Raw genomic sequence first — 57,671 nt, 5'->3', positions numbered from 1 at the left:
ATAAATTGGCATGAAATTTTTTCCAAACCCAATCCATCAAATTACCAACAAAAAGACCGACACACGGGGATCTTTTGGGCAAAATCAAATTGACTTCTTTTTGTTATCAGTGGAAAATGAAAACGTGTAGGAGCGATGCATTTTCCGATTAAGGAGAGGTTGATTTTGAAAACATTTTTTCGCAATTACAAATCCACTGCCATATTGTTGGCTGCCATCATCATTGGCGGCATTGCGGGCGTGGTTGCAGGCTCAAAAGCAGAAGTTGTAAAGCCATTCGGGGATTTATTTTTAAATTTAATGTTTACGGTTATTATTCCGCTTGTCTTTTTCAGCATTTCTTCTGCCATCGCAAATATGGCCGGTCTTGGCCGTTTGGGCAAAATTTTAGGAAGCATCATTCTTGTATTTCTTGGCACTTCCCTCTTGGCAGCCATCATTGGTTTTGGCGGCACTTTCATCATCAAGCCGCTTGCGCATACAGATACAACCGCCATAGAACAAATGATGGCAAAAGCTGACGGCAGCCGGCAAAATAGTACTCATCCGTCTTTTCTCGAACAACTTGTTCAAACGTTCACAGTGCCTGATTTTCCAAATTTATTTACCAAAACGAATATGCTTCAGCTGATTGTTTTTTCTGTTCTGTTCGGCCTGGCTACCACATTGGCCGGGGAGAAAGGAAAGCCTGTTGCTGTTTTTTTGGCATCAGGAACAGCCGTCATGATGAAATTTGTTAAAATCATCATGTATTATGCGCCAATCGGGCTTGGGTGTTACTTTGCTTCCATCATCGGCACACTTGGCCCGCAAATTTTGGAAGGATATGCGCGTTCGTTTGGTTTATACCTGATCTTAACGATCATTTATTTTTTCGGCTTTTTTACCTTATATGCCTTTATGGCCGGGGGGACGGAGGGCATCAAGGTGTTTTGGAAAAATGCGGTCCCCCCTTCTGTTACGGCCATTGCGACCTGTTCAAGTGCTGCCTGCATTCCGATTAATTTGGAAACCGTTCAAAAAATGCATGTGCCTTCCGACATCGCAGAAACAGTGATTCCTTTAGGTGCGAACACGCATAAGGACGGCTCTGTGTTTGGCGGCGTGCTGAAAATCGTTTTTTTGTTCACCTTGTTCGGAAAAGATTTGACAAGCCTGCCCCATATGCTGGCAGTCATTGCCGTTGCATTTCTTGTTGGCGCGGTAATGGGGGCGATCCCGAGCGGCGGTATGATCGGGGAGATGCTGATTTTAAGCGTTTTTGGATTCCCGCCGGAGTCGCTGCCGATTATTGCAGTAATCAGTACGATTATTGATGTCCCGGCCACACTTTTAAACTCAACCGGAAACACGGTAAGCGCCATGCTCGTTTCCCGGCTCGTAGAAGGAAAACATTGGCTCAGCCGCACGCAGTAAAAGAAAGAACAAGGCAGCCCGCTTCTCAGGCGGAATCCGTGGCGGCCGGAGAAGGAGCCGGCATTTCCGCCGGTTTCTTAAAAGAAACGCTGTTTCGGAAAAAACATGACGGAAATGGAAAATCCGCCGGGAAAAATGATTTTCCCGGCGGATTTCTTGTTTAAAAAAGGGGCAGCCTGTTGCCCGTAAAATTAGTTTGTTTTCACAGCTGTTTCCTGTTTTTTATACAGATTCAGCAAAGCTTCGTCCGCATAGGTTTCGTCGACTGCGGCTTGTTCAACTGCATCATATGCCATCGTGTTGGTTACGATCACCATCGTTGTCGTGTCATAGCCGGCTTCTTTTATTTTTTCCGGGTCAAAGGTGCCGAGTACATCACCCTTCCTGATGCGGTCCCCGGCTTTTACATTGGAATGGAAATGTTCCCCGTTTAAGTTGACGGTATCAATGCCGACGTGGATCAATACTTCTGCCCCGCGGTCGGATTGCAAGCCGTATGCATGGCCGGTCGGAAAAGCAACAGATACTTGTCCGTCAAATGGAGCGACCACTTTTCCTTCTTCCGGCACAACGCCAACCCCTTTTCCCATCGCTTCCGAGCTGAAGACCGGATCATTTACAGAGGTTAACGGAACAACGCGGCCTTTTACCGGATTGTAGACAATTTCGTTCAGCTCCATGCCGGCTGTATCCACTTTTGGCAGTTCTTTTTGTTCCGCTTCCATTTTGCTTTCCACAGCTGCCGTTTTCTTTTCCGTCAGGCTTTTCTTGCCCATTTGTACGTTTGCGAGCATTTTTTCATTGTTTTCTTCATTAAAACCGAAGATCAATACAAGTACGAACGCAATCGCCCATGCGGCAACACCCGCAACAGCTTCCATGGCAACGCTTGAACCTTTGCCGATAAACAGCGGAAGTTCAAAGAAATTCATAATCGGCGTGTACTGAAAAGCTTTTACACCGGCAAAACCAGCAATAGCGCCGCCGATCGCACTGCCGGCCAAACCGAAAATAAAACCTTTTTTATATTTCAAGTTGATGCCGTATATCGCAGGCTCTGTAATGCCGAAGAAGTTACTGATTGCAGCGGAAACGGCGATTTCCCTGTTTTTCGATTTTTTTGCTTTGAAAATCGCGCCTGTCACCGCCCCAAACTGTCCGAAAACGGCAACAAACATCATCGAAAGCAGCGTATCATAACCATAGTTTTGAATGTTAATCAGTGAGATCGGCAAAATCCCCCAGTGCAGCCCAAAGACGACAAACACCTGGAATAACCCGGCCAGAATAAATCCGGCAACAGCAGGACTTAAGCTGTACAAGTATTGATAGCCGTAAGCAAGTCCCATGCCGATCGCATTGCCTAATGGGCCGATGACGATAAAAGTGAGGGCGCCGGCAACAAGCAATGTGAAAAACGGCACAAATACAAGCTGGGCAACAGCCGGTAAATGTTTTTTAAACCATCTTTCAATATAACTCATCATCCAAATGGCCAAAATGGTCGGGATCACTGCACCGCCGTACTGTTTAAAGTTGATGGCGTACCCGGCAATGTGGCCGATTTTTGGAATCGTGCTGTCTGTCAGCGGGTAAATCATCGCTGCAGCAAGAGCAACAGAGATAAACCGGTTTGTGTTAAACTTATCCGCCGCCGTAATCGCAATAAAGATCGGCAGCAATGTAAACACACCGGTTGCAAGCGCGTCCAGGATGCTGTACCAGACGGATGATTCAGACACGATATGGGTGTTTGCCAAAAGGATGGCAACGCCTTTTAAAACGCCAGCACCAGCCAGGACGGAGATAAACGGCGTAAAAATACCGGAAAGCACTGCCACAAAGCGGTCGAAAATATTGCCTTTTTCTTCGCTTTCTTCTGCAGCCGCATCGTTTTCAGCCCCCGCATCGGAAGCCGTAAAATGATACTGGTCCATAATGGCGTTATAAACAGGAACGACTTCATCCCCGATCACGACTTGGTACTGTCCGCCTGCATTCACCGCCGTCAGTACATTTGGTAAGCCTTCCAGCACTTCTTTGTTTGCCTTGCCTGTATCTTTTAACCGGAAGCGCAAACGGGTGGCACAGTGCACAAGCGACTTTACATTATCAGGCCCTCCGACATTTGCCACAATATCGCGGGCAAGCTGCGTATAATCTTTCTTTGCCATGCAAAATCCTCCTCATATCATGATGGTTTCCGGAAACAGACGTGCAGCAACTCCCCAGGAAAATAAAAAGGCATGAGGAAAAAGCGGGAAGACTATGGCGGTTGCCACTCCCGACATCTTTTTCACTCATGCCTGATCGAATCAGTAACACGTTATGATAACCATTGATTAATTTTTGATATGGAACCCGTTTCAGACGCATGCCGGAAAACCAGCTTCTGCATCGTACACCGGTTTTTTACTGTTTGCTGCACCATTCACAATTTCCACGACAAATTATAGCACCATAGGTTTCCTGTTGCAAGAAAAAAATTAAAAAAGCATTCTACATCCCGGCATGAAAAATCACGGCGTTTTGCCATATATTCAGCCTTTCATCACGCATGCCATGTATGCCCGCGATCAGGATGGCGTTTCATGATTCCATTTTGGTTTGAATCCGCTGCAGATGCATCGTCAGGTAAACGGCTTCTGCATCGTACACCGGTTTTTGTAATGCTTGTTGCATGATTTTGATCAATTTCCACGACAGATTATAACACCGCGGGTATTCCTGTTGCAGAAAATGATTCAATTTCTCGGGCTCCTCCACTTTTTCCCCCGTCAGCACGCGGTCAATCGTATAGCGCAAATGGCGGACAAGGCGCATGTAATGAATACTGTCTTTGTCAAAAGTCATTTTAAATTCATGCTCAACCGTGGAAATGAGCTGCCCGATCAGATGGGAATGCCGGCTTAATTCGGAAAGTTGCTTATCCGTTACGGCACTGTGGATGTGCAAGGCAATAAACCCGGCTTCCCCTTCCGGCAAATAGACGTCCGTTGCTTCATTGATATAATCCACTACTTCGCAGGCAATTTCGTATTCGCGCGGATAGAGAATTTTCGTTTCGGCAACGAACGGATTTTTGACAGCCAGCCCTTTCCGGATCCGGTCGATCGCAAAAGCAATATGGTCTGTCAAGGCAACATGGATATGTTCATTTAAAGGAGAATCCGCCCGGCTGCGGATCATCTCAATGGCCGAAATGACCACTTCAAGGGTTTGATTATCAATAGAAGGAATCAGCTTCATATACTGTTCCTGTTCTGTTTCGTTTTTCAGCACAAACATTTTTTCAGCGGATGCCTGCGGGATGGGCTCCCCTTTTTTTCGGTTAAAACCAATCCCCTTTCCAATCAACACCGTTTCTTCATAGCGGGGGTGGGAGGCAACAAGTACATTATTGTTTAAAACTTTTTTAACGATAAAAGCTTCCATTTCAATCCCCCTCGGCTATAGTACAATATGATTAGTTTAAATGAAATGCGCCGGTTTTTCAATTTCAAGCGCCACAAAAAAACTTGCAGAGCGCGCTCTGCAAGTTTTTTGGGCACTATTTTAAGAAAATAAAATACAGTAAGAAGACGACAAAGAAGAAATACATGACCGGATGAATTTCTTTGATTCTTCCTTTTACAATCATCGTAATCGGATAAAAGATGAATCCAATGGCAATCCCGGTTGCGATGCTATAAGTGAGCGGCATGGCAATCAATGTAAGGAAAGCCGGTACGGCAATTTCGAATTTATCCCATTCAATATGACGCAAGTTCGATACCATCAGCACGCCGACAATGATGAGCGCCGGTGCTGTGACGTTGGTAGTAATGACTGATAAAAGCGGGAAGAAAAAGATCGATAAAATAAAGAAACAGGCCGTAACAAGAGAAGCAAAACCGGTTCTTGCCCCTGCGGCAACCCCTGACGAAGACTCGACAAAGGAAGTTGTCGTCGAAGTCCCGAGCACAGCCCCAATAATGGTCGCAATGGAATCTGACACAAGTGCCCGTCCTGCATTCGGCAGTTTGTTGTCTTTCATGAGCCCTGCCTGGTTTGCAACCGCCACAAGCGTTCCGGCATTATCAAAAAAGTCGACAAAGAAAAACGTTAAAATAGCACCAATCATTTGCGCCGACCAGAAAGAGGAGTCCCCGAATGAACTGAACAGCGCGCCGAACGTCGGACTTAAACTTGGAACCGAACTGACAACTTGATGCGGCACCTTCAACAATCCAAAAATCATCCCGACAATACTTGTAAGAATAATGCCGTAAAAAACGGAACCTTTTATCCCTCTTGTCATCAGAATAACGGTGACCACAAGCCCGAAAATGGAAAGCAGAACAGGCCCTTTTGACAAATCCCCCAAGGCGACAAACGTTGCATCATCCCCGACAATAATGCCGGCATCTTTCAGCCCGATAAACGTGATGAACAGGCCGATGCCTGCACCGATCGCGTGTTTTAACTGGATCGGAATGGCGTTGATCAATTTTTCGCGGATGCCCGTCAGTGTGAGCAGAAAGAAGAAAACGCCGGAAATAAAGACAGCGGCGAGTGCGTGCTGCCAAGGAATTTTGTAGCTCAGGACGACTGTATAAGCAAAAAAGGCATTCAATCCCATGCCAGGAGCAAGCGCGAGTGGATATTTCCCAAAAAGGCCCATCACAATTGAACCGATCGCGGAAGCAATGGCGGTGGCCACAAATACAGCCCCCTGGTCCATATGCATGGAAGCCGGAAGTCCCTTTACGCTGGCAAGCGACAATGTCAGCGGATTTACGGCCAAAATATAGGCCATAGCCAAAAAGGTTGTCAGTCCGCCAATAAATTCCTGGCGGTAACTTGTTCCGATTTTTTCAAACTCAAAATAGTTCTTCATGTTGCCTTATCCCTCCTGTGGAATTTCCAAATTCGCCATAACAGAAAAACGTTCCGAACGTAAACGCCCGAAACGCCAGACTTAAGGAATGAGGAGGGGCAAAGGTTGCTATTTTTATACGATTGCCCTCAGACTCTATCTCATTACCTCGTAGTCAAGCTATTTACGGCAGCTTGGTAGAAACGTTCAGGCCATATCCCTGAATATATACGATGGTATTGCATATTGAATTGACAAGATTGATTGTAACGGGAAAGTGAAAAGAAGTCAATAGAAAACACGAACATTTTCCTCTTGCTGCAGGTTAATATTCGTTCGTTTGTGGGCCGCCATTTTGTTAAAAATAAAATTTTTGGGCTGGCAGAGAACCGATTTTTCATTTATCCGCCCCCAATTCACGAAATAGAGAGCCCCATTTTTCGCTTTTCGCCAGTTGCAGGAAAGGACATCATCCCTTAGAATGAGCATATATTCGACAAAGGAGGTGGAAAAATGGCAGAAGTCACAAACGAAATGCTGCTTACGGCCATCAAAGAACTGTCCGGCGAAGTCCTTTCAATGAAGGCAGAGATGAAAGAAATGAAAGCAGACATCGCCGGACTGAAAGAGGATGTTGCCGAGCTGAAGCAAGATGTTACAGTGCTAAAACAGGATGTTGCTTCCCTGAAAAGCGAAATGGCAGAAGTAAAGCAGGATGTTGCAGGTTTGAAACAGGATGTCGCAGTGCTAAAACAAGATGTTGCCGAGCTGAAGCAAGATGTTGCAGTGCTGAAACAGGATGTTGCTTCCCTGAAAAGCGAAAGAGCAGAAGTAAAGCAGGATATCGCGGGCATGAAAAAAGATTTGGACAACCTCGACAACTATTATGCCAGGCTGGATGATAAAATGGATGTCTTGTTCGAAGACTTAATAAATGTCAAGACGGATATCCGCCACTTAAAAAAAGCCCGATAAGAAGCTTCCATTTTGCGCAGCGGACAGCCTGCGTTTTTTTCTTTTAAAAACCCCGCCATATACACGGAATAAACCATGCCAGCAGGCGGGGACCAACATTTTTTAAAACCACTCCGTACCAAAAGGCAGGCCCGGATCTACTATTGGTACTGGGCCTCGTGCAGTTTTGCAAAAATCCCCCCGCGGGTAAGGAGCTCATCATGGCGCCCTTGTTCGGCAATTCCATCCTTGGTGACGACAACAATCCGGTCAGCATTGCGAATGGTCGCCAGCCTGTGCGCAATGACAAGCGTTGTCCGGTCTTTTGCCAGTTCATCCAATGCCGCTTGGATTTGCCTTTCGGTTTCCGTATCAAGGGCAGACGTTGCCTCATCCAGGATTAAGATGGGCGGATTTTTCAAAAACATGCGCGCAATCGCCAGCCGCTGCTTTTGCCCACCGGAAAGCTTAAGGCCGCGTTCGCCGATTTGCGTATCAAACCCATCAGGCAGCGCACGGATGACCTCTTCCAAATGGGCGCGCCGGGCTGCTTCTTCAATTTCTTCATCTGTTGCATCCAATTTTCCGTACGCAATGTTTTCGCGGATGGTGCCGGCAAAAAGGAAGACATCCTGCTGAACAATGCCAATCTGCGAGCGGAGCGATTTTTTCGTCATATTGCGGATATCCATTCCGTCAATGGTAATGCTGCCGCTATTCACATCGTAAAAGCGTGGGATCAGGGAGCAAATGGTCGTTTTCCCTGCACCAGAAGGCCCAACAAATGCAACCGTCTCCCCGGCACGGATTTTGAGATTCAGCCTCTTTAACACAGGCTGGCCGCCCGGATAAGCGAAGCTGACATTGTTGAACGCGATGTTGCCGTTTAACGCCGGAACCTCGACCGCATTTTCCCTGTCCCGGACATCCGGCGTGCGGTCCAGTAATTCTGTAAACCGTTTAAAACCGGCCATCCCTTTCGGATACAGCTCCATGATCGCACTGATTTTATCAATCGGCTTGAACAGCACGTTCACATACAGCACAAAACCGACCAGCTCGCCGTATTTCAATTCCCCGCTGTATACCAGCCATGCCCCGTATACAAGGACGACAAGGACGATCAGCCGGCTCATCATATACGTGCTGGAATTGGTCAGCGCCATCGTTTTATACGCAAGCAATTTCGCCTTCCGGAACCGTTTGTTATTTTTCTGAAACTGCGTGATTTCATAATTTTCATTCGCGAATGACTGGACGACGCGGACCCCTGCAACACTATCCTCGACACGCGCATTCACTTCGGCAATCTCGCCATACATCTTGCCCCATGCCTCGTTCATTTTCATATTGCAATACGTGATGATCCAGACCAAAAACGGCACAATAATGAGGGTGATGAAAGCCAGTTTGGCATTGACCGTAAACATAATGCAAAACGCGCCGAAAAACGTCATCACGGCAATAAAAGCATCTTCCGGGCCGTGGTGGGCAAGTTCGCCGATGTCAAAAAGATCGTTTGTGATCCGGCTCATGACGTGGCCGGTTTTCACATTATCAAAAAATGAAAAAGACTGCCGCTGCACGTGTACAAACAATTCTTTGCGCATATCCGTTTCAATATTGATGCCGAGCTGATGCCCCCAGTAGGTGACGATGTACTGCAAATACGTACTGATCAAATAAAGGACCAACAGCGCAATGCTGACGCTCGTAATCGTTGCCCATTTTCCGCTTGGCAGCAGGCTGTCAATAAACCACTGGACACAAAGCGGAAAGGCCAGTTCAAAAACAGCTACAATCACCGCGCTTGTAAAATCAAGGATAAACAGCTTTTTATGCGGCAAATAATAGGAAAAAAAGCGGCGTAACATATGTCCCCTCCTGTCACAAAGTTAGTTGGAAGCATGCCGTGTGGAAACAAGCCATTTTCTCTTCGCAATCACGGCCAGCCGGATCGAAAACACAATGGCCAGCACCGTGAGCACAGCGATCATCAGCACAACCCCGTTCCATCCGAGACGTCTGTAAAACACGCCCCCGACTGTCCCGCCGATGCTTGAGCCGATATAATAAAAGAATAAATACAATCCGGACGCCTGCGCTTTATCATGGGAGGAAAGACGGCCAACCCAGCCGCTTGCGATCGAATGGCCGGCAAAAAAGCCGAATGTGAACACGGCAATGCCGAAAATTTTCAGCCATAAAGACGGAATAAGCGTAATCGAAGCCCCCAGGAGCACAATAAGGAGCGAAAGCTGTAAAATTTTCCGCCTGCCGTGCCGGTCCGCAAGCATCCCCATCCATGCCGAGCTGAATGTGCCAACGAGGTAGACGATAAAAATGAAGCCGACGACCGTCTGGCTCAGCGAATACGGCGGCGCAATCAGCTGGAATCCAATGTAATTATACAGCGAAACAAAACTCCCCATTAATAAAAATCCAATCAAAAATAAATAAATCAGACCCGGTTCCACAAGCTGGCGGACGAGGCTCCCTGTCAGTTTCCCAATCTCCAATTTCCGGGCAGTAAAGTGGGAAGACGGCGGCAGCACGACCCAAAACAGGATGCTTGCGAGCAGGCTGATCACCCCGATCGACGCCAGCGCCACATGCCAATTGAAAAAATCGGTCAAAGTCCCGCAGATGATCCGTCCTGCCATGCCCCCGATCGAATTTCCGCTGATATATAACCCCATCGCAAGTCCGAGGCTTGACGGCAAAATCTCTTCTCCCAAATAGGCCATGGCAACAGCCGGCAACCCGGCAAGCACAAGGCCCTGCAGCACCCGACAGAGAATTAGCAAATGATAAGTCGGGGCAAAAGCGGTCAAGATGCAAAGAGCAGACGAAGCAATCAACGAAAAAGACATCACGGATTTTCGCCCGAACACTTCCGACAACGATCCGGCAATCAGCATGCTCACCGAGAGTGTTACGGTTGTAGAAGACAGGCTCAGGCTCGACATTGTCGGCGACAGGTGAAACTGCTCCGCAATATCTGGCAAAAGCGGCTGCATCCCCCAAAGGATCGCAAACGTATTGAACCCCCCGGCAAATAGCGCAAGATTTGCCAGGCGGAATTCCCTTGTCCCTTGCTCGATGTATTTCATTTCTGCACAAACCCCTTTGCTGCAAATTCCAAAAATTCCGTACCATACTATCTATCATACCCTTTTTTTCTTTCTGTTCCAATCAATCCAATCCACACGCCCGCATCGCAAAGAATGCTCCCACAAAGCAGAAAGAACAAAATGGAAAGATAAAAAACAGAATGTATGCCAGGTACAATTCAGCTATAATGAAAAGAAGAAAAGGCGGAGCCGGAGGGGAAAGAGGATGGAGAAAATTAAAATTGTGATTGCCGATGACAACTCTTTTATACGCGAGGGGTTAAAAATCATTTTATCGTCATATGAAGAGTTTGAAGTCATGGCAACGGTCGGAAACGGCAAGGAAGCGGCAGCATATTGCCGGAATCAGCCGGTTGACATTGCCCTTTTGGATGTGCGGATGCCGGAGATGAACGGCGTTGAAGCTGCGAAAATCATTGCAGCCCAAACATCTGCCAAACCTATGATCCTGACCACCTTTGACGATGACGAATATATTGTCGATGCATTAAGAAACGGGGCAAGAGGCTACTTGTTGAAAAATAATGATCCCGAAAAAATCCGTGACGCAATCAAAAGTGTCTATAACGGCAACAGCATTTTCCAGGATGCGGTTCTCGATAAAATTAAATCCAATTTAAGTGGCAGAGAACCGGAACCGAAAATAGACCTGAAAAAGTTCACGGAAAGAGAGCGTGAAATCATGTCCCTGATTGCAAAAGGCTTTTCCAATAAGGAAATTGCCAAAACCTTATACATTTCAGAAGGGACAGTCGCAAATTACATCACCTCAATTTTTGGCAAAACAGGGCTTGAGCACCGCACCCAAATTGCCGTTTATTATCTTACAGGGAAAGGGAATGAAACATGGAATCCCGGCTGATTGCGGCAAAACTGGCACTCATTGGCTGGGCCGCTTTTATGGCTATTCAGGAAGATTTGGCTCTTGCTCCCGCTGTATTCCTGCTTCTTCTCTATTTTATTGCAAATATCGCGATGTACATTTGGAATAGAAAGGCATTGCCTGCTTTTTTTGCGGCCTGCTCCATTGGCATTGCCGGTTTCGGCGCTTTATATGTAGCTCCCCTGTTTGTCATCTTCGCGCCGCTATCCGTTTTGGAGCTCGCCGCAAAGTGGCCCGTGCCAAGATCGATACAGGCACTCATCCTGCTTGTACCCCTTTTTTATTTAAAAACCGGGACAGCCGGCCAGTACGTTTTCTCGTCAGCCTTTAGCTGGATCATTTGGGATACGGCCGTTACGTATGCAGACCGGCTGGAAAAGAAAGAACAGCAGCTTGACCGGCTGCGCGCTTCAGTCCAGAGACTCACGCGCCGCCTGAATGAAAACGAGGAATTCATCCGCCAATCCGAATACACCTACCGGCTGGAAGAACGGAACCGGATTTCGCAGGAAATTCATGACAATATCGGCCACGTGATGACTGGCGCACTCATCCAGATGGAAGCGGCAAAAAGCCTTCTGGAAAAAGACCCCACCCGCGCACGGGCGTTACTGCAAAACGCAATCACCATTACAAAAGAAGGAATTGAAAGCATCCGGCTGACGCTGAAACAAATGAAACCACCCGTTGAACAAGTCGGCATTCACCGGCTGCAGCTTGCTTTAGATACGTTTTCCGCAAGATATGAACTTGAAACGATGCTCACTTACAGTGGCAATCTCGACTGCATTACCCATGTACAATGGAAAATCATTCATGAAAATGTGAAAGAAGCGTTGACCAATGCGCGCAAATATGCCGATGCATCACAGATTACCGTCAACATTCAAGTCCTCAATAAAATCATCAAAGCAGAAGTAAAAGACAATGGCAAAGGTGCCGCTAAAGTTAAAAAAGGGCTTGGCATTACCGGCATGGAAGAACGAGCAGCCACACTTAGAGGCCATGTCATCACCGACGGTTCGCACGGTTTTTCCGTGACCACCCTACTTCCCATTGAGCCGTGAACAGCCTCACCTGCAAAATATGAATTTTTTCATATGAAAGTCATGAACGATCCCACTTACCAGGAATCGTTCCTTTTTTTATACTAAAGACACAACGGAAGTCAGGGGGAAAGAAACCATGAACGTACTGGAAATCCGAAATTTGACAAAAAAATTCGACGACTTTATTGCGGTTGACCGTATCTCACTGCAAGTAAAGAAAGGGGAAATTTTCGGTTTTCTCGGGGCAAACGGCGCCGGCAAAAGCACGACGATCAACATGATTGCCGGCTTGTTAAGAAGCAATGACGGGACCATTGAAATCCTCGGAAAAAACATCATGAAAAACAAACGGTTTGCGAAAATGAATCTCGGCATTGTCCCGCAAGATCTTGCCATTTACGAAGATTTAACCGCTTTTGAAAATGTCCGGTTTTTCGCCGGGCTCTACGGTCTGCGCGGCAGTGAACTGGATGCAAAAACAAGGGAAGCACTCGCTTTTGTCGACCTTGGGGACCACCATAAAAGCACACCGGACAAGTTTTCCGGCGGGATGAAGAGGCGCCTCAATATTGCATGCGCGATCGCCCATCAGCCGAAACTGATCATCATGGATGAACCGACAGTCGGGATTGATCCGCAGTCGCGCAATTATATTTTGAATTCCGTGCGCAAACTGAATGAAATGGGCTGCACCATCATTTATACGAGTCATTACATGGAAGAAGTGGAAGAAATCTGCACAAAAATCGCGATCATTGACCACGGCAAAATCATCGCAGAAGGCTCAAAGGAACAATTGAAATCGATCATTACAGACAAAAAAGAGGTCCGGATTGAAGTGAAAACAACAGAACCGGTTGATCCCGCGGAAATCAGGAAGATAAAAGGCGTTGAAACGGTATCCGTCCAAGAAAATATCATTCGGATCCAGTCTGATGCAAGCATCAACAATTTAAATCTGATCCTTGAATTTTTAATCAGCCGGCATATTGAAATTAAGGCCCTGCAGGAAAAAGAACCGAACCTTGAAACGGTATTTTTAACTTTAACCGGCCGGAATTTAAGGGATTAGGGAGGAAAAACGCGATGTCAAGCATCCTGCACATCTTAAAAAAAGAAGTGATTACCGTATTCCGCAACAAACGCACCCTTATATTTATGCTTGCCTTTCCGCTCGTTTTAATGCTTGTGCTCGGTTCCGCCCTTTCGAATGCGTTTGACAAGACGGTTTCGGTCGGCGAGATTCACGTGTTGTACAAAAATGACCTTAATAAAGATGCCGCACCCTATTTCCATACATTCCAACAGTACGCGGAAAAATCGGATATCCATTTTGAAAAGGCCGGCAAAAACACGGACGGCTTGAAAGAAGTAAAGCTCGGCAATGCGGATGGATATGCCGTTTTAAATGGCCATGGCATCCGGCTATATACGAATGGAAGAAACAGCATAAAAGGCAGTATTTTAGAAGGCGTATTTTCGGCTTTTGCCGACCAGTACAATCTTGCCGCAGAAGTGATGAAAACTGCGCCGGAAAAAAGTGGGGCTGCCTTCGAAAAGATTAAACACAATTACATTCAAACGGAATCTCTTCTTCCGAATAAAGAGCCCGGCGCGATGGATTATTATGCGATCGTGATCACGACAATGATTTGCCTGTACGCATCTTTAGGATCGAGCGCTTTTATGCAAGTGGAGCGGACACGGAAAACAGCTGACAGGCTCATTGCCGCCCCGGTCAGAAAAAGCAGTATTTTTATCGGAAAGCTTTTCGCAGATGTTCTCATTTATACCGCTTGCATAGCACTTATCATCATTGTGAGCAAGGTCGTTTACAAAGCGAATTGGGGAAACCATCTTCCGCTCGTATTCCTTGTGCTTTTAACAGAGATTATTCTTTCGGTCAGCATCGGCATCGGCGTCAGTATATTCAGCAAGTCTGCCGCCACAGGAGCGATTTTAAACCTTTTTATCCAGCTGTCGGCATTTTTTGGCGGTGCCTACTTCAAAATTGAAAACCCCGGCAAATTACAGGCTGTAATGGACCTTTCGCCGTTGACATGGATCAATCAGGCGATTACGAAAATCATTTACAACAATGATTTATCTGCCGCTACCCCGGTCGCTGCAGCAAATCTTGGCATTGCCCTATTGATTCTTTTCATCTCTGTAACGGCACTGCAAAAAAGGGAGGGTTTGTAATGAAAGACGTTTTATGGCTGGTCCGTAACACATTAAGCAAAACCTTTCGAAAGAAAAGAAATGTTCTCCTTTATATCGGGTTGCCTTTTATCAGTATTTTTATCGCTTTCCTTGTATACGGCGGGAGCGGTGTAAAAACCCTTCACGTCGGCATCGTGGATAAGGATCACAGCCAAATCGCCACTGATACGGCCCATTTCCTGAGTGGGCTGGGCAATGTCAAAACGGCCGCTATTCCGCAATCCGAATTGAAAAGCCAATTGGCAGACGGAAAGCTTGACTGTGCCATCATTTTTGAAAAGGGGTTTGCCGCAAGTGTCAGGAGCGGAAATCCTGCTCATATCCGGATGGCTTCAATTAAAGGAGCAGAAGTAACAAAGTTTGTGCAATCCTATTTATATCAATACATCGATCATATCGTATCCATCAGCAAAGTATCGTCAGGAAACGAACAGACTTTTCAAACGATGTATGATGAATTCCAAAAAGCTTCCTATAAAGTGAAAACCATTCATTTGCAGGATCTTTCCCAATCTAGTGATTTAACCTATCAGACGATGGGCGTGCTTATCCTGTTTATGCTTATGTCTGCCTTCAGTTTGTCTGAACTGATTCTTGCCGAAAGAGAAAACCGCACGTATTTCAGGCTATTGTCTTCGCCGGTCAGCGCGGGCAAGTATGTATTGTCCAATGTACTTTGCAACCTGATCGTGATGGCGGTTCAAATTGCATTGATCACAGCGGCCATGAAATATGTTTTCCATATGACGATGAATCTTTCCATCTGGCAGCTGTCAGCCGTCATGTTCCTGTTTGCCTGGATTTCAACCGGCATTTCCTTAATGATGGTGTCGCTGTCAAACAGCCGGAGTGCTTTTAACTCGCTGCAATCCTTAATCGCCGTACCGACGTGCATGCTTTCCGGCTGCTTCTGGCCGGTGGAAATCATGCCGAAAGCCCTGCAGAAAGTTTCCGATTTTCTGCCGCAGCGCTGGACATTGGAAACCTTGGACAAATTGCAAACCGGCCATCCGCTCAGCAGCCTGTATTTAAACATTTTGATCCTGATTGCCTTTGCGCTTTGTTTCTTCCTGTTTGCCATTTACAAGTTCAGCAGAAACCGCAATACCCATAACTTTGTATAGTTCTTGCAAAAAGAGAGGCAGATCCGCCTCTCTTTTTGACATGTTGCCGGCTATGTTGTATTTGCGTTTGGCAGGTTAGGTTGCTTTGCTCCATCAACAGACCCGCAACGGAGCAGGAACACCCCATTCACCTGCTTTTCAATTCCGGAAGTTTCGGTTCGGATCCCTGTCCCGCTTGCCCCAAACCTGCGGGATAGGCATCCATTTTTTCAGCTTCGCTTCCATGGATTTTTTTCTTCATCTCATGGAAGCGGTGCCAAATTTTCCAATGCACTTTTATGCCAGGACCGGTTTGAATTCCCCTTTCACCGTTTGGTGGCCGTTATTTTCTTCCAGCGCTTGTGATTTTTCAAGGTTGAATTTTTCCATGATTGGTAGGTCACTACAAGAGAACAGGAACGAATCTTCCAATGCCACATGCTCATGCCATGCCCAATTCGGAATGACGAAATAATCACCTTTTGACCAGTCAAAGCGGACGCCGTTAATGATGCTGTAGCCGGAACCGCGGAAGACGTTATAAATCGACGCATGGGTATGGCGGTGCGCTTTCGTATGGAATCCTTTCGGCAGTTTCTGCATCCACGAAGCAATCGTTGCATTTGCCGTTTCACCAGTTGACGGATTGATGTATTCAACCGCATAGCCGTCATACGGATCAGGCTCAAACGCGCTGAGCCCGTCGATTGCTTTGACCGTCTGGCTCCATTTATAATCGGCAAGCGGCGCCACACTTGCATAGCGGTCGGAAATCGGGCGCACCATACCGCCTTGATAGCGCCTTGACGTAAAGTTATCCGGTTTTTTCGGTTGTTGAAGCTGATCCGGGTACGGCTCGAAAAACGTTCCGCCCATCGAATAAATGACCGGTATGTCAAGCGCATCCATCCAAATCATCGGCTTATCCCCGACATGGGCGTGGCCGTGCCAGAGACCGGCCGGCGTAATCAGAAAATCCCCTTCTTCCATAAAAATGCGTTCGCCCTCGACAATAGTGTAAGCGCCTTCCCCGTTTGTAATAAACCGAAGCGCCCCTTGCGAATGGCGGTGGGAAGGCGCTTTTTCACCCGGCAAAATCAATTGTGCCGCCGCATACAATGTTTGCGTCGTGGAAGCCCAACTCCAAGGCTGACGATAAGTAAGCCCCGGATTTTGGAAATAAATGGCGCGGCGTTCGCCTCCGCGTTCCGGCGTGAAAATTTCAGCAGATTCCATCAATTTTTTATAAATCAGGTCCCATTTCCACAAATACGCTTCTGCCTGCGGTTTCGGTTCATGGTTCATAATAGCGGGAATCGCTTCCCAAAGCGGCCCGAGGTGATATTGTTCCAAATCCCGGTTAAAATCCTTTACTATCTGGCTTTGCATAAATTCCGTTGTTTCTCCCATCCTCATCTTCTCCCCTTTATTGATTAATATGAAATTTTGATAAATTCCGGTTGATCTGCCCGTAATGTTTGGCAATATGTTCGACAATTAAGTGATCGACAATAAACGAAACCGGCTTGGTCCCAAAGTTCGGATTTTTGCTTTCCGCTTCGATCTGCAGGGTGTCTTCATCCAGTTTTTCCAGCCGGCCGGAAAGCTCGGTTTTTAAGCTGCGGAGTCCCGCCAAAACTTCTGAAACGGACTGGCTGTCTGTTGTGTTCACGGCTTCAAGCCGCGCTTCGTCGTTCAGCCCGCGACCCCATTTGATCTGCGGATTTTCTTTGATTTTTTCAATTTCCCCCATCCAGTAAGGCCCGACTTCCAGGACATGGCATAGGATTTGCATGATCGACCATTCTTCTTCACTCGGTTTTTTGCGGATGATGTCTTCGGAAAGCCCCTCCGCCGTTTTAATGATCTGATCAAGCGATTTGTGCACAGACCGGATTGCGTTTTCCATATACGGAATTGCCATTACACCATCACCTCAGTCGTTTTTTTCACTTTGTTCTCAAGGGCACCGATTTTGTCAATTTCAATCCGGACCACATCCCCGTCTTTCAGGAACACTTGCGGATCGCGGGCAAATCCGACTCCCCCGGGCGTTCCGGTTAAAATGACATCGCCCGGTTCAAGTGTCATTAAGTTTGACAAAAATTCAACCAAGTATGGGACTGTGAAAACAAGATTGGCTGTATTCGTATGCTGCCTTTCTTCCCCGTTGACAGTAACAACCATTTCAAGGCCGGACGGATCAGTGAGTTCATCACCCGTAACAAGCCATGGCCCCATTGGCGCTGTGCCGTCCACCGATTTACCTTGAAGCCATTGCAATGTTCTGCGCTGAATATCCCGGTACGTGACATCATTGACAATCGTGTAGCCGGCAACATAGTCGAGTGCCTCTTCCTGTGAAACATTTCTTGCCTTTTTTCCGATGACAAAAGCAAATTCCCCTTCGTAATCCAGCTGCTCCGAGATCGGGAAGAACGGAATATCATCCTGCGGCCCGATGACCGTATTTGCAAATTTGGCAAACACAACCGGATACGGAGGCAGTTCCCGCTTCATTTCAAGAATATGCTCTTTGTAGTTGTGCCCGACGCAAATCATTTTCCCCGGTTTCGGTACAGGCGCTTCCAGTTTCACTTCTTCAGCCGGAAAAACAAGCCGCCTTTCTTTATCTGTCTTTACTTTCAAGGCATAGTCCACCGCTTCTTTTGCGTACTCCATGCTTTCTTTACCGCCCTCTAGAAATCCGTTCATATCATTTGGAATATAAGCTTCCGCAATCTGACGGGCGCGGAGTTTCCCCTTTGATTCCAAAAGTGCCGTAAAAGCCGTATGTAAATCTACAGCAAGCCCATCTGCGTAAGCGCCAATTCTGGCCACACCTTCAGAACGGAAGGTCAAAAGTTTCATCCCATCATCCCCATTCATATTTTGTACACGGTTACATTTTTAGTTGGGCATATTGAATTGGAAGGCAAATCAAACATTTGCATCCATTCTTCCCTTTTTCGTATTATAACATTAGTAATCAATGTTCACTTATATGATACAAGGTAGACGATTCGGTTGTCAATACTTTCTATTCTGATTTTTTCAAACGATAAAACACACGTTAACATGATCCATGCTATAATGGGTTTTGTCTGCCACTTTTTTGAAAATTATAGGAGGCCTTTTCATGGATATCATCAAAAACGGCTCGACCATTCAATCGCTCCAAGTTGGGAACAGTATTCTGGATGCCCTGTCAAAGCAAAGAAGGCCGTTAAAATTCTCCGATATTCAGGAATTAACCGGCATTACAAAAAGCAATTTGTACAAATATTTAAATACATTTGTCCAACTCGGCATTTTATACAAAGATGACGCCGGCCTTTATACATTCGGGCCAAAATTGATTGAATACGGCATGGCTGCAGTGGATCAGGAAAATGTATTGGACAGGGTCGTGCCTTTTCTCGAAAAACTCAATCATGCAACACGCTGCTCCACGCTTTTTGCAGTCTGGACGCCAGAGGGACCGATGATCATCAAACTTGTCAACAGCAATCCGGGGTTTAATATTGGGGCACAAATTGGCACCATTCCACCGCTCGCTTCCGCTGTCGGAAAAATTTTTCTCGCTTTTATGGATCAGGCCACTATCGGGGAGTGGAAGGAGCGGGAATCGGCAAAATTGGACCACAACGTGAAGGCGGATTTGGAAAAAGAAATCCGGTCTGTCCGTAAACAGAAAATCGCCTTTGCGAAAGAGCCGATTTTAACTTCAGTCTCCTCGATCGCCATCCCGGTTTTTAATTATAAGAAAACCTTGCTTGGCGCCATCGCGGTTGTCGGCTTCTCGGAACAGATTCCCTCGGCGGAAGAGGAGGATGCGGTATTTATCACAGACATTAAAAAGACAGGATTTCAAGTGTCACAGGCATTCGGATACAGCGAGGATCCCGTGACCCCTTCCAAATAAAAGCATTCTCCCGGAAAAACACTTGGCTGGTCCAATATGCATGTCAAAATAGCAGGGTAACCCCTGCTATTTTGTTTTTTCTGATTGTTATACAAAATAGACTTGCTATGCGATAAACCTTCAAATATAATCAAAATAGAGAACAGAGTTTTCTATTTTGATAAAAATTGTAAGCGATTTCTGATTTGGGGGGATGTGCAAATATGAATTTTTACCCGTCTTGAGAAAAAAAGCAAACTTTTTCTTGGTTTGGGAATGGGAACGGGCAATAGTGAAAGCAAGACGGGTTTTTCCCGGTAACAGAACACGAAATTTTTTACACGGATAGGGATGAAAGGGAGAAAATGACAATCATGGAGGTCAACAGATGAACAGTGGCACATCACATAAAACGGGCGGAATTTTATCTGTATAAAATGAACAAAATATCGCAGCTCTGTTGCCTGCTGTAAAAGTAGTCACCATGCAAATTGCTGTTCCTTCCATCCCCAAACCAGCACTAGAAATCAGACGAGATAAAAGATATTCCCATCCGGCCCAAGCGGAATATTGCCTGCTTCCAAAATGTCCAGCAAAAAGGAAACCGGGTTTTCCTTTTCTGCCAGTTCATACAAGCAGTAAAGCAAGCTGATGTACAGGGCATGCCCAATCAAAAATTGTACTGTTTCCCGGTCCCCGAAAATGGCAAAAGCCTGATCAAATGTACGGTGAAAAATGGCTTCCGGCATTTTATACACAACGTCTTCCAAAATTTTCCCCTTGCCTTGAGCGTCTATTTTTACTTTTAATTGATCCGGAATGTCTTTTAAAACATTCCATAGCTCACATCCTTCAAATGTAAGCTGTTTAGCCGTATCCCCCAGTTTTTCTTTTGAGATCCACTTCACATCCAGTTTCCGAGTACCGAAACAGGCGGCAAATTCCTTTATTTTCTGCTCCGCATACGGATTCTCCCTACCGGCATTGCTGTACCACGGAACAGAGACAAGGCGTGCAATCATCTCATTTACAGATCGGGCAAGCGATCCGTACTTTTTTTCACTGATGACTTCGGCAACCGTCATGGTGCACACTCCTTTCGCCTGAAGATTTAATATTTTGTTGTCAGTTCTGGCGGTCCGAACTTCGGCCCATATGGCCCCTCGTCCAGCCATCTCCCCATACTCGGCACGACAGAAACGAGCGATGCGGCAATTTCCCGTTTCATATTCATTTCGCGCGAATCCCCTTGCAAATGGTGTAACGCCGTTGAAGAGCCGTCCCGGTTCCAAAGCGCGGCAATTCTGCGTTCCTTGGCAGATGCGGCGATGGCTGCTTTTCTTTCCTCCTCGGAAGAAGCGGAAAGCGCCTTTTCAATGCCGCGGACAGCAATCACGGCATCCGGCACACCGGAATTCAGGCCGCGCGCGCCAAATGGAGCAAACAGGTGGGCAGCTTCTCCTGCCAACAGAACACGGTGGTGCTCGTCCGTAAATGCATTTACGACCACCTGATGGAAACGATACGAAGAAACCCATGTAATGCTGTCTGCATATTTAGGGTCCATCACTTTCGGCATCCATTTTTTTTACATTTTCAACGCCCATGTAATCTTCCGGCTTGTCGGAAGAAAGCAATTGGAGATCAATTCGCCAGCCGTCTTTAAACGGCACAAACATGACATTTCGTCCTCCCATAGCCGGGTGCTGGTAATGGAAAGTCCGTTCTAGTGGAAGTGGATTGTCCGGATCTTCCTTGACATCGACGACAATAAATGTATCCGCTGTCCGTGGTCCTTCAAACCGGAGGCCGGCCTGTTCTCTGACAACCGAGCGTGCGCCATCACAGCCGATCACATATTCCGCCTCCCATACATTGCCGTTTTCCGTTACCAAGCGGACACCGCTTTTTGAAATATCCATGGTTTGGACCGGTTCCCCCCACACAAATTCAACGCCGGCATGTACACACGCCTCATACAGATATTTTTCAATTTCATGCTGGTGGAGCGATGTAAAATGCGGCAGATGATGCGGGTCTTTGTTGTCGGTCACACCGTAGTTGCGCACATACACTTGTTTGCCTTTATAAAGCGTGCGTTTCACCGGCCAAATAATCCCGTTCCGTGCCAATGTAAAACCTAGCCCTTTTGATGTTTCTTCAAGCAATTTTAACGTTGCATTGTGCAAATAGATGGCCCTGCTTCCGGCGCGGGGCCTGCCATACGGTTCTGCTTCAATCACAACAGACGAAATGCCCTTTTCTTTTAAAGCAAGGCCGGCCACCAGTCCGACCGGCCCGGCGCCGACAACAACCACATCCGTTTTTTTCGTTTCTCCCATCGTTGCATGTCTCCTTTTTATCGATTTGAAGTCCCGGCAAGCAATATTTCTTTGATATCTTCAGGAATCGGGAAGGCTTTCGGCTTTTCATTGAAATGGGCCCACGCTCTGATTTCATACCCTTCTGCAACCGGCTGTCCGTCTTTTATAAAGCGGTGGCCGATTTTAAAGACTTTTTTCCGCAGTTCTTGTATTTCGCTTTGCACTTCTACCTCATCCTCAAATAAAAGCGAACTTTTAAACTGGCAGTGGGCTTCGAGAAGTGGGATGATCGTTTGCCGTTCAGCCAATAATCTGGACGATGGAAACCCCGCTGTGGCAAAAAAATGATGTGTCGCTTCATCCATCCATTTGTAAAAATTCGGGTAAAACACAATCCCTGCCGCATCCGTATCGCCCCATTTCACATCAAATCGGTATATGGCCGGCATGGATTCACTTCCTTTCCAGTGATTTTGGATTGCTTTGAACAGCGGTTTTCAGCAGCTGCTCCCGGAGTCTGACTTTTTGAATTTTGCCGCTTGCCGTCGTTGGAAAATCCTGTGTGAACAAAATGCGCTGTGGGACTTTATAAATCGCAATCCACTCTTTCAAATAGGTGAGGATGTCTTCCTCCGAACAATCCGCCCCTTCTTTGAGACGAATGACAGCGCATACAATTTCACCCAGCACTTCATCCGGAAATCCAATTACCGCAGACTCAAGGATATAGGGATGCTTCGACAAGACGGCTTCAATTTCCTGTGGGTAAATATTAAATCCGCCGCGGATAATCATTTCCTTTTTCCGGCCGACAAATTTCAGATAGCCATCCTCATCGAGCATGCCTAAATCTCCTGTATAGAACCAGCCTTCGCTGTCAAGCACCTGGTCCGTCTGTTCCGGCATCTTATAGTACCCTTTCATAACCGCAAAGCTTCTAACAGCAATCTCTCCGACCACACCATGCGGAACCGTCTCCCTTTTGTCATTGACAATCTTCAGTTCGACACCGGGGATTGGCCGGCCAAGTATTTCCAAAATTTTATCTTCATCATCTTCAAAGGTGGTAGAAGTGACAGTCACGGCTTCTGTAATGCCAAAAGACTGATTCAGTTCCATTCCCATTTTCTCCCTGATTTCTTTGACTTTGTTGGGAGGAATAGGGGAGGCACCGACAATCCCGGTTCGAAGCGAAGAAAGATTATAATTTTCCAAATTTTCCACTTCCAATTGTTTCAAAAACATGGTTGGGACCCCTTGCTGAACGGTTATGCTCTCCTGTTCAATCAGTTTCAACGTTTGCTCCGCCCGGAATTTTTCCTGCAACAGGATCCGAGCTCCGGCGGAAATGGCGCAAACCAGGTTAATCGCCAGCCCAAATATGTGGAAAAGCGGGGCTGAGATGATAAAGGCATCCTGATCCGTGCATTTCAAGACGGATGCAATGGTACGGGCAGATTGGACTACTGCCCGGTGTGTGATCATGACACCTTTTGGCTTGCCGGTCGTGCCGGATGTATATAAAATACAAAAGACATCATTATCCGCGTCTATTTTCGTCTTTTGGACGGATCTATAGCTTGCCGCCCCACCGGTATACTCATCAAACGAAGGAAAACCCATCAGCGGGAACCGTACGGTAATGGATTCTTTTACCCATTGTAAAGATTGTTGGAAGCCAAGGTTTTTTTCCAAACTTTCGGAAGCAATTAAAAGAACAGGTGCTGCATTATCGAGAATGTATTCCAACTCATGAGATTTATAAAGCGGATTGATTGGGACAAGAATTGCGCCTATTTTGGCTGCGGCAAAATAGATGACAGCCGCTTCATACCAGTTTGGCAGGCTGACGGCAATCCGGTCACCTTTTTTCACGCCCTTTGCTGCCAGTACATTGGCGAAATGATCTACATCTTGTAAGAGTGCCGAATAAGAAACTCTATTTTTTAGATCATATATCGCTTCTTTTCGCCCGTATTTTTCCGCCGTAAAAACCAATTGTTCGTATACGCTGAAAAGATTCGGATCTTTCTCCACGGCCATCCCCCTGTTCATGTAAAATAAAGAAACCGGCACCATGACAAAAAGTCCGCCATTATGGCCAAACCTTCAAAAAAACAATCGGGATCTGTTTTTGGCCCAATTGTCCGCTTGTGCCTTTCAAAGAGACAAATCATTCCCGCAATGCAAACCAAATGTCTTTGGGGACTCCTGCTAAAGACAAATCGTTGCGGAGCGTCCTTTTGTGCTTCTCAAAAACGCAAATCAAATCTGCAACATAAGCCAAGTGTTTTTTGACCCTCCCAAAAATAGCAGCTGCCTTTTTACGGCCGGCTTGTGCAAGCGTCTGAACCTGTCCTATGCGCTCCTCCTTCAGCTAAAAATTACAAGGCTTCCCAAACTGCTGCGATTCCTTGCCCGCCGCCGATGCACACGGCGGAAGCACCGTACTTTTGTTTTCGCCTGCGCATTTCATATATCAGGGCAGTGGTGATCCTCGTGCCGCTTGCTGCAAGCGGGTGCCCGAGCGCAATCGCACCGCCGTTCACATTCCCCATCTCAAGATCAAAACCGAGTTCTTTCTGGCACGCCAAATACTGTGCAGAGAAGGCTTCATTGATTTCAATTAAATTTAGATCACTTATCGTAAGCTTTGCTTTCTTTAAAGCGTTTCGGATTGCCGGAACCGGGCCAATCCCCATATATTTCGGCTCCACGCCGACAACGTTCCAGGACACAAGGCGGGCAATGGGCTTTAAGCCTTTTTGCCCCGCATAGTCGCTTGATGCCACTACCACTGCACCGGCGCCGTCCACCATCCCGCTTGCATTCCCTGCTGTGACCACGCCGTTTTCTATGAATCTCGGTTTCAGCCGGGCGAGCTGCTCCATGCTCGTGTCGCGGATATGTTCATCGTCTTTCACGACAATGTCCCCTTTCCGCCCTTTTACCGTCACCGGCACAATCTCTTCCTGCAAGTACCCCTTTTCCCGTGCCCGTTTCGCCCGTTCGTGGCTGGAAAGGGCATGCTGGTCGATTTCTTCTCTCGTAATCCCGTATTTTGCCGCCAGGTTCTCGGCCGTTTGTGCCATCGTGCAGTCCCCGTATGTATCATACAGACCGTCCCACAGCCAGTCCTCCACTTTCGGGGAACCGAGCGGGCTGCCCCAGCGCATGCCCCGAATGACATGCGGCACCTGACTCATATTTTCCGTTCCTCCGGCAAGAACGACTTCCGCTTCCCCGGTTAAAATATAACGCGCCGCTGTTACGATCGCTTCAATCCCCGTCCCGCACAGCCGGTTAATCGTAATAGCGGGCACATCAATCGGCGTTCCTGCCTTCAAGCCGACATGCCTTGCGAGCAAATGGGCATCTTTGCTCGATTGCTGTACATTGCCGAAGACGACATGGTCAATTTCTTCAGCTGAAATATTCGATTTTTTAATGGCTTCTTTTGCCGCAATCGCCCCCAGATCGGTGGCCGTGATTTCGCGCAATGAACCCGAAAGCTCTGTAAACGGCGTTCTTGCGCCTTCAAGCAGTACAATATCGGTCATCTGATCCCCCCCTATCTGCCAGAAAAAGCCGGTTTCCTTTTTTCAACAAAAGCGTTTAATCCTTCTTTTCGGTCTTCGGTGGAAAAAGCATTGCCAAAGCAGGCCGCTTCAATCGTAAGCCCGGTTTCTATATCGGTATTCGAGCCGGCATTGACTGCTGTTTTTAGCATTTGCATTGCGACCGGCGGCTTCTGTGCAAGTTTCCGGGCCCACTCTTTCGCTGTATCTAGCACTTCATCTGGCGGTACAACTTTATTCACAATATGCAGCGCAAGCGCACGGTTTGCGTCTATCATCTCCCCGAAGTAGAGCAACTCCTTTGCGACCCCCTGCCCGACGATTTTTTGCAGGCGCTGGGTACCGCCGCCGCCCGGAATAATCCCGAGGCCGGCTTCCGGAAAAGCAAATTTAGCTTTTTCGGAACTGATCCGCAAATCACAGACAAGTGCAAGTTCAAAACCGCCGCCCAATGCAAGGCCGTTTAACGCGGCAATGACCGGTTTCGATGTATTTTCGATTTGGGTAAAAACCGCCCGCGACATTTTATTCATTTTGTTCACACCGACAAGGTCAAGCCCGGCCATTTCATTAATATCGGCGCCGGCCACAAACGCTTTTTCCCCGCTTCCGGTCAGGACAATGGCGCGTACTTCATCGTCTGCATCCAGTTCATGAAAAATATGCGATAACTCCTGGAATACTTGTGTGCTGAGCGGATTGACAGGCGGCCTATTGATTGTGACGACTGCAACCGACTCTTCTTTTTCGCATAGCAAATATTGATGACTCACGCTTTGACCTCCTCTTTGTTGTAATCATAAAATCCCGCGCCAGTCTTTTTCCCGAGCCGGTTCGCTTTTACGAGCTGTTTTAACAAAAGCGGTGGTGCAAAATGCGGGTCGTTCAACTCTTCTTTTAAATAATTCATGACATGGTAGCCGATATCAACGCCGGCAAAATCTTGCAGCGTAAACGGCCCCATCGGATAGTTCAGCCCAAGTTTTACCGCCTTGTCGATATCTTCCGCCGTTGCCACGCCTTCTTCCAAAATTTTAATGGCTTCGATAAATTGCGGAATCATAATGCGGTTGACAATAAAGCCGGGAGAGTCTTTTTTCACCTCCACCGGTTCTTTCGATAGCGATTTGGATAACGTTTTCAATTCTTCCACCGTTTCATCGCTCGTGTTGAAACCCCTAACAACTTCCACGAGTTTCATCAACTGGGCCGGATTGAAAAAATGCATGCCTGCAACGCGATCAGGCCGGGTGGTGGCGGAGGCGATTTCCGTAATCGACATCGAAGACGTATTTGTAGCAAGAATGACATGGTCTGGGACAATCCCGTCAAGCTGCGAGAATACTTGTTTCTTCAATTCCAAGTCTTCAAGGACAGCTTCAATGACAATATCGGCATCTTTCATGTCATCCAGATTGGTTGTCGTCCGGATTCGCGCAAGCGTTTCCTGTTTTTCCGTCTCCGTCATTTTTCCTTTTGCAACACTTTTGGACATAAATTGGTCCATCCTCGCCAAAGCGCCGTCAAGAAAACGGTCTTCAATGTCCCGTAAAATGACCTGGAATCCCTTCATGGCTGCTAAATTGGCAATGCCGGATCCCATTGAACCGGCGCCTACTACCCCAATGGTTTGAATTGACATATTTTTATCTCCCATCCTATTATACTTAACTTTCTGTTAATTCATTGTAAGCCTTTTCGATTTGGATGGGTACCTGCAGACTGTATGGTTTTTTTAAAACTTTTCCTACACTTTGTAGGAGTGTTTCCGCCTTCCAGCGTTCCTGATCGGCTAGGCCGTACTGTCAAAAACAAACCGTTTAAAACGCTTGCCTTTTTGGATCCTTGTCTGTGACAGGTTTTTTCAAAGAAAAAACACCTTTCATCTAAAAAGGTGTCCATCTCTGTTTAAGCGTCTTCATCGGGAAGACGTTTTTTACGATATCCGTACATCTCATATAACTTAAGGGCCATCATCAAATTGAAGCGCGTTTCCGAGTCATTCAGCCTAATGTTCAACAGCGACTCAATTCTTTCAAGCCGGTAGAGCAGCGAGCTTCTGTGCATGAACAACTCCTTTGAGGTGCTGTTGACGTTCCCGTTATTTTTTAAATACACATCCAGTGTGTGGCAAAGATTCATGCTTTTTGAATCAGAATACTCGATTAAAGGACCCAGCTGTTTTCTTAAAAACAAGTCAATGGCAGTGGGGTTGTTCAGATGATGCAGAATGGTATAGGAACCGAGCGCTTCAAAAAAAGCGAATTTTTCCTTTCGCAGGCGAGCCTTTACGACTTTATGCGCCTGCAATGCCTGTTTGAAGCTTTCTTGATAATCTTCTACATTTTGTTTCAGACCCGATTCCCATAAACAGCGCACAGTTTTTCCATTCATCCGCTGCCCAATGTTCCATTTTTTCATGCAAGGCTGGCCAGTCATGCCCTTTTTCGCGTGTTGCCGGGGCAATGACAATAAACATGCCTTCCACGCTTGCCGTTAGGATGTCTTTGTCCCACTCCAGCAATTTTGATTTGATAAAATCCCATATTTGTGCCGTCTGATCTTCCTTTTGTCCGTCCGGCGCAATGGATAGAACAGCAACTCGGTGACTTTTAAATAAATCCCACTGCAAAAAATTGGCATATTGCAGGACGGACTTTTTATTTTTGATTTTACCGGTTAAGATCTGGCTGACAAAACTGTCCTTTTCCTGCTCTTTCGCTTCGAGGACGAGCCGCTGCTTCATAAATTGGATCGAGCATATATTTTTGGACAAATCAACGGTAAGCCGGTCAAATTCATCGAAACCATCCGGATTTCTTCCTATTGCCAAAAATCCGAGCAGGCGGTTTTCAGCGCTGATCCGCCAAAAGGAAAAAACAGATTCATCCGGGTTTTGAACCGTAAATCCATCTTTAAAAGATTTTTTTAGCTTTTTCGCCTCCTGTGCGAGCGCTGTAACGTTAACCGGTTTTTCTGGGCTTATGGTTTGAATGGCAATTGGTTGCATGAACTGATCAAATAACACAATAGAGCTTTTAAAAATTTCCGCGAACGCAAAGAGGATCGCATCGAAACTTTCATTTTTAACGGTTTCTTTGATCAGCTTTTGCTCATAGTCGAGAAGACTGAGCAATCGGTTTTTGCGTTCTTTTTCATTGTTGTAAAGCCGGGCATTTTCAAGCAGGGCTGCAATATATTGGGAAAGAAAGTCCAGCACGGCCAGGTCTTCTTCCGTAAATCGGCCGGAATACTTTTTTTCAATATGCAGCACCCCTACTGTTTTGACGTTCACAACAAGTGGGATAGTCAGCTGGCTGCTTCCCGGTTCTTCAAGATAAGGAAAGGTATCTTTTAAACGGTAATTATCCATCGGAATGATTTTCGGGTAGTCCATCTTCCCGTAGGCCGGGGGTTGAAAAACAAAGCTGTTTTCTTTCTCGCTATAGGCGTAAATGCAGGCAAAATCCGCTTTTGTCCACAGGCCTGCCTTTGAGGTTAAATCCGCAATATAATTTTCGAACGGTTTTTCCAAGGAAAGGCTCTGGCTGATCCACTCCATCCCTTTTATTCTTTTTGATTGCATTTCTTTTTGCTTCACCATTTTTAAAATGACGGCGATGTCTTTTCCAAACTCCTCAAAAGACTGTTCGAGGTCAAGGAGGGGGACATAATGGTCATACCCGAAAATGCAAAGCCCGAACGGATGGTTTTTTTCCGCCAGCGGAACGGTAAACCACGTTTTTGCCCCCATCTCTTTTAATTTGCTGATAAGCAGGCAGTTTTCATCCCCGTCCTTTTGCGAAGTTAAATTCTGGGCCAGCAGTTTCGGCGTACAGCGTCCAACCGGTATCGGGAATGCGGCGGCAATCGAATCCAGTTTTCCGCTCCAGGCCTTGCAGATCAAAGCGTCCGTTTCGATTAATGCAACCCCTACAAAATCAAAGTTTATTGCTGCATGAAAATAATTCGTCAAATATTGAAGCGCTTCTTCTTCCGTATCAAATTGGATTAACTGGCGCGATGTATTTCTTAAATGCTCCTCCACATCTTTCATCAGCCTGTTCAGCTTAATGTCATGCACGATCCTCCCCTCCTTTTGAATTTTCACGGCTCGTTTTTGACGCTTTGTACACATTCAAGCCTTTCCTGTAAAACGCGTGTTCTTTTTGTGCAATACTGTCCCCGACTTTTAACTTTTTGCCGGCTCTTTCGCGATGGAAACGCTAACTTTATTGTATAGAATACCGTGGAGCTTGTCACACCATTATTTATTATCTGAATTTACTGCTAAAAATGAGCAAACGGACAGGGAACCTCTTTTCCCTGCCCATTTTGTGTAAACGGCTAATGTGTCGCTTTTATTTCTGAATCCAACTTTTCCTGCTCCCCGGCATGATCGTGCACCCCATACTTCTCCTGGACGAAAAGCATCGCAAGCCCTCCAAGGACTGCCGCTACGGCAATGGCCGAAAAATTGTATTGCGGAGAAAGCTGCAATGAGAGCAAAAATCCGACAAATGTGGGCGCGATGATTCCTCCTATCCTGCCAAATGCCATTGTGCTGCCTAAAGCGGTTGACCGCATTTGGACAGGATAATATTGCGAAACAAAGGCATTGGATAAATTTTGAACACCTACAGAAGCCGCACCCACGATAGCAATTAAACCGGGTGCAAGAACGGTGCTGTTGCTGAAGCCGATAAAAGAAAGCGACAGTGCGCCGACAAAGAATAAAGGCACAAGCACTTTTTTAAAGCCAAGTTTATCGACGAGCGGTCCGAATACAAGGGTTCCCGCGATGGCTCCAACCTGCATCACAGCGGTAAAAACCAAACTGGAACTTAAATCATAGCCGGCCTGCATCATGAGGCGGGGAAGCCATGTATTCATGGAGTAAATCAATACGAATGCACTGAAGCAGGAAACCCAGAACATGCAAGTACTAAAAGCACGCTTTTGTTCAAACAGCTTGACAACCGGAGAGCCTTTCTCCTTAAACGGAACTTCTTCGTATTGTAAAGAAACTGTCTCATCTAAACTTGGGTTCACTCTCCGCAGAACCTGCCTCACTTTTTCTTCATCCCCTTTTGCTAAAAGAAAACTGATCGATTCCGGGAGATGCTTGATGAAAAATGGCGTTAAAAGAAGCGGCAAGCCCTCTATCCAATAAACCGCTTCCCAACCGGCTATAGGAAGCAATGCCCGTGTTGTTAATGCGGCTGCAATGGCGCCGGCAGAGTAACCGCAAAATACAAAGGACACGACTGCAGACCGGATATATTTCGGGGAAAATTCAGTTGCCAATGCAATAACGTTCGGCATAACCCCTCCCAGGCCGACGCCGGCGAGAATGCGAAATACCGTAAACATTACCGGCCCTTGCGCAAACCCGGATAGAAACATAAACAAACTGAAAAGAACCGTCGTAAAAATAATGACATTCTTCCTACCCATTTTATCCGCAAGAACACCAAACGCGATCGCACCGACTGCTGTCCCGATTACCGTATAGCTGCCAATCGCACCAGCTAAAACATCCGAAATTCCCCATTCTTTGATTAAAGAAGGAACAGTCGCGCCGTATACCACAACGTCATACCCATCAAACATAATGGCAAAAAAAGCCAAAAAACCAGCAATCCGTGAAAAGAGTGGAAACGGCTTTGATCAATAACCCGGTTTGGATTCACAAATTTCATTTTTTACCTCCCAATATAATAGTAAATGCTTATAAAATGCATCGATTCAACTGCCTTTTATTTATTTAATTGAATTTTAACAATTTGTTAAATAAACTTTTACATCTGATTTGTAGGAAATCGTTCCTGCCGTTTTAAACAACTTGTTGGAACCATTAACAGCATTCTCTTTTAGTACCCCTCTAAGAATGCTAAAATAGAGAGAAATAACATCGGCAAAAAGGATGCTTGCCTTATGTCTGAAGCAAAAACAACTGTTAAAATCCAATCCCTCCTTGTTGGTTTTTCTATCATTGATGTGATTGTAAAGCATGGCAAACCGATTAAGTTTAATGAAATTCATGCCCGTACAAATATTACAAAAAGCAATCTGTATAAATACTTAAATACACTGATTTCCATTGGTGCCATTCACCGGAATAAAGAAACCGGGTTATACTCCCCCGGAAGCACATTGATCCAATACGGTATGGCCGCAGTCAACCAGGAAGATATTGTGGCCAAAACTGCATATTATCTTGAAGAAATTAATCATACTTTCGGGGAGACGACTTTGCTGGCCGTATGGACGCATGGCGGCCCGATGATCGTAAAAATGATACACAGCCGGGCCGGACTCAATCTCGGCGGGCAGGTAGGAACCATTCTTCCTGTTCATTCAGCAGCCGGGATGCTTTTTGCCGCCTATAAAAAAGGGCCAATGATTGAAGAATGGATTGGAAAGGGCATTGCCAACATGGTTCCTGATGAGAGGAGTAATCTGAGGGAGAAGCTTAAAGCCATTCAAAAAGAAGGCATTTCATTTGCCAAAGATGCCCTGGCAAAATCAATTTCATCAGCTGCCATTCCAATTTTTAATTACGATCGCCATCTGCTCGGTGCAGTTGTCATTGTTGGTCTTGGGGATACGGTTCCATTACGGGCAGAAGAGGAATCCAGTCGTTACCTTTTGCAAAAAAGCCTTGAAATTTCAGCTGAATTCGGATATGAGTCGGGACAGTCACCAGCGGAGGAATCTTAACCGCAAAAACTTTACGGAATCTATCAGAAAAAGGACCGTCAACTGTGATGTTTTGGCGGCCCTTTATTTTAAATTAAATTGTTACATCCACAGTAAATTCCCCAATCTGCTCAATGCTGATTTTAACGCGGTCCCCTTCCCGGATCGGGCCGACTCCCTCCGGCGTGCCGGTTGCAATAATATCGCCCGGATGAAGGGTCATATGGTCGCAAGCCAGTTCAAAACATTTATAGCAGTCATAGATTAAATATTTCGTGCTGCCGCTCTGGCGCAGTTCATCATTTACCCAAAGTGAAATTGCCAGATCATTGGGATTTTTAATTTCATCCTCCGTCACAATCCAAGGGCCAATCGGGGTAAATGTATCAAACGATTTTCTCCATGTCCGCTCTTCATTTCCGCGGATGGAAATATCCAGCAAAGCAAAATATCCGAAAATATAATCCTTTGCTTCCCTTGCTTTTACATTTTTTGCTTTTTTGCCGACAATGTATCCAAGCTCCGCTTCGTGGTCCGTCCGCCTTTCCGGGAATGGGAGAATTATCGGGTCCGTCGGTCCTGACAGCGATTGCGGAGATTTTAAGAACAAGGACAGCTCTTCAATTGTTCTCGGCGCATTGTTAAATTGGTGGTTCATTTCTTCCTGGTGTTTAAGATAATTTACCGGCGCTGCCCATATCTTCCCTGCTCCCGGCACAGGGCATTTGAGTGTAACCCCATTTAAGGGATAAGAAACACCCGAAGCAATTTCCTGTTCAATATTTTCCTTCCATTCATCATAATGTGCCATGAGTTTGAGGAAGGAAGCATGCGGGTCATTGCGATCCCAATTCGTCACTTTTGAAATATCTGTAATGCGATCCCCTGTTACCGCGCCAAGCAAGTCTTCGTTAAAAATTGCGATTTTCACAAATTTCCGCTCCTCTCAGGCAAGTCCGTCCGGTACGAATTCCCTTTCAATTTCCTGGTGCCCGCCATGCTCTTCGTATGCCTCACTATATTCCAGCTCCAGTTTTTCCATAATCGGTTTGTCATTAAATGAAAAGAGAAGGACATCTGCATTTCCGGTATTCACATGCTCATGAACACTCCATGGTGGCAGAATGAAAAAGTCTCCTTTTTCCCACTCAAATTTCTGGCCGTCTATCACCGTATAACCTTTTCCTTCTAACACATGATAAATTGCACTGTGGACATGGCGGTGCGCTTTCGTCTGCCGGCCGGGGCTGAGTTTTTGCATCATGGTTCCGATGCGCGCATCCGCCGAACCACCCGTTTTCGGATTGATGTATTCAATGGCATAGCCGTCAAAAGGATCCCAGTCTTTTTCCGTCATACAATCCAACAATGCACTTACCTGGTTAAACTTATAGGCAAAAACAGGGGATGGATAATCCGGTGCTGGTTTCTCATGCAGTTTTTTAAACGCGTTCCTTGCAAATTGGCCATTGGAATCACTCTCTGAATCTGCCAGCGGATATGATTCTTCTTCGTACGGTTCAAAGAAAGAGGCAGCCAGCGTACGGACAAGGCCTACATCCAATCCATCCATCCAGATCACCGGCCCAGTCCCCTCATGCCTGTGTTCATGCCATGTCCAAGCCGGTGTCAATACCATGTCGCCACGCTCCATGTAAGCTTTCTCGCCGTTCACTGCCGTATAGGCACCAGTTCCTTCGAGAATAAAACGGATAGCTGACTGGGAATGGTGATGGGACGGGGCATACTCGCCCGGCAGAAGCAGCTGGATCCCGGCATACAATGTATGCGTGCCATAACCAACCAGCCCGCGTTTCAGCAAACTTGGATTCTGCAGATAAACAACACGGCGTTCCGCATCTTTTCCCGGTTCCACCAATTCACCGGACTGAAGCACATAATCTTTTATCGTCTGCCATTTCCATAAATAAGATTCAACCTCATGTACCGGTTCCTTTGTGACCATATGTCCCAGATCAAACCATAAAGGGCCAAGATTGTGTTTTTTTAATCCTTCATAAAACTGATTTGCTTTTCCATGCACCTTACTTTCAACCATCCGCCCCACTCCTTTTTCTATATAGTTAATTTAATTATCTATACAGATCTTATTTGATGATATAAATCCTGTCAACTATTTTATTTTATTTTTCTAAAAATTTTTAAGTAAAAAGCCTGCTGGCATCATGTATGCAGGCAGACAGGGCTTTTTCACAATATCAAATGCAGAATTTTTGGCATGGATAGCCGGCCCGAAAATAAGTAAAATCTACGGAACGCAGCATCCGTTCTTTCTAAAACGCATGGAACGGCTGGATAATCTTCTCCGCAACTTTCCAGCATATCCATTTCATTAGACACATCTTTCACGCCTGCAGCCGCCTTAAGCAATCATGTCAAATAAAAAGGGGTTCCAGTTGATGAGAGTACGCTCCCTTCCCCCCAGACTTCTCTTATATACACCTGAGAGTTTAGAAAATTTCATATTTTATGCATCCAGCTGAACCGAGTCCCAACAAAATATCGGAATCACTTACAAAATTACACCAATCTTTAACATTTTCTCCTATATCGCTTTGCTACAATTAAAGTAGGATAAATATTTGGAAGAATTCAAAAGGGAGGGGTCAAAATGAATGCTGCCAACCAGCAAACGAAGAAGATGAAATGGCAATGGGTTTGGATCGCTGCTGCTTTTGCCGCTCTGATTGCGATTACGCTTCTCCCCCACATGAAAGGCCTGCCGATAGCCGGCCAACGTGCACTCGCCATCCTCGCCTTTGCCCTGATATTATGGGTGACAGAGGCTGTTTCCTACCAGGTTAGTGCCGCCATGATTGTTGGTTTAATTGCCCTCTTAATCGGACTTGCGCCAAGTATCCAGGATCCTTCACAAATGACGGGAACAGGCAATGCCCTGGCCATGGCCCTCAGTGGATTCAGCAGCTCTGCCGTTGCTCTTGTAGCCGCAGCCTTATTTCTGGCTGCTGCCATGCAGGTGACCAATCTTCATAAACGGCTTGCCCTCTGGATCTTGTCCCGCGTCGGCACGAAAACGAGTAACCTCGTCTTTGGCGCTATCCTTGTTTCCATCGTATTGGCATTTTTTGTTCCAAGCGCCACTGCCCGCGCCGGTGCCGTGGTCCCGATTTTACTCGGAATGGTAGCCGCATTCGGGCTGCCGAATAACAGCAAACTCGGCGCATTGCTGGTGATTACTTCCGTTCAGGCAGTTTCCATTTGGAACATCGGCATCAAAACGGCGGCCGCCCAGAATATGGTTGCACTCGGGTTTATTCAGAAAGAATTTGAAACGGACATTACATGGAGTTCCTGGTTTTTATATGCGGCTCCGTGGGCATTCATCATGTCCATCCTTTTGTTTTTCGTGATGACCCACTTAATTAAGCCGGAAACAAAAGCCCTTGAGGCAGGAAAAGATTTAATCGAAAATCAATTAAAAGAACTTGGCCATTTAAAAGCTTCTGAGATCCGTTTAATCGTGATTTCCTTGCTTTTATTGCTTTTCTGGACGACGGAAGGAAAACTTCATCCGTTTGATACGACCACTGTCACAATTATCGCGATTGGGATTTTACTGGCACCAAAGATCGGGGTTTTTGATTGGAAATCAGTTGAACATCTTATTCCGTGGGGAACCGTGATTGTGTTTGCAGTCGGCATTTCGCTCGGTACGGTTTTGCTGGACACCCATGGGGCACAATGGCTGTCTAACAAGATATTCGGCTCGCTCGGTCTGGAAACGATGCCGCTCATTGCTACGATTGCCCTTGTATCTTTGTTCAATATCCTGATCCATCTCGGCTTTGCAAGTGCGACCAGCCTGTCTTCAGCGCTGATTCCGATCTTTATTGCCCTCACTTCCACGATCCATCTGGGTGACAACCAAATCGGTTTCGTCCTGATCCAGCAATTTGTCATCAGCATCGGCTTCCTGCTTCCGGTCAACTCACCGCAAGGAATGCTCGCATACGGGACAGGCGCTTTTACGGCAAAAGATTTTCTGAAATCAGGCCTGCCATTGACCATTATCGGTTATCTATTAATCTTATTGTTCAGCATGACATACTGGAAATGGGTCGGATTGCTATAAGCAAGCTCTTTAATATGTAGACGAATGGGGATGGTGAAATGGACAGCAACCGGGATCTCATTTTGGAAAAAATCAGGAATAACCAAGCATGGTATGAATACGGTACTGCCCGGTTCAAAAGGATTTTGTCAGAGAATAAAGGAAAGATGCAGGCGGATGGCACGCATTATTATGATGAAAAAACAGACCGGCTTGAGCAACAGCGTTATTACCGGAAAGCCCGAAAGCACCCTGCATCTGGCCCGGCGTTATTTGCACTTTACCATGATCTCGTGCAAAAAACGCACAAAAACCGGCTGCCGTACCATGTCAGCAAAAACCAGTATTTGGTACATGTGTGGGCCTGCATCCGGACCATGAACGGCCGCACAGCTCATTTTTTGCCTAAAAAAACAGGGGTTTTCTGGCCCCTGTTCTGCTTTTACTTCCCAATCCCCTTTATCTCCATTGCCTTCACTGGTAAAAAGGTTTCGCCGGTACTGAGGTAAGTCACTTTCACCTGATCTCCTTCTTTCAAATAAATGGCCATTGGGACGGTATCCGAGCTGACGGTAAAGTTTTGGCCGCTAGCAAGCAGGAAGGAGACACTGGTATAATCGCCCGTTTTTTCTTTATATACACGGAGCACCTTGCCGGAGACGGTTTTCGTTTCCGAACCCGATGAGCCGTCAACACTGCTGCCGCCGCGCCGGAGGGCAATTTTATACAACTTAAGCGCAGCATCGGGTGTCGAAGCATTCACCGAGATTTCCGGATTGGCCGCGGAAACGATAAAATACGTCTGCAGAAAACCGTTGGAGTCAAGCACAGGCGTCAGCCAGCTGGCTTCTCCGTAAAAATTGTACAAAATCGGCATCGAGCCTTTCCATTTCTTCTCGATAAATTTTTTCTCGACAATTTGCAAATTGCCTTGCGAATCCATATACGATTCCTGCAAATTACCTGTATAATATGTAGCCTTCCCGGTCCGCGCGTTTGTAAGCGAATAGCCAAGCATCGAGTCCACATCTTTTTTCGGGCTGGTAAAATCGGTAAAATAATACATCGTCCCTTTATCATCAAAAATCGGGCTGACATTTGCTTCTGTTCCTTCATCCGTTGGGAGTTTCACATCCCGCTTGCCGAACAGAGTGTTCCAGTAACCGTGGACAAATTTGCCGAAATAACTGTTTTGCAGGCTGACGGCTTCCGGAGAAACAGCACCGTCAATAAAAGCAGGCGCCTGTTTTAAAGAATAGGACTTCATGGCCCCTGATTCCGGATCCACAAGTACAATGCCTTCCGCCTTAAATCCGTTCCTTGCCGATATAAAATGGCCGTAAGTCCGGATATAATACGATTTGCCGTGATCATCCACTTCCACTTGCGGCTCGCCGTAAAAAATCTTTTTCGGATAATGGAGGCGAATGTGGCGGGACAGGTTCTTCTGTAAGAAAGAAGAAGGCGTATAGCGCATATTTTGCTTTACAAATTTTGGATTGTCATCCGCATCTGTTGCGCTCATCACAAAATATCCGGGTGTTTCCCTGCCTTTTAGCCATTTAAAAAATCCGGAAAATTCCACCGGCGCAATATAAACGTATTTGCCGTTCACTTTCTGGATTTGCAGATTTCCCAACTGGTAATAACTTGCATTCGGAACCTGGCCGAATGACTTCTTCATTTTATTGCGCGCAAACTTCGGCGGCACGCTCGCCGGTGTTTCCCGCTCATCAAACGGCTCAATTTCCGTTTTTTGCGCCATTTTCGCTGTGTGATATTTTTCCCCGGCATTCCAAAGCGGCGCTGTCAGCATATACCCGGCGATGCCCAAGGAAACGAGCAAAACGAGCCCCTTTGCGAACTGTTCTTTTCCACTGGCGAGAAAAGCACCGGCAAGAGAAGCAAAAAACAGTGCCGGCCAGAAAACGGATGGATTCAAATCCCTTTTCGTCACGTAGAAAAAAACAGCAGAAAGCACCCACAGCAACAGAAATAAAGATAAAAATGTCTTCAATTTTTCTCCACTTTGCGGCTCGCCGGCATGTTTCAATTTTTTATCTGAAAAAGGAAATACCAGCACCGCGGCAACCATCGCAAAAATGGCCGTAAAAATGATGAGTAACCCCACATCAACCACCCTTTCTGATCATCTATACGAAAAACCAGAAAAGAAGTTTCATTAAAATAGAAGATGGATGGCATGCGGGGGAGGAATTTCGAGACGGATGTTGTAAATCTCCAGTTTTAAGTCCCTCTGTTTTCCGCTTCTGATCGCAAAATGGATCTCGTGCAGTACAGGCAAAAAACCGACACTCAATCCATGCGGCCTGACAGCAGTAAAACAGCCAGCCAGATCGTCCATAAAAAGACCGGTCCTACCGTAACCGGAATCACGAAATAGCCGAAGTCAAAATGCAGACACGTGATGATGATGCCGAAAAAGGCGAGCAGACTGGACCATCGGGCAGAGGCAGAAAACCATTTCGGAAAGGTGCCGCCGGACTGTTTCATCGCCATGCCATAGCAGAAAATGCCGATCCAGCTGCAGGCAAAAGCGAAATAGCCGGACAACAGCCCGAAAGAAAAAACCGCTTCCCACACTTTGACATCTGTGCCTTTATTTCCGAGAATCGGGAGAATGGTTAATTCCGAGGCAAGGATCAATATCCAGATCGCCAGTGCCACAAATATCATCCCTGCGCCGAAATCGGCAGTTTTATTGTTCCTTGCCATGTATGTTTTACTTGCAGCAAGCCCGGCCAGCCACAAGCTGATCGCAATAAGCATGAGGATATGGTCGCCTATCCAAAACTGTGCATGCTTGAACGCGTGATAATCTTTTTGAAGGTCATAAGGGTCGACAAGTGGCGGATGCAAAATCGTAGCGACAAGCATCAAAATTGCACCAAGCAAAATGAGCCAACCTTCCGGGCGTACTTTTTTAAATAGATTCATCGTAAGCCTCCGCATTTAGGGTACTTTCCATTATTTTCCCCTTCGTGGCTTTGCTTCAAACCCGGCCCCCGTTATATAAATTGAACTTAAGTTTTTACATCAAGCCCGAGCATCCATTTGCATGAGAACTACTTTTGCGGCAGGCAACAGAACGGCAATATTTTGTTCATTATTCCTTCACATAGACGCGCTCTATGTGAAGGAAGGCCTCCATTTTTCTGCGCTTTCTTAACATAGAAAGGCTCTACGTAATGGAAGACCTTTGTTTTTGCTTGCTTCCTTAACGTAGACGCACTCTATGTGAAGGAAGACCCTCAATTTTCCGCGCTTCCTTAACTTAGACACGTTCTATGTGAAGAAAGACCTTCGTTTTTCCACGCTTCCTTGACGTAGAAGCACTCTATGTTAAGAAAGCCTTCGTTTTTTTCTTGCTTCCTCAACATAGACGCACCCTACGTGAAGGAAGACCTACGTTTTTCCGCGCTTCCTTAACATAGACGCACTCTATGTGAAGGAAGACCCTCAATTTTCCGTGCTTCCTTAACTTAGACACGTTCTATGTGAAGGAAGACCTTCATTTTTCCGTGCTTCCTTAACATAGACGGCCTCTATGTGAAGGAAGACCTTCATTTTTCCGCGCTTCCTTAACGTAGAGGCGCTCTAGGTGAAGGAAGGCCTTCATTTTTTCTTGCTTCCTTAACGTAGACAGGCTCTACGTGAAGGAAGACCGTCTTTCTTCCGCGCTTCCTTAACATAGACGCACTCTAGGTGAAGAAAGACCGTCATTTTGTGCGCTTCCTTAATGTAGGCGGACTCTACGTGAAGGAAGTTCGTCTTTTTCTCAAGCTCCCTTTACGTAGACGGGCTCTAGGTGAAGAAAGACCTTTGTTTTTGCTTGCTTCCTTTACATAGACGGCCTCTATATGAAGAAAGACCTTCGTTTTTCCAAGCTTCCTTAACATAGAGCAGACTCGGATTCGTTCAGCAAGCCCTATTTATAAAGCAGGCGTTGATTTCCCATCAAAGACAAAAAGGAAAGCGATGCCTGCTCGCGGCACCGCCCCTCCTTCAAATCGGATTTTTTAATGGAAGCCTGACATGTTAGCAGCAGTAATCGATCAACTCCCGCTAAACACGGCTTTCTCATCCCTTTTTACTGCGCGATTACAAATCTATTTTCTTCTCAATCAAATACCCCGTTCCTAAAAATAAAGCGATCATTAACGCCAAATGATAAACAGAGGATGCGATATTTGTGGCGACATACCTTGAAACTGCATTCAAGTACAACCCACCGATATGATAATGCATCTGAAGAAGATCATCGTAGGAAGCGGGAGTTACCACATGAAAGGTGCTCAGATTTAAATAATACGGTATCCACTGGCTGATTTCGGTGTCAATATAGCCGAATACGCCGCTTAAAATGATAAACAAGACGAACCACAAACAGCCAATCTTTTTATGGCGGAACGTTACTTTGCTGAGTGCCATTGAAAAATAGATCAGCAATAACACACTGACAACGCTAAAAACCATAGATAATGTCATGTAAATGCACGCTTTTATGGATAGAACTTTTGAGATCGCAGAGAAAAGTTTTGATATGTGATCAATATGGAATGGGCTGAAAATCATCACCATTAAGAAGTTGAATAGCACAACGCCAATGCCTAACACCATAAACCAAAACAAAGCAGCGATGAGTTTAGATCCAAGAATTTGATTTCCTGTCAACGGCAATGTAAAGGTAAGGTAGCCACTGTCTTCATACAATTCTTTTCGAAACGAGCCGACGATGTAGAGGAATGCAATGAGAGCCGCACCAAATAATAGCATAACGCCAATCGGCATAAAGATTTGCACTGAATGGAACAGCGAGCCTTCCTTATTAGAATAGGCGTACATGGCGGTTAAAAGGATGAACACCAAAGCCATTATGCCCAAAATAAACTTGTACGTTCCTCTTATTTCATACTTTACATATTTCAACATCCGGTTTCCCTCCTATGCCCCGAAAACTTCTTTATAAATTGTGTCGATTTGCTTGCCCTTTTCTTCCCGCAATTGCTCTGCATTTCCCGCCAGAACAATCCGGCCGTCTTTTAAGAAGACCACTTCGTCCAATATGCTTTCCATATCCCTGACTAAATGCGTCGTAATGATCATCGAACTGTTTTCGCGGAAGTTGCCGATAATCGCATCCAATATTTGGTCTCTTGCAACCGGGTCGACGCCGGCGATTGGCTCATCCAGAATATATAATTTTGCATCTCTTGCCAGGACAAGCGAGAGGTTCAGTTTTTCATGCATGCCTTTTGACAACGTATCAATTTTCATGTCTTTTTCCAACTTCATAAAATCAAGTAATGCTTCGAACTTCTTTTCATCGAAATCCTCATAAAAATCCTGATATAATTTCAAAGCATCCTTGATCCGCATCCATTTATACAGAAAATTGCGGTCAGGCAAATAAGAAACAATGGATTTTGTTGCCACGCCCACTTTGTATCCGCCAATCCGCACTTCTCCGCCTGTTTGCCGTAAAAGGCCGGTTAAAATTTTAATCAGCGTTGTTTTTCCGCTTCCATTCGGGCCTAATATTCCAACGACTTTTCCTTCCTCTATCGTTAAATTCAACTGATCCAGGGCTTTTTTACGGAAATAATGCTTTGCCAGCCCGTTTATTTCTACGATATTCTTCATTTTATTCATTCCCTTCCATAAACCTTTCCGATATCATTTTTTTAATTTCATCAGGCTGGAAACCCAAATTTTCCATTTCCCTGAAAAAACGGTCTATGACCGCTGCAGCCATGCTTTGTTTTAAATGGCTGATGATAAGGCTGTCCTCTGTTACAAAAGTTCCCATTCCTCTTTGCGTTTTCACCAGCTCTTCCCGCTCCAGTTCCTGATAGACTCTTTGGATTGTATTCGGATTGACTTTTAATTCCTTTGATAATTCCCTGACCGATGGCAGTTTTTCCCCTCTGTCGATTTCACCGGAAACCACCTTAGTCTTAATTAAATTCATGATTTGAATATAAATGGGCAAAGAACTGCTAAATTCCACCTTTTCACCTCCAGTTATGGTGTATTAGTGTACTATATAAATAGTACACTAATATTCCGGTACTGTCAACGCCATATTCCCTTTCCGGGGCTGGCCCGGCATGGCCAAACGAAAAGGCCCTGAAATCGGAAAAGATTTTTCACGAAATCAGGGCCTTATTTGAAAACCAAAATGCCTTTTTGCTTAAGCCGGGCAACGATTCAATGATCCTATCCCGAAAATATACGCTTAGCTGAATTTCTTCTTCTGCCGGTGCCGCGTTCACTCCCGCATGGCGTCTAATGGTAAGGAACGTTCACCTTTTTTGCCTGATAAACCGGATGCTTTTTTTCAGCCAGTCTACATAGCTTTCTTCCCGGGAGATCGCTTTTGTCAGGACAAGATAATGCCCTAACTCATCTGCTGCAAGTCCCATTTTCTCTTCTCTTTGCGCAAAAATAAGCTGGTAACGGGATTTCAGCTCCGATAATTTTTGCTCCCGCTGATCCAATTGGTCCTGGAAAAGCGGAAGAATTTTTTCTTCGGGAATGTATTGGATAAAATAAACTTTTAAAGCAAATGTATCTTTCTCCGTCTCGGGAATTTGTTCCGGGTGCATCAGCCACTGTGCCAGTTCCTTTTTTCCTTCTTCTGTCAGCTTGTACATCTTTCTTTCCAGTTTGACGCCCGATATTTCAATATATTGTTCGATCAGTTTTTCATCCAGCAGTTTTTTTAATTCGGTATAAATCTGGCTGTGTTTGGCACTCCAAAATTGGGAAATTTCCTTTGTAAACTCGGCCGTAATGTCATAACCGCTCATATCTTGTTTTCTCAACAAGCCCAAGATCGCGTGTTTAAGGACTCTTTTTGCCATCGGCTAACCTCCGTCACGTTTTATTGACAATATTATAGCATAGGTATAAAATAAAACATGTAAACATTGACATGTTTAATATTGAATGATTCGTTAAATACAGGAGGTTTATGATGAAAACATTAGAAGAATTTTTAGGCACCCACATGATCTATACTTATGAAAATGGCTGGGAATATGAATTTTATGTAAAAAATCAAGATACCGTTGATTATCGTATTCACAGCGGAATGGTTGGCGGCCGCTGGGTCCGTGACCAAAAAGCAGATATCGTGAAGATCACGGATGGCGTTTTTAAAGTTTCCTGGACAGAACCGACAGGCACTGACGTTTCCCTGAACTTCATGCCGGATGATAAACGGATGCACGGTGTAATCTTTTTCCCGAAATGGGTACATGAACACCCAGAAATCACAGTCTGCTATCAAAATGACCATATTGATTTAATGGAAGAATCCCGTGAAAAATATGAAACTTACCCGAAATATGTGGTTCCGGAATTTGCGGATATCACCTATATTAAGAATGAAGGCATCAACAACGAAAAAGTGATTTCAGAAGCGCCTTATGCAACGATGGCCGATGACATCCGCTCAGGAAAACTAAAATTTTCATAAGCGAAAAGCCCACAAAAACAAAAAAACGGCGAGACATCGTGTCTCACCGTTTTTTTGCAAATAAAAGTAAACGATCACTTTTTCAGTGCCTTCACTTGATTTTCTTCTAACATATTGGCTGTAGAAGGTCAGAATCACGCAAATGTGATAGCCTCTTTATACAACCAGTTGTTATTCTGCTTCGCCGACAACAGAAAATCGTTCATTTTTATGGTGCGGATTTTCAATTTCATCCAGGATTGCAACCGCAAAATCTGCATAGCTGATGTAGCTTTCCCCTTTTGAGTTTAACGTCAGCACATCCCCGCCTTTTTTGTAGGATCCGGTTCGTTTGCCTGCCGGATCAAAGAACGCGGCCGGGCTTACAAAAGTCCATTGGATACCGGTGGAATGCTGCAGGTCTTCTAAATTTTGTGCCTGGCTTTTCGCAGTTGGCAGGAATGCAGCGGGAAAATCGGGTGTGTCCATGACGCGAACGGTTTTTGATTCATCCGCAAACAGGCTGCCGGCACCCCCTACAACGACGAGGCGTGTGCCGGGCGCCCCTTTTAAAGCTTCAATTAAAACCCGGCCGGCTTCCACATGCTGGTGTTCCTTTCCTGGAGCAGCACCAAATGCATTGACGACCACATCATATTTTTGAAGATCTCCGGATTTGATATCGAAAATATTTTTTTCTACCACATCAACCCGTTTGTCTTGAATTTTCGCTGCATTCCGTACAATTGCCGTCACTTCGTGGCCCCTGTCAACCGCTTCTTTGAGAATAAGGCTGCCGGCTTTCCCGCTGGCGCCAATGATTCCAATTTTCATATGGCATTCCTCCTGTAATATGTAATCAACTTTATTACATGTAATTATTATAATTACAAGATGGCAGGCATGTCAATGATATTTATTTCCTTTAGGAGTTATACTATACTTGTAATTATATGAATTACATGAGGATGGTGACTGGAAATGTCGATCAGCAGTCGTTTTGCTGTTGGAATCCATATATTGGCGTTGATTGAAATGAATAAAGATGGCGTGAGTTCTTCCGAGTTTTTAGCGGAGAGTGTGAACACAAATCCTGTTGTCATCCGGAAAATCATGGGAATGTTGAAAAGATCCGGCTTAATAGAAGTCCATCCGGGGAAAGCAGGGGCAAGGCTGGCCAAAGCGCTGTCCGATATTACACTCCTTGATGTTTATAAGGCCGTGAATGTCGTCCAGGACAAAGCGTTATTCAGCATTCACCGGAACCCGAACCCGAAATGCCCTGTAGGAAGAAATATTCAGAACACCATTGAACCGATATTTGAAGCATCCCAGATGGCAATGGAGAAAGTTTTGGAGCAGGTGACATTGGAAGACGTGGTAAAAGACATTGCCAAAAAAGAAAACACCATATGCTAAAAAAAGACATTCCAAATCGAATGTCTTTACACAAAATTCATAATAATAATATAGTTTCATTATCCGGCGCAGATAGGATATTGTCAATGCAGTACTAAGATTCATTGTATCCTTTAATAATCCAACAATTATTGATATAATATCCATGGGAAGACCTCTCTAGATATTCATTTCGCAGTGTACATTTAGTTGATAGAGTGTCTTCCCTTTTTTTCATTTATCTGCCCCCTCGAGTAAAATTTTACACGTACTCGGCATGGGGTAACCAAAATATGGAGTTTAACTCTACCACCCGACAGATAGAGTGAAGAAAAAAATCTTAGCTATATAAAATGAACTTAAGTTTCTACATCGAGCCCGGGTGCCATTTGCATAATGGTTAATTTTTACAGCAGACAACAGAGCCGCAATATTTTGTTCATTTTATATAGCACGAGAAAACACCCAGTTCTTCAAACGTTTGGTCGCCCGTTACAAGGAACGGTTACCACTATCGGCAGCTCGTGAAAGCGAGAACTTTCCGTCTTTCTTACTATTGTTTTGTTTCTTTTGCTATTTGTTTGACTATAATGGCTAGTCGGGCAATGGCGTCTTCAATGTCGGATAAAGGTGCATAAGCATAGGAAATTCGCAAGTACTGTATTGCATCGCGATCATACAGATTTCCCGGATTAAGTAATATCCCTTCTTTTAATGTTTTCTCAAAAAGTTCGCGAATCGATAAAGATGGAGTGAGATGGACCCAGACACAGAACCCCCCCTTTGGAAAATTCCACGTAGCGATATCGGTAAAGTGTTTCTCAAGTGACCGAACCGTTGCGTTACGACGAATTTTTAACTGTTCCCTAATATAACACATATGTTCATCATATAAGCCACTAGAAAACCATTCGGCAGCTGCCCATTGAGATAATGAACTTGAACCATAATCTGTTTGCATTTTTATATCCGCAAGTCGTTCGATTACAGCTTCCGGCCCCACAATCCACCCAATTCTTAACCCTGGACTTATTGTTTTTGACATACTTCCTAGGTACAAAACCATTCCATTCTTATCCTCTTTCTTTAAAGGATTTGGGGGTGGAGAATCGATCCATAAATCACGATAAACATCATCCTCGATAATAGGAAGACTCTCCTGTTCACATATCGCCATCAGTTGCTTTCGTTTTTCTTCCGTCAACAGTACCCCTGCTGGATTATGGAAGGAGGGGATCGTGTATAACAAGGAAGCATTATATTGTTTTTTATACTTTTTGATTAATGACGTTTGAAGACCAGTCTCATCCATTGGCACTCCATATAATCTCATACCAGCAGATTGAAATACTTGAACAGAATACAGGTAAGAGGGTTTTTCAAGTAAAATATTTGACCCCCTATTTAATAGACCAATGGAAATCAGTTGTAATGCTTGAAGCGCTCCTGAGACAATTAATATCGATGCGGGAGAAGCATTAATCCCTATCTTTTTTAAGTGTTCCGTTAGTTGCTGTCTTAAAAACAAGTCGCCTTTTGGCTCTTCGTATCCTAATGAGGCCATTCTATTAGGAAGTCTCTGGAATACATCTTGCATTTTTTTATACGGTAATAGTTCCGGTGAAAGTTCTCCGGTTCCTAAACGAATGATATTAGGTCTGAATTCTGCTTCGTTAATATCTTGTATTGTAGGTAAATTGGGTTGATAACTCCCTGCCTTCACATACGAGTTCCAGTCGGGAGGATGGTTGGATACTAACAGATTCCATGTATTATTTATCACTTTTGTCCCACCCCCGGTTTTTCCTTCGATTAAACCAAGGGCAGTTAATTCATCCAATGCTGTTACGACGGTACTACGATTCACCCCAAATGTCTCGGCTAGTACCCTCTGTGAAGGTATTTTTGTACCAACAGTCCATTCTCCTTTTATAATCTTATCTTTTATGTACTTTTCAATCTGCTTATATAAAGCGACTGAAGACGACCTATTCGGTTTCCACTCTAAATGTTGCATGTCTTTTTCTCCCATCCATTTTATATTTTCATTATAAAATTTGGTTGGTTTAATATCCATCAAATTTGGATGGATACATATGGGGGATTCTCCTCTAAAATAGTCATAGGTTAATCAATCATAAGGAGTTACCCTTTGAGTGTTCTTTTCGAAAGGAGGGAGAAGATGTTAGAAGCATTTTTACATGGATTTGTTTTAGCCTTTGGTCTCATTTTACCTTTAGGTCCACAAAATGTTTTTGTCTTTAACCAAGGTGCTTTGCAATCAAATCTTATAAAAGCTCTACCAGTAGTAATCACAGCAGCAGTTTGTGACACAATCTTAATTACTTTGGCCATTCTAGGTGTTTCAGTTATTGTTTTATCATTTTCATGGCTTCAAACCATTGTTTATGGGATTGGGTTTTTATTTTTAATTTACATGGGATGGTCGATTTGGAAATCTGCTCCTTCAAAGGACGAACAAGTAGAAAGTAAGATGTCAGCAAAAAAACAAATGACTTTTGCAATTTCTGTTTCCTTATTAAATCCTCATGCCATATTGGACACAATTGGGGTGATCGGTTCTAATTCAATAAGCTACCGGTATAGATAAACTTGTTTTTACATTAGCCTGTATAGGTGTATCATGGATATGGTTTTTTAGTTTAGCTGTAACAGGTAGAGGGTTAGGTAGGGTAGACACAACCGGTAAATGGATGATTCGGTTGAACAAATTGTCTGCGCTTATAATTTGGCTAGTTGCTATCTTCATTGGGAAAGAGCTGATCATCTCGCTATTTAAATAAAGAATATAAAATGAACTGAAGTTTTTACATTGACAAGACCATCCATTTGCATGATGATTTTTTACAGCTGGCAACAAAGTAGCAATGTTTAGTTCATTTTACAAAAGAGCATTAAAATGGAGGTTACCCTCAAACCTTATGTGTCCTAATAAGCATACGGCTTTTGAACAAATATTTATTTTGCGGATGAGGGTAGCAGTATCCACATATTGGTTTTATGACCAACCAGAACTTGAAAAGTCAGAGGCCGTCTCGTGATCAACATTGGCAAAAAGACGGCCTCTGATTATAATGGTGGAGTAAAAGACATTGTTAACAATGGATTCTTTGCTCCACTTCCAAAGTCCTCCCGTTGCAATACATACATTTGTTGTGTAACCTTTATTAAGAAAATTAATTGTTGTTGCTAATGTTGATGTTGGCGAAATAGGATTTCCATATGAATCATGTTGGACTACGCTAACAGCAGTTGGAGCAACTTCTGAATGAACATTGTCAGTGTTGGTTTCGTTAGTAACTGTTTGGTCTGAAGTCGTGTCATCCTAATGTAAAGGTGTCATCTGTTAAAGCTTGATCAGTTGAAGAACGTTTGATCTTTAGTTGTTGAATCAGTATTGGTATTCCTATTTCGCTAGCTTTTGCAATTCTTTTTTTATCCCTTCTTATCTTAGTTCATCCGCATACGTTTCATCGTGCCGCCCTCCCATTTCAATACCATTTGCCTTATTCTTTTTCCAGCCCCTCCTTTATTTCAAGGATCTTTTTTTCGGAAAGGCCTGTTGCTTTTTTGATAAAATCGAGGGATGACCCTAGTTTAATAAGGTTTCGGGTAATTTCAATTTTTTCTTCTTGTCTCCCTTCTTCTCTTCCTTCTTTTCTTGCTTCTTGCTTTAGTTCATCCTCATACGTTATCATCGTGCCGCCCTCCCATTTCAAAGCCATCAGCCCTTATTCCTTTTCCAGCTTCTCCTTTATTTCAAGGACCTTTTTTTCGGAAAGGCCTGTTGCTTTTTTGATAAAATCGAGTGGTATCCCAAGTTTAATAAGGTTTCGGGTAATTTCAATTTTTTCTTCTTGTCTTCCTTCTCGTTTACCTTCTTCTCTCCCTTCTTCTCTTCCTTCTTTTCTTGCTTCTTGTTTTAGTTCATCTTCATACGTTATCATCGTGCCGCCCTCCCAATTTTTGATTTCCTGGTTAAACTCCTGTTGGTATTGACTTTCGAGTTTTATCATGTGGTCCATGAAAATGAAAAGTGTCAGTAAATCCTTTTTATCGAGCTGCAAGCGATCTTTCATAACAGCTAAAACCCGGAGCAACTGCTTTTTCAATTCTAATTTGGTTGGCTGTGCAGCTGTTTTTCCATACAGGGCTTTTTTTGCCGCAAGGATTACAAAAGCAAATGGATTAGTCGATTGCAACAATTCATTTTCATCTTGTTCCGCTATTTTATACACATTGTATTCATAACTCAATTTTGTCCCGAAAAAGTTGTATTCATAACGGGGTGGGGTATACGTTTCGGAGTAATCTTCGGTGTAAATCACAAGCGCGAATATCTTTTTATCATACGCATCAAAAATCCGGTAGAAGTATTGAAACATTCTTTCTGCAAAATCAGTATCTTTCCACCCCTGCACTTCGATATGGACAAGTATCCACTGTTCGCTACCATCTTTCAAATACACTTTAAAAAGCCCGTCTGCTTCCCGGTCTCGGCTTTTGCCGTCCGGATTCAGCCTTTGGAATTCCTTATCCAGGTCGTCAGGTGGCTTGTCCCAATCGATCATCTCATACAAGCCTGGTGAAAAAAACGCAACAAAATCTTCAAACAGCGAATGAATAACCCGCTTCCAATGACGGTCATATTCATTGCGCCCTGTCCGATTATCCATCCCATTCCCCCTTTTCAAGTATTAAAACTATTCCGTTTTTATTATACAACATTTTTGAAATGAAGGGAACACCAATTCGACAAAAATGATGATTTCAAAATTTTTCGTCTTTTGACCCAAAACGTAGATGGGTGTGAAAACGCGACTATATTTCAGAGGTCTCCGCTGATTTCCGTGAAAATAGACGTTACCCATGGAAAACGCCGCAGATTTTATAAACCAGCCTTCTTGAGACCCACTACAAGCCTGTCGAGCATCGATAGCCAAGATTTCTCCTTGCTCAAATTTCATCGGCGAGCGCCAAGCAGCCATGCACGGCGCACCGAAAAACAGGCTGCCTTGTGGGACAGCCTGCGTTAAAAATCAAGATTTATTTTTTCCGGACTGTGATCGTCCATGCTGCTTCATCAAGTTGTTCAAAGTTTGTGACAGTGTGGCCTGCTTCAGCTGCCCAGCGCGGGATGCTTTCCGTTGCTTGTGTGCAGTCAAAGTGGATGACAAGGTCATCTCCCGGCTGAATTTCTTCAATGGCTTTCTTTGCTTCGATTAACGGGAATGGGCAAACCTGGCCCATGACTTCCAATACTTTTTCCATCTTCCATTCCTCCCTCTAAAAATGTTGATGTATCAACGGTTTAAGCCGTTGGTGGGGTGTCAAAAAAATATTTTTTGACACGCTTCCTAACAAAATTTTTATATTATGTGAAACTATTCCAACATACGGGTACGCTACGCGGTCACTACTGGATAATAATGGGAAGTAGTGATAGGAAATTATACGATGCACAATGGATCTCTGCGTAACTTATGATGACGTACCCTCCCATGTCTCTGGGCATCTGTGTGCCTACATTCCTTCGTTCGGTCTAGTCATAAGGCAGAGGCTAGCGAAGCTCCTTTAGGGACTCGAGGTCGAATGGAAAAAATAGTGCCAGCTTCTCCGTGTCATCCTGTTGTCTAGGTCTTACTAAGGATGTGAGGCCTTATTCAGCCTCTGCGAGACCAGGAATATCCCTCATCATTCGCTGTGCGTCGAACGGTTTGTGCTTCGTGCTAATTCCGTGTAACACTTTTAATAGCTTACCGCATAGAACCACAATGGATTGCTTCTTGCGTAACGGATTAACCTGACGGTTCGTGTAGTATTCATGCAGCTTTCTAAAGGCCTCATTATGGCGAATCATCGGCATCATTACCCGGAAAAGGAGGGCACGCAGTTTTCTTCTGCCTCTTTTGGAGATGCGTTTTTGCCCTTTGTGCAGACCGGAGGAGTTTTCACGTAACGTTAATCCCGCGAGTTTAATTAATTGGCGTGGATCTTGATAATGTGAAAAGCTTCCGATTTCAGCTAATAAGTCGACAATCGTTGTATCTCCAAGTCCTGGTACCGTTGATAGCCATTCATACTCTACAGATGTTTTTACAAGCTCAATTAACTGCCCTGTAATACTTTCAATATCTTGTTCTAGCTGATGGTAACGGCGGACAAGTGTGGCAATTTCAATACGGGCCATCTCAAGTCCTTCTGTTACTCCGATAGAGCCAGCCGCGACTTCAATAAGACGGACTGCTTTTGGTCTTTGAGGGGATTTTAGCCCCTCAACCTTACGAAAAAGGGATAGAACTTCATCGGGCTGTTTCTGGTAAAGATCACTTGGAAATGGTGTACATTCAAGTGCAGCTAAAGCCATCTTCCCAAAAGACGGAAACACCTGTACAAACTCTGGGAAATAGCGATCTAACCAACGAATAATCATGTTTTTGACAGCCCCTAATTCCTCTGTCAATTTACTCCTGAACGTCGACCCAACGCGAAGTTCGGCTTCCATGCCTTTTAAGATACGTGGGTAACTGAAACGTCCATCCTTAACTAAACGGGCAATAACCAATGCATCTTTGCGGTCATGCTTGGTTGGCAAATTGTCGTCCAACTCCTTTGATCGCTTTACATGCATAGGGTTTACCATGACCAAGGGGATACCCCTTTCCTCAAGAAAGTAGGCCAAATTGAGCCAGTAATGCCCTGTGGGTTCAATTCCCACAATGACTTCCGATTTCTCGTGTTCTTTCATTGCGGCTAAAACGCGCTGATAGAACAGTTCAAATCCATTTCCTGCTTGGGGCACAGAAAATGATTTTTGAAGCACTCGCCCACGGTCATCTACAATGCAAGCGTAGTGCGTACGCTTGGCAATATCAATTCCCACTACAAGTGTTTGTTCAGTGACTTGATTAATTTTCTGATTTTGTTTAAAATCCATTATGGAGTCCTCCTTGGTTACAAATTAGGGGTCATTCGTTAAGAGATGACACCCCGCATCATACCAGGAGGGCTCTTTTTGTTCAAGTCCCCGAAAGTCCTTCTAACAGGAATGCTCCTTATGCAGTGGTGACGGCCGTTTTCGCCGCAGTTTTTTGGCGCTTGGTTTGCGGGCGGACAAACATGAAATAGGAAGCCGTCCATGCGCCAAATATCATAAACAGCAGTGCAAACCAGCCCTGCCATGTCATCATTGCCGTTTTCACGAGGCCGTTGCCGATCGAACAGCCACCTGCGACACTGGCGCCGAATCCCATCAAAATACCGCCAAGGAAACTGCGGATACCCGTTTTTGCGTCCGGCATTCTAAAACGAAATTCGCGGCTCGCTTTTGCGGCGATAAAAGAACCGAGAAAAATGCCGAGCACGAGAAAAACGCCCCAGTTTACAAACGTTTGGTTACCCGTTACAAGGAACTGCAGAAGATTGGCAGTCGGCGTTGTAATCCCGAGGCCATCCATTCTTCCGGTTGCTTCGCTTAAAGGCCACGCTAAAATCGCAATAAGTCCGATAAGTACTGCTGTAAAAAACGGGTGCCAGCGTTTTTCAAACAAAAGATGCGCAAGCCCTTTGCGTTTTGCCTTCATCGCCGGAACCGCCACTTTCGGCTTCCGCATTTCCCTGATTAAAATGGTCAGTACAATCAGGGAAAAGACTGCGATAATGATCCAAATGTTAATCCCCAGTGTATCTGCAATCGCGTTTTTCGGAAGCTGTACGGACTGAAGGGAAGTGGTTACCGGTAAAAGCACGCCGGATTTCATCACGGCACTCATGACCATGTAGCCAAAGAGCGCGATCCAGCTGCCCAAAAGCCCTTCGCCGGCACGGTACCATGTCCCGGTTGCGCAGCCGCCGGCCATGACAATCCCTATCCCGAAAATATATGAACCAATGATAGCAGCAACCCACGGGAATGTGCCTGCAGCATATTTGATCATGCCAAGCTGAATAAGTGCGTAAACTCCGATGCTTTGAACGGCGATCGCAATTAACAGCGCGTAAAACATGCGATTGTCTTTTGCAATATACATATCACGGAAGCCGCCCGTCAGGCAAAACCTGCCCCTTTGCATCACAAAGCCGAGCAATGCCCCGCAAATTAACCCTGTTAAAAGCATAAAACTCCCCCTTTAATCCTCACTAAATTTATGGGATTAATTATAGTAATATTCCGCCCCATTTTCAAGTGTTATACATCAAAAAAGGGCAGCACAAATTTTCCCAGCCCAGGTTTGCTTTTACGGGTTTTACAAAAAGCCCCCTCAAAGTACGCCTCCATATTTTGCGGGTTCCGGTATTGGACCAGCAGCAAAGCCCCTGCTTATTGCCGTTTGCTGCTCTCATATTTGCCGGAAGCGGATCATAAAGTACTTTTTATAAGGAGTGATGCGAAGATGGAGCAAAAATTGCCGGATTTTACATCCACCCGTTTTCTGAAACAGCATATTCTGGATACGATAAACTTTTATGCACCGCGCTGTATAGACAAAGTGTCCGGCGGATATATCAACTGCTTTCTTGATGACGGCACAGTATGCGATTATGAAACGAGACAACTTGTAGGCCAGGCAAGGTTTGTGTTTATTTTCAGTGTGGCGGCGTTGCTGGAGCCCGGCCAAGCGTACCGGGAACTGGCGGAACACGGCATTTCGTTCTTGCAACGTCACCAGCGCGACCACAAACACGGCGGGTATTATTGGGAATTAAAGGGCCAGTCTGTATCCCATTCAGTGAAAAGAGCATATGGCCATGCCTTTGTTTTGTTAGCCGCAGCGATGGCAGCGAAAGCAGGCATATCATCTGCTTTTCCGATGATTGCGGAGACATTTGAAGTATTGGAACGCCATTTTTGGAGGGAAAATGAGGGGCTGTATGTTGATGAAATCTCAGCCGACTGGTCAGAAGTATCCCCTTACCGCGGACAGAATGCCAATATGCATCTGTGCGAAGCGATGATGACAGCATATGAAGCAACCGGCAACAAGCGATATCTTGAAAGAGCAGAACGCATTGCCGAGTCGGTCATGTTTCGTCTACTTCCCCAATCAGGAGGACTGATTTGGGAGCACTATCATGAAGATTGGACAATCGATTGGACGTACAATTACGGCATTACGAAAAGTGAGCTTCGGCCTTATGGCTTTATTTTCGGCCATTCGATTGAATGGAGCAAGCTGTTGCTGTTATTAGATCGGCTTGCTCCCGGCAATTGGCGGAAACCGTTGGCACAATCTTTATTCCAATCCGCTATTCACTTAGGCTTGGACCGGAAAAATGGAGGCATTTTTTTCAGCATGGCTCCAGGCGGGCGTATGATCGATTGTGATAAATATTACTGGGTCATGGCTGAAGCGATCGGTGCATCATCCCTGCTGGCCGCATCTGACCGCAATGCCTTGCAACTGTATCGTGATCTGTTTACCTATTGCTGGACCTATTTTGTTGATCAACAAAGAGGCGGCTGGTATCAACTGCTTAATCCGTGCAACCGCCGTTACAGCAATATAAAAAGCCCGCCGCCCAAAACAGATTACCATCCTGTAACGAATTGCCTCATCGCGCTTACGTCTTTTTCCCCATCCGGACTTACCGAATAGGGTTTGGGCACTGGTTCTGCATGTAAAAAAGCTACAGCGTAGCAAAACGGAGGTTAACCCATTTGGCAGCAGGTTTTTTAGGATACGGACAAAAACAAACCCCGGTTATGAAGCGACAAAACCGCCCCCGTTCACATGAATAGTCTGGCCTGTGATATAAGAACCGTCGTTTGAAGCAAGCAACACATAGACAGGAGCCAGTTCATAAGGCTGGCCTGCACGTTTCATTGGTACGTTATTTCCAAACGTTTTTACCATATCTGGAGAAAAGGATGCAGGAATAAGCGGTGTCCAGATTGGGCCCGGGGCTACAGCATTCACCCTGATCCCCTGGTCAACGATGTTATTGGCAAGCGCACGCGTAAAGCTGACGATTGCCCCTTTCGTAGCTGTATAATCAATCAAATCTTTCCGGCCGATATAGGCGTTAATCGATGCAGTGTTGATAATGCTGCTTCCTTCAGCCATATAAGGAAGTGCGGCCTTTGTCATGTAAAAAAACGGATGCAAATTTGTATCAAACGTCGTATGCCACTGTTCGTCGCTAATATCCAAAAACCTGTTTTGAACAAATTGAACCGCTAAGTTATTGACAAGAACATCTATTTTTCCGAATGTTTCAAGGGTGCAGGCAATGACATACTGACAGTGATTTTTGTTGCGTAAATCTCCTGGAATCAAAAGGCAACGCTGTCCCAAATGCTCAATGGCCTGCTTCGTTTCCATGGCGTCTTCATGTTCATCAAAATAAGCAATGACGATATCTGCTCCTTCTTTTGCAAAAGCCACTGCTACAGCCCTGCCAATTCCGCTGTCACCCCCACTAATGATCGCAACCTTGTTGTTCAGTTTCCCGGTTCCAATATAATGGGGGTTGTCATAAACAGGCCGGGGAATCATCAAATATTCAAATCCCGGCTGCCTCATCTGGTGCTGGGGCGGAAATGTGTTCGAGACTTCTTCACACTTGATTTCTGATCCATAATAAGAAGATTTTGAATCCATGATAACACCTCTTTATCCATTTTCCATAATGTATTCAGGCGAAAAAATAACGTTAATGCTCTATGCTCGGAACGGCAGAATGGATGGCCTCGATCCGCCGGTATGCGGGAGCTGGACAAACATAGCCGTGTGGGGGATATAGCACGGTTATATTTCTTAATGGGCAGCTAAAAAATTCTTTTAAAGGGTATAATCAATCATAATGGCACCTTATTGAAGGAGGAATATTATGGAAAATATGACCGTTTACGCCAAAAATGCAACCGATCCATCCCAAATTCAGTTGATCGAACATGAATTGAAAAAGATGGACGGGATTGAGCGTGTATTGTCTGATACAAATGACGGAGAGATCAAAATTGAATTTAACCCCGGACAATTGACACAAAGAGAAATCATCACAAAAATGGAGGAATTGAACGTTCATCTGATCCTGGAAGAATAGGGTAATGCCTGGCAGAATGCAGTAAGGAAAAACCCAATTTGCCTGTATGGATTCAGGTAAATTGGGTTTCGTTTTGACGAACTAAAGATGTTTTTCATGCAGATAATGATTTACCAATTCTTCTATTAAATCATGCTGGGGATAGTCACCATTAAATTCGAATCGGATTTCTTCAATAAATTTTTCTCCATGATAAACATGAATGGCACCGGTTTGGCCGACCACACTGAACTCCGGTTCAAAGGTATACCCATTATGCTTGATTGCACCCATCCTGTATCGTTTCCTTTCCACCATCATTTTTGGTTTTACCTATAGGATGCTGGAAATTACAAAATGCATGCATCGTAATCATATGGGCTAATGTTCTTCCCTTGTTTCCCAACTTTGGGTTACGGAGAAAAACCTATTTAAATTGATCAGGGTACATTTCCTTTGCCAGTTGTTCTATTCCATCGAGTGTGTTGTAGCTGTAGCCGAAAAGCTCATTATAATCCATCGCGTAAACTTGCTTATTTTTGATTGCTTTCATACTCGATAATTTGGGATTTTCATAAAGAGCCTTTTTGACCTTATCGGCATTGTTTTCCCAATTCAGTACAATCAATACATCGGGATTGGCTTTTACTAATTGCTCTACACTAACAGTCCCCCGCACATTTTGAAATATGTTTTTGAGTTTTAACATACCAAAAGCATTATTGAAAAAAGTTTCATTATAAGCAGAGTAGATGTTGATTTCTTTCGGATCGGACATGTGTAAATAGGCGAATGTCTTCGTTTCTTGAATGCCTGACAGTTCCGATGTAATCTTCTTCTGGCGCGCCTTTAATTTGTTGGAAAATAGTTTTGCTTTTTCCTGGACATTAAAAATTTTTCCGAGATTGTCAATATCTTTATATATTGAGTCATAGGTCCCGCCCGGAATGGATGATTCAAGAATATAGGTATGAATCCCCATATCATTCAGAGAATCAACCGTTCCGACACCCCAGTCGGCATTATCGAATAAGCCGCCGCGACTGACAATTAAGTCCGGGTTTGTCCCAAGCGCCGCTTCTTTTCCGACATACGAATTACTGAGTATCTTTAATGAAGCATAGTCTTTTTCAACCGATTTGTCCGGGGCGCCAAAATTCCCGCCTACCCCGACAATCTTATCTTTCAGGCCAAGATGAAGGAGCAGTTCCGCCGCCGTTCTTGTCGTAACCATCACCCGTTTCGGGGCTTCCTTGAATACCTGATCCTTTTTCTTATATGTAGTGCCGCCCTCTGCTTTTGTATAATTATGAATCGTCAGCGGATAATTCGACTTGCTTTTCATATTTTTTTCCGACCCGGTCGTTTCCCTGTTCCCGCAACCCGCAAGGACAAGCAGTGCGATGAGGCAACCGGCAAAGATTCCTTTTTTCATGTCTGTCCATCCTCCTTAAAGTTCGTATGCAAATCCAAGCCGGTTGGTCACAGGATTCACATAAGTTTGACATTTGATTTCATACAAT

At 45.0% G+C, this 57,671-nt stretch carries 51 protein-coding genes, 3 pseudogenes and 1 riboswitch (1 of these 55 running past the window's edge); of the genes and pseudogenes, 17 read left to right on the top strand and 37 right to left on the bottom strand.

Annotated features, from left to right (window positions below; all coding sequences use genetic code 11):
• Positions 1-165 precede the first annotated feature (165 nt).
• Positions 166-1,416, top strand: a complete 1,251-nt coding sequence (locus BCOA_RS25465) for a dicarboxylate/amino acid:cation symporter (protein WP_014096894.1) — start codon at positions 166-168, stop codon at positions 1,414-1,416.
• Entirely contained in the window at positions 1,395-1,580 is a 186-nt protein-coding gene (locus tag BCOA_RS25460; protein WP_026684240.1) for a hypothetical protein, read from the top strand. Before BCOA_RS25465 ends, BCOA_RS25460 begins: the two co-directional genes overlap by 22 nt.
• A 27-nt stretch (positions 1,581-1,607) precedes the next feature.
• Here the strand turns inward: BCOA_RS25460 and BCOA_RS25455 are convergent, their stop codons facing one another.
• The 3 genes from BCOA_RS25455 to BCOA_RS25445 form a co-directional block, all read right to left on the bottom strand.
• Positions 1,608-3,590: a beta-glucoside-specific PTS transporter subunit IIABC gene (locus tag BCOA_RS25455; protein ID WP_014096893.1), complete on the bottom strand. Its 1,983-nt coding sequence runs from the start codon at positions 3,588-3,590 to the stop codon at positions 1,608-1,610.
• Between the two features lie 415 nt (positions 3,591-4,005).
• Entirely contained in the window at positions 4,006-4,851 is an 846-nt protein-coding gene (gene glcT / locus BCOA_RS25450; RefSeq protein WP_014096892.1) for a glucose PTS transporter transcription antiterminator GlcT, read from the bottom strand.
• A gap of 115 nt (positions 4,852-4,966) precedes the next feature.
• The gene (locus BCOA_RS25445; protein ID WP_014096891.1) at positions 4,967-6,295 is read right to left on the bottom strand and encodes an NCS2 family permease; all 1,329 of its coding nucleotides are present in this window, start codon (positions 6,293-6,295) and stop codon (positions 4,967-4,969) included.
• A 131-nt stretch (positions 6,296-6,426) separates the two neighbouring features.
• Positions 6,427-6,528, bottom strand: a riboswitch (purine riboswitch).
• A 259-nt stretch (positions 6,529-6,787) separates the two neighbouring features.
• On the opposite strand from BCOA_RS25445, the gene BCOA_RS25440 reads away from it, so the two are divergent.
• Positions 6,788-7,249, top strand: a complete 462-nt coding sequence (locus tag BCOA_RS25440; RefSeq protein ID WP_014096890.1) for a hypothetical protein — start codon at positions 6,788-6,790, stop codon at positions 7,247-7,249.
• 140 nt (positions 7,250-7,389) lie between these two features.
• Here BCOA_RS25440 and BCOA_RS25435 read toward each other — a convergent pair whose 3' ends face one another.
• Together BCOA_RS25435 and BCOA_RS25430 are read right to left on the bottom strand one after the other, a co-directional pair.
• The gene (locus BCOA_RS25435; RefSeq protein WP_014096889.1) at positions 7,390-9,102 is read right to left on the bottom strand and encodes an ABC transporter ATP-binding protein; all 1,713 of its coding nucleotides are present in this window, start codon (positions 9,100-9,102) and stop codon (positions 7,390-7,392) included.
• A 21-nt stretch (positions 9,103-9,123) separates the two neighbouring features.
• Positions 9,124-10,341, bottom strand: coding sequence for an MFS transporter (locus BCOA_RS25430; protein WP_014096888.1), 1,218 nt, complete (start codon positions 10,339-10,341; stop codon positions 9,124-9,126).
• 226 nt (positions 10,342-10,567) lie between these two features.
• Between BCOA_RS25430 and BCOA_RS25425 the strand changes: the two genes are divergently transcribed.
• The 5 genes from BCOA_RS25425 to BCOA_RS25405 all read left to right on the top strand — a co-directional run bounded on the left by BCOA_RS25425 (position 10,568) and on the right by BCOA_RS25405 (position 15,641).
• A complete protein-coding gene (locus tag BCOA_RS25425) occupies positions 10,568-11,224 on the top strand; it encodes a response regulator (RefSeq protein WP_014096887.1) in 657 nt (218 codons plus the stop codon).
• Positions 11,209-12,312 carry a sensor histidine kinase gene (locus BCOA_RS25420; protein WP_014096886.1) on the top strand — a complete coding sequence of 368 codons (1,104 nt, stop codon included), beginning with the start codon at positions 11,209-11,211 and terminating at the stop codon, positions 12,310-12,312. Before BCOA_RS25425 ends, BCOA_RS25420 begins: the two co-directional genes overlap by 16 nt.
• 118 nt (positions 12,313-12,430) lie before the next feature.
• Entirely contained in the window at positions 12,431-13,366 is a 936-nt protein-coding gene (locus BCOA_RS25415) for an ABC transporter ATP-binding protein (protein ID WP_014096885.1), read from the top strand.
• A gap of 14 nt (positions 13,367-13,380) precedes the next feature.
• On the top strand, positions 13,381-14,496 hold the full coding sequence (locus tag BCOA_RS25410; RefSeq protein WP_014096884.1) for an ABC transporter permease: 1,116 nt from the start codon (positions 13,381-13,383) through the stop codon (positions 14,494-14,496).
• Positions 14,496-15,641 carry an ABC transporter permease gene (locus BCOA_RS25405; RefSeq protein WP_014096883.1) on the top strand — a complete coding sequence of 382 codons (1,146 nt, stop codon included), beginning with the start codon at positions 14,496-14,498 and terminating at the stop codon, positions 15,639-15,641. The genes BCOA_RS25410 and BCOA_RS25405 overlap by 1 nt, the downstream gene beginning before the upstream one ends.
• Before the next feature lie 276 nt (positions 15,642-15,917).
• Here BCOA_RS25405 and BCOA_RS25400 read toward each other — a convergent pair whose 3' ends face one another.
• From BCOA_RS25400 to BCOA_RS25390, 3 genes are read right to left on the bottom strand one after another with little or no spacing between them, the layout of a single operon-like run.
• Positions 15,918-17,030 (bottom strand): cupin domain-containing protein, encoded by a 1,113-nt coding sequence (locus BCOA_RS25400; RefSeq protein WP_014096882.1) that lies wholly within the window; start codon positions 17,028-17,030, stop codon positions 15,918-15,920.
• Positions 17,031-17,046: 16 nt separating this feature from the next.
• On the bottom strand, positions 17,047-17,544 hold the full coding sequence (locus tag BCOA_RS25395; RefSeq protein ID WP_014096881.1) for a DinB family protein: 498 nt from the start codon (positions 17,542-17,544) through the stop codon (positions 17,047-17,049).
• Positions 17,544-18,491: a fumarylacetoacetate hydrolase family protein gene (locus BCOA_RS25390; RefSeq protein WP_014096880.1), complete on the bottom strand. Its 948-nt coding sequence runs from the start codon at positions 18,489-18,491 to the stop codon at positions 17,544-17,546. The genes BCOA_RS25395 and BCOA_RS25390 overlap by 1 nt, the downstream gene beginning before the upstream one ends.
• A 268-nt stretch (positions 18,492-18,759) precedes the next feature.
• On the opposite strand from BCOA_RS25390, the gene BCOA_RS25385 reads away from it, so the two are divergent.
• Positions 18,760-19,545, top strand: coding sequence for an IclR family transcriptional regulator (locus BCOA_RS25385; protein ID WP_014096879.1), 786 nt, complete (start codon positions 18,760-18,762; stop codon positions 19,543-19,545).
• A 506-nt stretch (positions 19,546-20,051) separates the two neighbouring features.
• On the opposite strand, the gene BCOA_RS25380 is transcribed toward BCOA_RS25385, so the two are convergent.
• The 10 genes and pseudogenes from BCOA_RS25380 to BCOA_RS25340 all read right to left on the bottom strand — a co-directional run bounded on the left by BCOA_RS25380 (position 20,052) and on the right by BCOA_RS25340 (position 31,128).
• Positions 20,052-20,609 (bottom strand): hypothetical protein, encoded by a 558-nt coding sequence (locus tag BCOA_RS25380; RefSeq protein WP_014096878.1) that lies wholly within the window; start codon positions 20,607-20,609, stop codon positions 20,052-20,054.
• A 26-nt stretch (positions 20,610-20,635) separates the two neighbouring features.
• Positions 20,636-21,866 (bottom strand): annotated as a pseudogene (locus tag BCOA_RS25375) (FAD-dependent monooxygenase).
• A gap of 17 nt (positions 21,867-21,883) precedes the next feature.
• Positions 21,884-22,297, bottom strand: coding sequence for an acyl-CoA thioesterase (locus tag BCOA_RS25370; RefSeq protein ID WP_014096877.1), 414 nt, complete (start codon positions 22,295-22,297; stop codon positions 21,884-21,886).
• Positions 22,298-22,301: 4 nt separating this feature from the next.
• Entirely contained in the window at positions 22,302-23,891 is a 1,590-nt protein-coding gene (locus BCOA_RS25365; RefSeq protein WP_041818275.1) for a class I adenylate-forming enzyme family protein, read from the bottom strand.
• Between the two features lie 341 nt (positions 23,892-24,232).
• Positions 24,233-25,408 (bottom strand): acetyl-CoA C-acetyltransferase, encoded by a 1,176-nt coding sequence (locus tag BCOA_RS25360; RefSeq protein ID WP_014096875.1) that lies wholly within the window; start codon positions 25,406-25,408, stop codon positions 24,233-24,235.
• Positions 25,409-25,419: 11 nt separating this feature from the next.
• Positions 25,420-26,199 (bottom strand): enoyl-CoA hydratase/isomerase family protein, encoded by a 780-nt coding sequence (locus BCOA_RS25355; RefSeq protein WP_014096874.1) that lies wholly within the window; start codon positions 26,197-26,199, stop codon positions 25,420-25,422.
• Complete coding sequence (locus tag BCOA_RS25350; protein WP_014096873.1) at positions 26,196-27,068, bottom strand: 3-hydroxyacyl-CoA dehydrogenase family protein; 873 nt, start codon at positions 27,066-27,068, stop codon at positions 26,196-26,198. Before BCOA_RS25350 ends, BCOA_RS25355 begins: the two co-directional genes overlap by 4 nt.
• Before the next feature lie 266 nt (positions 27,069-27,334).
• Positions 27,335-27,805 carry a helix-turn-helix domain-containing protein gene (locus BCOA_RS35650; RefSeq protein ID WP_307190092.1) on the bottom strand — a complete coding sequence of 157 codons (471 nt, stop codon included), beginning with the start codon at positions 27,803-27,805 and terminating at the stop codon, positions 27,335-27,337.
• On the bottom strand, positions 27,723-29,510 hold the full coding sequence (locus BCOA_RS25345) for a PucR family transcriptional regulator (protein ID WP_307190091.1): 1,788 nt from the start codon (positions 29,508-29,510) through the stop codon (positions 27,723-27,725). The genes BCOA_RS35650 and BCOA_RS25345 overlap by 83 nt, the downstream gene beginning before the upstream one ends.
• 263 nt (positions 29,511-29,773) lie before the next feature.
• Positions 29,774-31,128 (bottom strand): annotated as a pseudogene (locus BCOA_RS25340) (MFS transporter).
• 235 nt (positions 31,129-31,363) lie between these two features.
• On the opposite strand from BCOA_RS25340, the gene BCOA_RS25335 reads away from it, so the two are divergent.
• Entirely contained in the window at positions 31,364-32,149 is a 786-nt protein-coding gene (locus BCOA_RS25335) for an IclR family transcriptional regulator (RefSeq protein ID WP_014096871.1), read from the top strand.
• Positions 32,150-32,222: 73 nt separating this feature from the next.
• Here BCOA_RS25335 and BCOA_RS25330 read toward each other — a convergent pair whose 3' ends face one another.
• Positions 32,223-33,059 carry a fumarylacetoacetate hydrolase family protein gene (locus BCOA_RS25330; RefSeq protein WP_014096870.1) on the bottom strand — a complete coding sequence of 279 codons (837 nt, stop codon included), beginning with the start codon at positions 33,057-33,059 and terminating at the stop codon, positions 32,223-32,225.
• Between the two features lie 15 nt (positions 33,060-33,074).
• On the bottom strand, positions 33,075-34,187 hold the full coding sequence (locus BCOA_RS25325) for a cupin domain-containing protein (RefSeq protein ID WP_014096869.1): 1,113 nt from the start codon (positions 34,185-34,187) through the stop codon (positions 33,075-33,077).
• Between the two features lie 573 nt (positions 34,188-34,760).
• Between BCOA_RS25325 and BCOA_RS25320 the strand changes: the two genes are divergently transcribed.
• Positions 34,761-36,242, top strand: coding sequence for a DASS family sodium-coupled anion symporter (locus BCOA_RS25320; protein WP_014096868.1), 1,482 nt, complete (start codon positions 34,761-34,763; stop codon positions 36,240-36,242).
• Positions 36,243-36,280: 38 nt separating this feature from the next.
• Positions 36,281-36,730 (top strand): hypothetical protein, encoded by a 450-nt coding sequence (locus BCOA_RS25315; protein WP_014096867.1) that lies wholly within the window; start codon positions 36,281-36,283, stop codon positions 36,728-36,730.
• Here the strand turns inward: BCOA_RS25315 and BCOA_RS25310 are convergent.
• From BCOA_RS25310 to BCOA_RS25285, 6 genes are all read right to left on the bottom strand, one after another.
• Complete coding sequence (locus tag BCOA_RS25310; protein ID WP_014096866.1) at positions 36,664-38,352, bottom strand: hypothetical protein; 1,689 nt, start codon at positions 38,350-38,352, stop codon at positions 36,664-36,666. The two genes, BCOA_RS25315 and BCOA_RS25310, sit on opposite strands and share 67 nt — an antisense overlap.
• 185 nt (positions 38,353-38,537) lie before the next feature.
• Complete coding sequence (locus BCOA_RS35555; RefSeq protein WP_014096864.1) at positions 38,538-39,179, bottom strand: hypothetical protein; 642 nt, start codon at positions 39,177-39,179, stop codon at positions 38,538-38,540.
• A 1,164-nt stretch (positions 39,180-40,343) separates the two neighbouring features.
• On the bottom strand, positions 40,344-41,174 hold the full coding sequence (locus tag BCOA_RS25300; protein ID WP_014096863.1) for a membrane protein: 831 nt from the start codon (positions 41,172-41,174) through the stop codon (positions 40,344-40,346).
• A gap of 12 nt (positions 41,175-41,186) precedes the next feature.
• Positions 41,187-41,885 (bottom strand): ABC transporter ATP-binding protein, encoded by a 699-nt coding sequence (locus tag BCOA_RS25295; protein ID WP_026104572.1) that lies wholly within the window; start codon positions 41,883-41,885, stop codon positions 41,187-41,189.
• Position 41,886: 1 nt separating this feature from the next.
• Positions 41,887-42,252, bottom strand: a complete 366-nt coding sequence (locus BCOA_RS25290) for a GntR family transcriptional regulator (RefSeq protein WP_014096861.1) — start codon at positions 42,250-42,252, stop codon at positions 41,887-41,889.
• 295 nt (positions 42,253-42,547) lie between these two features.
• Positions 42,548-43,108, bottom strand: coding sequence for a PadR family transcriptional regulator (locus BCOA_RS25285; protein ID WP_014096860.1), 561 nt, complete (start codon positions 43,106-43,108; stop codon positions 42,548-42,550).
• Positions 43,109-43,221: 113 nt separating this feature from the next.
• Between BCOA_RS25285 and BCOA_RS25280 the strand changes: the two genes are divergently transcribed.
• On the top strand, positions 43,222-43,725 hold the full coding sequence (locus BCOA_RS25280) for a phenolic acid decarboxylase (RefSeq protein ID WP_014096859.1): 504 nt from the start codon (positions 43,222-43,224) through the stop codon (positions 43,723-43,725).
• 171 nt (positions 43,726-43,896) lie between these two features.
• Here the strand turns inward: BCOA_RS25280 and BCOA_RS25275 are convergent, their stop codons facing one another.
• The gene (locus BCOA_RS25275) at positions 43,897-44,538 is read right to left on the bottom strand and encodes an NAD(P)-dependent oxidoreductase (RefSeq protein ID WP_014096858.1); all 642 of its coding nucleotides are present in this window, start codon (positions 44,536-44,538) and stop codon (positions 43,897-43,899) included.
• Positions 44,539-44,685: 147 nt separating this feature from the next.
• Here BCOA_RS25275 and BCOA_RS25270 point away from each other — a divergent pair, with 147 nt between their 5' ends.
• Entirely contained in the window at positions 44,686-45,123 is a 438-nt protein-coding gene (locus BCOA_RS25270) for an Rrf2 family transcriptional regulator (RefSeq protein WP_014096857.1), read from the top strand.
• A gap of 532 nt (positions 45,124-45,655) precedes the next feature.
• Here BCOA_RS25270 and BCOA_RS25265 read toward each other — a convergent pair.
• Positions 45,656-47,119: an aminotransferase-like domain-containing protein gene (locus BCOA_RS25265; RefSeq protein WP_014096856.1), complete on the bottom strand. Its 1,464-nt coding sequence runs from the start codon at positions 47,117-47,119 to the stop codon at positions 45,656-45,658.
• A 165-nt stretch (positions 47,120-47,284) separates the two neighbouring features.
• Between BCOA_RS25265 and BCOA_RS25260 the strand changes: the two are divergent.
• Positions 47,285-47,906, top strand: a pseudogene (locus BCOA_RS25260) (LysE/ArgO family amino acid transporter).
• Positions 47,907-48,629: 723 nt separating this feature from the next.
• Here BCOA_RS25260 and BCOA_RS25255 read toward each other — a convergent pair.
• The 5 genes from BCOA_RS25255 to BCOA_RS25230 form a co-directional block, all read right to left on the bottom strand.
• Complete coding sequence (locus BCOA_RS25255) at positions 48,630-48,821, bottom strand: hypothetical protein (RefSeq protein ID WP_233896611.1); 192 nt, start codon at positions 48,819-48,821, stop codon at positions 48,630-48,632.
• Between the two features lie 33 nt (positions 48,822-48,854).
• On the bottom strand, positions 48,855-49,799 hold the full coding sequence (locus tag BCOA_RS34645; protein ID WP_014096853.1) for an Rpn family recombination-promoting nuclease/putative transposase: 945 nt from the start codon (positions 49,797-49,799) through the stop codon (positions 48,855-48,857).
• Positions 49,800-50,169: 370 nt separating this feature from the next.
• Positions 50,170-50,394 carry a sulfurtransferase TusA family protein gene (locus tag BCOA_RS25240; protein ID WP_014096852.1) on the bottom strand — a complete coding sequence of 75 codons (225 nt, stop codon included), beginning with the start codon at positions 50,392-50,394 and terminating at the stop codon, positions 50,170-50,172.
• Positions 50,395-50,782: 388 nt separating this feature from the next.
• Positions 50,783-52,060 carry an IS110 family transposase gene (locus BCOA_RS25235; protein ID WP_014096851.1) on the bottom strand — a complete coding sequence of 426 codons (1,278 nt, stop codon included), beginning with the start codon at positions 52,058-52,060 and terminating at the stop codon, positions 50,783-50,785.
• Positions 52,061-52,178: 118 nt separating this feature from the next.
• Positions 52,179-53,240 carry a YeeE/YedE family protein gene (locus BCOA_RS25230; protein WP_014096850.1) on the bottom strand — a complete coding sequence of 354 codons (1,062 nt, stop codon included), beginning with the start codon at positions 53,238-53,240 and terminating at the stop codon, positions 52,179-52,181.
• Between the two features lie 276 nt (positions 53,241-53,516).
• On the opposite strand from BCOA_RS25230, the gene BCOA_RS25225 reads away from it, so the two are divergent.
• Complete coding sequence (locus BCOA_RS25225) at positions 53,517-54,719, top strand: AGE family epimerase/isomerase (protein WP_014096849.1); 1,203 nt, start codon at positions 53,517-53,519, stop codon at positions 54,717-54,719.
• Between the two features lie 105 nt (positions 54,720-54,824).
• On the opposite strand, the gene BCOA_RS25220 is transcribed toward BCOA_RS25225, so the two are convergent.
• Positions 54,825-55,724, bottom strand: coding sequence for an SDR family oxidoreductase (locus BCOA_RS25220; RefSeq protein ID WP_014096848.1), 900 nt, complete (start codon positions 55,722-55,724; stop codon positions 54,825-54,827).
• Between the two features lie 229 nt (positions 55,725-55,953).
• Between BCOA_RS25220 and BCOA_RS25215 the strand changes: the two genes are divergently transcribed.
• A complete protein-coding gene (locus BCOA_RS25215) occupies positions 55,954-56,169 on the top strand; it encodes a DNA-binding protein (RefSeq protein WP_014096847.1) in 216 nt (71 codons plus the stop codon).
• A gap of 81 nt (positions 56,170-56,250) precedes the next feature.
• Here the strand turns inward: BCOA_RS25215 and BCOA_RS25210 are convergent, their stop codons facing one another.
• The 3 genes from BCOA_RS25210 to BCOA_RS25200 all read right to left on the bottom strand — a co-directional run.
• The gene (locus BCOA_RS25210) at positions 56,251-56,442 is read right to left on the bottom strand and encodes a YbxH family protein (protein WP_014096846.1); all 192 of its coding nucleotides are present in this window, start codon (positions 56,440-56,442) and stop codon (positions 56,251-56,253) included.
• Between the two features lie 133 nt (positions 56,443-56,575).
• Entirely contained in the window at positions 56,576-57,583 is a 1,008-nt protein-coding gene (locus BCOA_RS25205) for an ABC transporter substrate-binding protein (protein WP_014096845.1), read from the bottom strand.
• Positions 57,584-57,598: 15 nt separating this feature from the next.
• Positions 57,599-57,671 carry the final stretch of an ABC transporter ATP-binding protein gene (locus BCOA_RS25200; RefSeq protein WP_205421988.1) on the bottom strand. 629 nt of this gene lie beyond the right edge of the window, so 73 of the gene's 702 nt are visible here — the last part of the coding sequence; its start codon lies beyond the right edge, outside the window; the stop codon is at positions 57,599-57,601.

It is taken from the genome of Heyndrickxia coagulans 36D1 (assembly GCF_000169195.2).
In the GTDB taxonomy this organism is placed as follows: domain Bacteria; phylum Bacillota; class Bacilli; order Bacillales; family Bacillaceae_C; genus Weizmannia; species Weizmannia faecalis.
This window is presented reverse-complemented; position numbering and strand designations above follow the sequence as displayed.

Bases quoted from the DNA above. Each gene is read 5' to 3' on its own strand.
- BCOA_RS25215 (WP_014096847.1), top strand. From the start codon at position 55,954: ATGGAAAATATGACCGTTTACGCCAAAAATGCAACCGATCCATCCCAA.
- BCOA_RS25210 (WP_014096846.1), bottom strand. From the start codon at position 56,442: ATGGGTGCAATCAAGCATAATGGGTATACCTTTGAACCGGAGTTCAGT.
- BCOA_RS25445 (WP_014096891.1), bottom strand. From the start codon at position 6,295: ATGAAGAACTATTTTGAGTTTGAAAAAATCGGAACAAGTTACCGCCAG.
- BCOA_RS25315 (WP_014096867.1), top strand. From the start codon at position 36,281: ATGGACAGCAACCGGGATCTCATTTTGGAAAAAATCAGGAATAACCAA.
- BCOA_RS25455 (WP_014096893.1), bottom strand. From the start codon at position 3,590: ATGGCAAAGAAAGATTATACGCAGCTTGCCCGCGATATTGTGGCAAAT.
- BCOA_RS25235 (WP_014096851.1), bottom strand. From the start codon at position 52,060: ATGGATTTTAAACAAAATCAGAAAATTAATCAAGTCACTGAACAAACA.
- BCOA_RS25430 (WP_014096888.1), bottom strand. From the start codon at position 10,341: ATGAAATACATCGAGCAAGGGACAAGGGAATTCCGCCTGGCAAATCTT.
- BCOA_RS25265 (WP_014096856.1), bottom strand. From the start codon at position 47,119: ATGCAACATTTAGAGTGGAAACCGAATAGGTCGTCTTCAGTCGCTTTA.
- BCOA_RS25390 (WP_014096880.1), bottom strand. From the start codon at position 18,491: ATGAAACTTTTGACCTTCCGTTCTGAAGGTGTGGCCAGAATTGGCGCT.
- BCOA_RS25325 (WP_014096869.1), bottom strand. From the start codon at position 34,187: ATGGTTGAAAGTAAGGTGCATGGAAAAGCAAATCAGTTTTATGAAGGA.
- BCOA_RS25270 (WP_014096857.1), top strand. From the start codon at position 44,686: ATGTCGATCAGCAGTCGTTTTGCTGTTGGAATCCATATATTGGCGTTG.
- BCOA_RS25205 (WP_014096845.1), bottom strand. From the start codon at position 57,583: ATGAAAAAAGGAATCTTTGCCGGTTGCCTCATCGCACTGCTTGTCCTT.
- BCOA_RS25335 (WP_014096871.1), top strand. From the start codon at position 31,364: ATGTCTGAAGCAAAAACAACTGTTAAAATCCAATCCCTCCTTGTTGGT.
- BCOA_RS25220 (WP_014096848.1), bottom strand. From the start codon at position 55,724: ATGGATTCAAAATCTTCTTATTATGGATCAGAAATCAAGTGTGAAGAA.
- BCOA_RS25275 (WP_014096858.1), bottom strand. From the start codon at position 44,538: ATGAAAATTGGAATCATTGGCGCCAGCGGGAAAGCCGGCAGCCTTATT.
- BCOA_RS25280 (WP_014096859.1), top strand. From the start codon at position 43,222: ATGAAAACATTAGAAGAATTTTTAGGCACCCACATGATCTATACTTAT.
- BCOA_RS25380 (WP_014096878.1), bottom strand. From the start codon at position 20,609: ATGACGGTTGCCGAAGTCATCAGTGAAAAAAAGTACGGATCGCTTGCC.
- BCOA_RS25230 (WP_014096850.1), bottom strand. From the start codon at position 53,240: ATGCTTTTAACAGGGTTAATTTGCGGGGCATTGCTCGGCTTTGTGATG.
- BCOA_RS25225 (WP_014096849.1), top strand. From the start codon at position 53,517: ATGGAGCAAAAATTGCCGGATTTTACATCCACCCGTTTTCTGAAACAG.
- BCOA_RS25320 (WP_014096868.1), top strand. From the start codon at position 34,761: ATGAATGCTGCCAACCAGCAAACGAAGAAGATGAAATGGCAATGGGTT.
- BCOA_RS25360 (WP_014096875.1), bottom strand. From the start codon at position 25,408: ATGACCGATATTGTACTGCTTGAAGGCGCAAGAACGCCGTTTACAGAG.
- BCOA_RS35555 (WP_014096864.1), bottom strand. From the start codon at position 39,179: ATGAATCTATTTAAAAAAGTACGCCCGGAAGGTTGGCTCATTTTGCTT.
- BCOA_RS25410 (WP_014096884.1), top strand. From the start codon at position 13,381: ATGTCAAGCATCCTGCACATCTTAAAAAAAGAAGTGATTACCGTATTC.
- BCOA_RS25370 (WP_014096877.1), bottom strand. From the start codon at position 22,297: ATGCCGGCCATATACCGATTTGATGTGAAATGGGGCGATACGGATGCG.
- BCOA_RS25435 (WP_014096889.1), bottom strand. From the start codon at position 9,102: ATGTTACGCCGCTTTTTTTCCTATTATTTGCCGCATAAAAAGCTGTTT.
- BCOA_RS25350 (WP_014096873.1), bottom strand. From the start codon at position 27,068: ATGTCAATTCAAACCATTGGGGTAGTAGGCGCCGGTTCAATGGGATCC.
- BCOA_RS25405 (WP_014096883.1), top strand. From the start codon at position 14,496: ATGAAAGACGTTTTATGGCTGGTCCGTAACACATTAAGCAAAACCTTT.
- BCOA_RS25440 (WP_014096890.1), top strand. From the start codon at position 6,788: ATGGCAGAAGTCACAAACGAAATGCTGCTTACGGCCATCAAAGAACTG.
- BCOA_RS25365 (WP_041818275.1), bottom strand. From the start codon at position 23,891: ATGGCCGTGGAGAAAGATCCGAATCTTTTCAGCGTATACGAACAATTG.
- BCOA_RS25400 (WP_014096882.1), bottom strand. From the start codon at position 17,030: ATGGGAGAAACAACGGAATTTATGCAAAGCCAGATAGTAAAGGATTTT.
- BCOA_RS25240 (WP_014096852.1), bottom strand. From the start codon at position 50,394: ATGGAAAAAGTATTGGAAGTCATGGGCCAGGTTTGCCCATTCCCGTTA.
- BCOA_RS25385 (WP_014096879.1), top strand. From the start codon at position 18,760: ATGGATATCATCAAAAACGGCTCGACCATTCAATCGCTCCAAGTTGGG.
- BCOA_RS25300 (WP_014096863.1), bottom strand. From the start codon at position 41,174: ATGTTGAAATATGTAAAGTATGAAATAAGAGGAACGTACAAGTTTATT.
- BCOA_RS25415 (WP_014096885.1), top strand. From the start codon at position 12,431: ATGAACGTACTGGAAATCCGAAATTTGACAAAAAAATTCGACGACTTT.
- BCOA_RS25295 (WP_026104572.1), bottom strand. From the start codon at position 41,885: ATGAAGAATATCGTAGAAATAAACGGGCTGGCAAAGCATTATTTCCGT.
- BCOA_RS25395 (WP_014096881.1), bottom strand. From the start codon at position 17,544: ATGGCAATTCCGTATATGGAAAACGCAATCCGGTCTGTGCACAAATCG.
- BCOA_RS25425 (WP_014096887.1), top strand. From the start codon at position 10,568: ATGGAGAAAATTAAAATTGTGATTGCCGATGACAACTCTTTTATACGC.
- glcT (WP_014096892.1), bottom strand. From the start codon at position 4,851: ATGGAAGCTTTTATCGTTAAAAAAGTTTTAAACAATAATGTACTTGTT.
- BCOA_RS25285 (WP_014096860.1), bottom strand. From the start codon at position 43,108: ATGGCAAAAAGAGTCCTTAAACACGCGATCTTGGGCTTGTTGAGAAAA.
- BCOA_RS25420 (WP_014096886.1), top strand. From the start codon at position 11,209: ATGGAATCCCGGCTGATTGCGGCAAAACTGGCACTCATTGGCTGGGCC.
- BCOA_RS25255 (WP_233896611.1), bottom strand. From the start codon at position 48,821: ATGATAACGTATGAGGATGAACTAAAGCAAGAAGCAAGAAAAGAAGGA.
- BCOA_RS34645 (WP_014096853.1), bottom strand. From the start codon at position 49,799: ATGGATAATCGGACAGGGCGCAATGAATATGACCGTCATTGGAAGCGG.